Here is a 57,671-nt window from a genome sequence, read left to right as displayed (position 1 = left end):
GCGGAATAACATTACATCGCCATCTTGTACGACATAATCTTTTCCTTCTAATCGAACACGCCCAGCTTCTTTTGCTGCATGCATGTTTCCATAATGATCCAAGTCTTCAAAAGAGACAGTTTCCGCACGGATAAATCCGCGTTCGAAATCTGAATGGATGATTCCTGCTGCTTGCGGCGCTTTGATTCCTTTTTTGAATGTCCAAGCACGTACTTCTTGTTCCCCAGCAGTAAAGTAAGTAGCTAAGCCTAACAAATCATAAGCGGCACGGATCAACTGATCCAAACCTGATTCTTCGATTCCTAAAGCTTCTAGAAATTCTGCTTTGTCTTCTTCATCTAATTCTGCGATTTCTTCTTCTGCACGAGCACTGACCACGATCACTTCTGCATTTTCTTCTGCCGCAAAGTTGCGCACTTCTTGTACATAATGATTCGCATCTGCATCTGCCACATCATCTTCTGACACATTTGCTACGTAAAGAATTGGTTTTGTCGTCAATAAGAATAGTGATTTAACGATTTTTTGTTCTTCTTCTGTGAATTCGATCGTTCGAGCAGATTTTCCTTCTTCCAGTACAGGTTTGATTTTGTCCAATACAGCTAGCTCTGCCACTGCATCTTTATCTTTGGTTTTAGCAACTTTTGCTACACGAGTATAGCGTTTGTTGATCGATTCCAAGTCTGCTAACACTAGTTCCAAGTTGATTGTATCAATATCTTCTAGTGGATCGACGCGTCCTTCTACGTGAGTGATATTATCATCATCAAAACAGCGGACAACGTGACAAATAGCATCTACTTGGCGGATATGGCTTAAGAATTGATTCCCCAAACCTTCTCCTTTACTAGCGCCTTTTACGATTCCAGCAATATCTGTAAATTCAAAAGTCGTCGGAACAGTTTTTTTCGGATGTACAAGTTCTGTTAAGCGTTGCAAACGCCAGTCAGGTACTTCTACCATCCCTACGTTGGGGTCGATCGTTGCAAAGGGATAGTTTGCTGCTTCTGCTCCTGCTTTTGTGATCGCATTAAACAAAGTTGATTTTCCTACGTTGGGCAACCCAACAATTCCAGCAGTCAATGCCATAAATTTATTCACTCTTTCTCTGCATTTTTTTCAATTACTTTTTTTAATTTCTTTTCAAAGTCTCGACGGGTCATCATGACGATATGTCCGCAATTCATACATCTGATTTTGATATCTGCGCCCATTCGAATGACTTCCCAGCGGTTCGTCTGGCAAGCGTGAGGTTTTTTCATTTCAACGATATCGTGCAAGTCGTACATAAAAATAGCCTCCTTTTTGTTTATTCTTCATCAAATTGAATATTCAAGATATCAAGAATTCGTGTCAAATCTTTTTGAGAAAGGTATTCGATCTCGATCTTACCTTTCCCGTTTTTTTCTTGGATAGCTACGCTCGTACCGAATTTATCCATCAAACGATCTTCGCTTTCTCGGATATAATAGGGTTTTTCCTTGGCTAGCCTTGGGATTTTTTTCTTTTCTTTTCCATCATTTTGATTTAATTCAGAAACGATCTGTTCCAGTTGGCGGACAGTTAAATTTTCAGTTACTGCACGATTGGCTAATTTTAAGATCAATGATTTGTTTTTCAAGCCTAACAGCGTACGAGCTTGTCCCATAGATAAACGTTGATCTTGCACCATTTCCTTAACAAGATCTGGTAAAGAAAGCAAGCGCAAATAATTGGCGATATAAGGTCTGCTCTTTCCTAAACGACTAGCCACTTCTGCTTGTGTCAGTTTCAGATTTTTCATCAGCATTTCATACGCTTCTGCTTCTTCTAATGGATTCAGATCTTCCCGTTGCAGGTTTTCCAACACGGCTACTTGCATCATTGCTTCTTCGTCAAAGTCTCTGACGATAGCAGGGATCGTTTCTTTTTCAGCTAGTTTGGATGCTCGAAAACGTCTTTCCCCTGCGATGATCTCATATCCTTTTACTGCAGAACGGCGTACGATGATTGGTTGGAAGACGCCTGATTGTTCAATAGAATTAGCTAGTTCTTGCAAAGATACTTCTTCAAATGTCTTACGAGGCTGATACGGATTTGGACGCAGCTCATTCAATGGCAACTGGACCACGGTATCATCTTTTACATCCACCGTCTCTAAGTTTTCTAAATCTTGGAACAATGCATCGATTCCTCGGCCTAATCCTTTACTTTTCTTCACGACTTACCACTTCCTTTGCCAATGCTTGGTAGACTTCAGCTCCCCGAGAACGTGGATCGTAGTCGATGATCGGTTTTCCATGACTAGGTGCTTCTGATAAACGAATATTTCTTGGGATGATTGTTTCATAGACTTTTTCGCGGAAGTATTTGCGTACTTCTTCTACGACTTCATTTCCCAGATTTGTTCGTGCATCATACATGGTCAGCAAGACACCTTCTATTTCCAATTCTGGATTGAAGTGCTTTTGGACTAAACGAACCGTATTCAGTAATTGGCTTAATCCTTCCAATGCGTAATATTCACACTGAACAGGTATCAAAATCGAATCACTTGCTGTAAATGAATTGATTGTCAAATGGCCAAGAGAAGGCGGACAGTCGATCAAAATATAATCATACTGGCTGCTGACTTCTGCTAAAGATCCTTTTAATCTTGATTCTCTTGCCATCATTGATGTCAATTCGATCTCTGCTCCTGCTAATTGGAGAGTCGCAGGCACAATACTCAAATTTTCATGTTCAGTGATCAACGTCGCCTCATCAATTGGCAATTCATTGACTAGAACGTCATAGATGTCTTTTGTCACATCGGGTTTTCTGATCCCGACACCACTGGTAGCATTTCCTTGTGCATCCATATCCACTAGCAATACTTTTTTGCCAAGGCTGGCAAGACAAGCACCTAGATTTACCGTCGTCGTTGTTTTGCCGACGCCACCTTTTTGGTTCGCAACAGATATTATTTGTGCCATCTCTTCTCCTCCTATTTGATTGGCTGCTTATTAGGCAGACCGGGCTTTCTTGGGTATTTCTTTGGGGTTATTTTCTTTTTTTGAATGACGATAATATGCCGTTGGTCAGAGACATTCGGCAAGGTAACTGCCTCTTCTTTGAGGAATTTACCACCTAATAAAGCAATCGCTTGTTTTGCTTCTGTCAGTTCCTCTTCACTTTTTGCTGCTTTCAATGCATAAAAATAGCCTTCTTGTTTAGCCAAGGGCAAACACAATTCTGCTAACACATTCAAACGAGCAACTGCACGAGCAGTGACAAGGTCAAATGATGCACGAAATTGAGGATTTTGTCCAAATGTTTCTGCCCGGTCATGATATAAGGAAGCATCGATTCCTAATAATCGAGTTAGTTCAGACAAGAAGGTTATTCTTTTATTCAGAGAATCAACAATCGTTATCTGCAATTCGGGAAAGGCAATTTTTAAAGGTACGCTAGGAAATCCTGCTCCTGAACCGACATCGCATAAAGATAAAGGTTGCGTAAAGTCTACTTCAAATGCTAACGTAAGCGAATCGTAAAAATGCTTCAGGTATACGTCTTTTTCATCCGTAATGGCTGTAAGATTCATTTTTTCGTTCCATTCGACTAATGTCCGATAATAGATAGCAAATTGTTCCATTTGATGATCGGTAAGCTCTATCCCTTTTTCTGCCAAAGATTGGCGAAATTCTTCTGGTATCATAATTATTCCTTTCATTGTGAAACAGCAATTGTTTCACAGATTCTCTCCCTACTTTAACGCAAAATTCCAAGACATGCAATCCTTCCATATGGATTCTTAAAAATTTGAAAAGTAAGAAACGCCGATAGATTTTTTCTTTCTATTATGGCACTCATAAAATACACATAGAAGAGAGAACTAGCTTTGAGCAATTTCTGCAAAAACTGGTTCTCTCTTCTATTTATTATTACGTATTACGCTGGTTCACTGACTTTCGCAATCTTCCCTTGTTCGATATAGACCCAAATCAATCTATCAATAATTATCAAACTGAGTCATATAGAGACAAAAATTTCAAAAACGACCTATTAATTGGTCATCGAATATCATTTAAAATCAATACGACGGAGTCAGACACGGAGTCAAAACAAGCCCGCTGAGAATTTAAAAACATACAGTACCACTACATGGCTGTATGTTTTTTTATTTCAGATTATCTGAAATGATTACATGTACTTTTTTTTCCATTTTTTTCTACTAGTTAGTAGCAAATACTCTCCTATTTTCTCAATAAACTATTTTTGACTATATGGTATCTGAAACAGCTAAAACCTTGTCATTACAGCAAAAAATCACTTTATCTCCGTTTCATTTCAGATACATTTCACTTAAGCGGATTCTATAAACCGAAAAAAAGAACCTCCAGATAGCTTTTACTACCTGAAGGTATTTCCTAAGACACGGTCAGTTATTAACGGGGTAGGGTAATTAACTCTAATACAAGACATGCTTAGTAATCAATCACCTGTTCAAATACTTCATCATAACTAGTTAAGATGTTTCTATAAACTAAGACGTTCTTTAAATATCTTTTCTACTTTTTTATCTTCAAAATATACTCTACAACCATCGATTCCTCTTGAAAGAAGAACATAATATATATTCAAAATATACTCAGTTAATTCGGACAAAGAAAATTCTTTTTTTAGAGGTGTTCCTCCAATGTCCTTATAATTTTCAGGAACCGCAACTATTTTTCCGTTTTTAACCGTAATGTCATTACCTATTATTACTCCAGAGTAATTAAGGTCATAACCTTGAATTGCATGTATAGATCCAATTTCTCTCTCAGAATTAGGTTTTTTAACCCAATCTTCATAAGTAGAGTTCCATCTTCTCTTAATACCATCAATCTCCCAATCATAAGGTAGTTCTTCTAACGTCTTTCCTTTGTTGGCTTTTTTGCTTATACTGGATATCCATTCTTTACAGTATCCTGCTATTACCCTATTAGTTGTTTCAGGATATGCATGAGAATGATCATCTACATAGTCAATCACTTCCTTGAAACTGTTCACAATTCCAAAGTAATCATTCTTAAATACCTCTTGGTTAAAATCTCTTTCTTCGCTTAACTGAAGACCATACAAAATTCCTTTTAGATAGTCCTCTCCAGAAAAGCAACCGTTCCCGCCAATCCTAAACTGTTGTGACATGGAGAGTTTCTGATAATTACTGGTTAATCTCCGAACCTCTGAAGGGCTAATGTTTTGTGGTTTAATCCCTTGATAAGGATCATATAATAAAACTAAACCTTCAGTAATTTCCTCAAGAAGCGTAATCTCTTCATCATCCTTGTTAAGATGCCTTCTCGCATTGGGATGACCTTTTTTATAAAATTTTTTTAACTTATGTGCTTCATCAACTATGATAATATCGAAATTTTCATGCTTTTTCTTAGCATCTGTTATCAATTGTGAACCAGTTTTTACAGTCAATCTACTATTCAAATTGATTGATTTGAAGATTAAATTAAATTGTCTGATTAAATTGCCTGTAGTGACTACACCTATTTTCAAATCAGGATACTTATCTGCTAAAGAAAAAGCTAGATTTGTAAATAAAACGGACTTACCCGAACCTGCAGGAGCTTCGACCAAAAATTTTGTAAATAAATTTTTTTCTACATCTCCAATAATCTCTTTTTGTTTAAGAGATAACTGTTTGAAAGGAGAATATTTAAATAACAGGCTCTCTCTTAGTTCATTAAGATTTCGATTATTAACTAATCCTAAATCAGATAACTCATGTGTCCACAATTCATAAAATACACTGGTCAAAATTTCTTCCTTATTCTCATAAGTTATTTTTGTTTGTCCATTATTTCCATTCGCAAAAACAAACTTAGTTTTATCTGCTTCTGCAATCATGTAATTAAGTAATAGAGATTCTAAATCTAAGATAGCTGATTTGTGAAATAATTTTGAATAGATCACTAAGCAATCAGTAAATAGTCGATAATTGATTTTGGGATTTTTTTCAGCTAAATGTTCTTTATGTCTATTTTTGAAGCTACTAGTTTCACCAATGTATATTATTTTATTTCTTAAATTGAAATATATATACGTAACTGGATTATTAATTAAAATATCATTTTCTATTTTTGTTAAATCATTTAATATTGTTCCTTCACATAATTTCAACTTCACTGTTCTATAATACGACATATCCATCTCCGCCAACTTCATGTTATAAATTTCTTTTTTTGTTCAATAAATTTGAACTTAGTATAACACAAAACTTTTAATTGGCTTATATTTTTTGAAGAGAACTCTCACCTGAACATGTCGTCCTAACCAATTTAAGATAAAAGAATGATAACTTTAAAAAATAGCAAATATAAAATATTGATAAAAATTAACTTACCAATACTTTTATATTTGCTATTTTACTCACAGACAACTAATTTATTTAGTTGTTATTTTATTTAAAATAATTACCTAAGAATCTGTAATTTTCATCTATAGATATTTTTTCTTCGATGGCTGTTTCCATGAATTTTTATCATATGATTCTCCTTTTCTTAATATTGACTTTAGACATGTATTAGGAAAAATACAACCTTATTTGTAACTATACATATCGAAACACTTATGATTTGGAAATGTTACTTTTAAATGTTTTTCTGACTTTTATCATCTCATATACATATAAATATTTCCATTAGGTATTACAATAAAAAACAAACTAAACAGTAATTTAAAATTTATTTTTAGATAATGTACGTATCTTAATTATCACTATCTGAAATAACAGAAACGTGTTTATATCAATGCTTATACAAGTATATCTTGTTTCATTTCAGATACGATTTATATAAGCGGATACCATAAACCGAAAAAAAGAACCTCCAGATAGCTTTTACTACCTGAAGGTATTTCCTAAGACACGGTCAGTTATTAACGGGGTAGGACAATTAACTCTAATACAAGACATGCTTAATAATCTAATCACCTGTTCCAATATTTAAGTATAATTAGTTACCATTCTCCATAGTTTCTAATTGCTTAATAATATCATTGGAAATTTGTTGCCATTGCTCATTTGAGATATTCTGAGCACTGGCATTTTCTAAAGCCGTTTGAGCCAGTCTTGCAATTTCTGGATCATTCCATGATCTTTGAGCAAAAGAAGCCACTAAATCATTTCTTGTGGAATTTTGGAGTGAACTTTTCAGTGATAGAATCTCAAATGCTTTGGTAGGCTTCCAGCTTCCACTGTACAAAATATTACCATCTAAATCTGTAATCTGTGCTGTACCATCGTTATTATCAAATAAAGTAGCATTATAGGTACCATTACTATCGGATATTGTTACAGAACTCCTAGTAAAGTGTTCCGACATGTGAGCAGGTTCTCCAGTTTCTTCAATAGTACCACTAAAATCATCAAAATGGTACAGGTGGTTATGCAACTCTATGCTGTCGCTTGAATTATCTGCTGACGATGTACTACTCTCTGGAATACTTTCGACAGAATCATTATTCATCGAGACATTAGAATCGCTCGTAGAACCTATCTCAGATTCCTCTGTCTCCGCGCCATCTAACTTTCTTTTGTATTGATCATTGGCTATTGTAAGGCTCTCCCGTTGATCATCAAGCTTCTGTATTTCTGTATTGGTATAAATCAGTGCTCCAACCAGCGCTACGTTAGCCAACAAACTAACTATAAGTAATACCTTTTTCATTTTTTATTCTCTTCTTTCTCTAGTGTTATTCAATAGGATAACTGCAGTAATATCCTGGAAAACTCTTTACTACTATTACACTCCGAAATAAAGTAAAAAGCTTATGTAGCAAATATTATAACACTTACTCCCATTTCATTTCAGATACATTTCACTTAAGTAGATTCCAAAAAAAAAGAAAAGAAAAAGGAACCCCTAGTTAGCTTATGCTTCCCAAGGTTTCCATGCAATATACGGTCAATCACCAACGGGGTGGGATTCAATTCAACATTAACACCTCAGTATATGGTATCTCTACATATACACGGTCTTTTTTTGGATAGTACTCGACATTTATATTGATAGCACTTCCATTGTCTAACGTAGCTTTAGCCCGGTACGTGTTATCACCATTATCATGAGTGATCGTCACATCATCACATGACCGATTTAAGTTATACTGTTCTTGTAAAATCTGAGTTACCAATGGTTCAGATGACTTCTCTAGTCCAGATGAACCCGTCATTCTTGAAAAAATTATACCTATAATAGCCAATACAACGATACCTATAATGACAAACTTCTTATTCATATTTACTTTATTCAACTTTTTATCTCCTATCTCCAAAATAAATTTCTCTCATCAGTAACTCATTGACATCCCTAAAAGTACACCCAAGATTGCTCCGGATACCCCTGCTATCATCAAAACCGTACCCATTTTTTCATCTTTATCTCGATATAAGTACCCCATAATAACAGCTACGGCACCAAACGCAACAGGAACGAATACCAACGATACCACCATAGAAACCCAACCAATAATCAAATACAGCTTCCCTGTCTCTTGTCCATGTGCGATTTGTTCCTTCATTTCACTGAGTGTCTGCTCAGTACTTTTCTTTACTATTCCGGTTACCTCAACTGTTTCTTGTGATGACCCGCAAAACTGACAATACTTACTTTCATCTGCTATTTCTTTACCACACTTCCTACAATACATATCTTTCCCTCCTAAAATCATGTAGTTTCTTATTACCAAACTACATTGCTTTATTAAACACCTCAGAAAACAACTCATTTATTGGTACACTTAATATTTCAGAAAGCATTTTCATTTGATAGGGTTTAGGAATTGTTCTCCCTGTTTGCCATGAACTTATACATTGTTGTGTAACGTTCATCTTTCTTGCTAGCTCAGTTTGAGAAAGTCCTCTTTCTTCTCTGTATCGGCTGAGATTACTTGTTTTTTTCATATCCTCACTCCCTGTTTTTTATTATATACAACGATATGATGTATTTCAACTCATAAAACACATAAAAACTTTATATATCATTACAAATACAACAAGTTGTTGTACCCTACTGAGAAAGGGGGTGTAATTATTGAAACAGAAACAATATGCAAAAATCATCAGAGAAAAACGAAAAGCTCTAGGGTGGACACAAAAAGAACTAGCTGAAAAAATCTTCTCTACACAGCAAGCTGTAGCAAGATGGGAAAATTCTGTAACAGAACCTAATCTAGAAAGCCTAACCGCTCTTTCAAAAGCACTTGGGGTCCCTGTAAGCCATTTTTTAGATGAAGAGATGATTGAAGCGGAGGAAGACTTTTTGACCTTGTATCGATCACTCAGCCCCCATGATAGAGAGAGAACAATTAATTATATGAAATTACTCAAAAAGCAAGAGTCCGAACGTAATAACTTTTTTACTTAGTAATAGATATTAAATGTAAGACCCGTATAGTCCCCCTGACAAGGTTTTAATTATGTTCCTAGAAAAACTATAATTAGAAACTTAAAGATGCTCTAGGATGCTGTCACGCTTGCAAAATAAAAAAGCATTAAAAATGCTTTTTTATACCTTGTCATAAATAGAGTTACTCCACCAAATACTTAGCATCCACTTTACGTAAAATACGTATTTCCTCATCTGTTAAAGAAAAATTCATAGCAATCTCTGTCAAACTTACTATTCCTTCACAAGCAAAGTATTTTTTCCCATCCCTGTCACTAAAATCATTATTAATTCTATACAAATTAGGGGATTTTTTCTTTGTGAACTCTGAATATTTACCTTGGCTAATAATAACTAGAAAACCAAAGGAAGCTAACTGTTTGAGTCTTTTCAAAACACGTCCTCTATTTTTATCAACTCCGTGCTTACTTAGTTGCTCGTAAGTACAAAAAAATATTCCCTCATCATTTGCGTACCTCTTTGCATGTACTAATAGAACAAATGCTAATCTAATTAACGCAACATTCCCTATAGATATAAGAAGTTGAATCTCTTCATAACAAAAGTCTATTTTAGTATTATGGGGGCTTCGTGCTAATTTATAATCACGATCATAAACAGTCTGTATAACCCGCGCTGTTTCTTTTCTTAAATCATCCTTTGAAACACTTCGTATATATTGAGATGTTTTTTCTGATGATAGCGTGTTTTCTAATACACTAAGTATTTTTTTACATGTATCTTGTTCAGAATAACCTTGCTCTTTAAGAAGCATTGCCCCATATAATGTGAAATTATTTCGGGTACCACCACATAATAAATGGTTCTCTTCAAATATTATTTTTAGTTCTTCTTTGGACATTCCATCGGGATGATACTCTACATTGATTTTAGGTTTATTCTTAGTAGTTTTTGTAACTGAGCATTGACTTAGAATATCTTGACAAAATTCATCTCTATTCATGGGTTGAATATTGAGAAAATATTCTATATTCAATTCTTCAAATGTTTGATTATCCACATAATGACAAATTTGATTTGTTGCCTTATGCATCCCTAAAGGTAGTTTTACACCTTGACCAGTTGTTGGTCTACGCTCTATTCTCCTAGGTGTTTCGTTTAAGTTACGTAAAACCTCCTCATAAAAAGGTATCAATTTAGATTCTGGAATGACATCCGTAAAATACAAGTCTACATGATATCCTTTTTGTCCACTGGTTGAAACATGTATATCATTTTTGGGGATTCCATAATGATCAATCAGTAGATTAACAAGTTTGCGAGTAACATCTTGACATTCATATTTGTTATCTTTTATATCGATATCAAAAGTAAAGAACTTAGTTAACCCTCCGGATCCTAGCTTTATACCTACAGTGAGCTGATTAGCTAAGTGCTTGTCAATAATTGTATCTGTTAAATAATGTTTAACTTCCCTATACTTACAGTCTCCTTGATTCAATTCATATTGCAGCAAGTAAGTCTTTCTGTAAGTAATGAACAATTCATTTATCTTCTTTATAATTGATTCCCTGTATAATTCAAAATCTAATTTATTCATCTACGTTCTCTCCTTATGTTTTTTTATTTGTTTATATTATTTTCTTGTAATTAAACAAATACTGATTATTATGTGACTATATTCTCTATCTCCTATATTCCTCGAGAAAATCATCAACGTCTGCTTTTTTATATAAACATATCCTGTCTATGACTATTTTCTTCAATCCTAGATTAACCATCTTAGCAAGTGTTCCTTTTGATATTCCTCCCATGTATTCTTGAACTTCCTTAGTGCTAAAATATTCCTTTGTGTAAGAATTATGATTCACGTTTTGCACTGTCTCTTCAATCAGCTGTTCTAAATCTTGCATGAAATCATCAAACTCTATTTTTAATTCCATCGTCACTCGACTCCTTCATTTTTTGATATCTAGGAAATAAAAAAACACCTTTGTACAAGAATTCTACAAGGTGTTTTTCGATATCTCAAGTTTAATTAGATAAAACTTATTCAATATTTTTTGGCATTTTTTCTTTATTGACAAAAAACAATAGCTTTATATCAACATTTTAAAAATATTGTTTTTTGTCAATAAAATATGTTAGGAAAACAGAAAAATCACTTTTTCGTTTTTATTTTACATTAAAAAATAACAACAATCAACATTAATTACTGAATTAATCAAAAACAAGATTTACTTTTTTTACTTTAAAAGATATACTCCTCTTGAAAAAAATCATTTTTACTAAGAAATGAAAGGAGGTGAATCCTTTATAGCTGACAAGCTCTCAGCGGGCTTTTGTGGCTTCGTCAAGTAGGAATTATTAATGGCAACTATACAACAGTACAAAAAAAGTGATGGTACCACAGCTTGGCTTTACAAAGTGTATGTGGGTAAAGACCCAGTGACAGGTAAAGAAAAACGGACGACACGTAGAGGATTCAAAACAAAAAAAGAAGCCTCTTTAGATTTAGCTCGATTCCAGATAGAAATCGAATCTAATGGAATAAGTCAACACTCTATCAAGACGTTCAGTGAGTTATATGATCTATGGATGAGCCAACACGTTAAAAATATTCGAAACACAACAGAACAACGGATCAAGAATCACTTCACGAACCAAATCCTTCCCTCTTTTGGAAAAATGAAGTTAGAGGCTATCACTCCTGCTACATGTCAAAAAATACTAACTGAGTGGTCAATGAAGTATCATTCTTACCAGAAAATAAAGAGTTACACTTCACAAGTATTCAACTACGGTATATTGATTGGCGTGATCAAGACCAATCCCATGGAACGTACCATTACACCCAAGTCTAATCATAACTCTGCTGAGATCGAAACGGAGTTTTACACGAAAGAAGAGCTTCGACAATTCTTTGATTGCTTGCAAGAGCTAGAAGATGATCGTGCTCTAGCATTTTTTAGACTAGCCGCTTACACAGGAGCTAGAAAAGGGGAAATACTGGGACTGACGTGGAAAGACATCGACTTTGATAAAAAGACTGTGCAGTTCAATAAAACGCTAGTAGAGCTATCTGATGGCTCTCTATGTATCAATCCTACAAAGACAGAATCATCCAAGAGAACAATCACAATAGACGACGGGACTTTGACCATACTTAAGAAGTGGAAACGTACCGTCATAAAAAAGAATCTTTCTAGAGGTATCAGAATCGATAATATGGATGATGTACCTGTTATCAGCACTATTAAAGCAAATAAAAAAAGGGACTTCCTGTATAAGGGCTACCCTAATCATGTAATGAGTAAAGTAGCTAGGAAGTTCCCTGATATGAAAATAATCAAAGTCCATGGCTTTAGAAAGACCCATGCCACATTGCTTTTTGAAGCAGGGGCTCAAGTAAAAGACGTGCAAGATAGATTAGGACATTCTTCATCTAAGACAACCATGGACATCTATATCCAAGTATCGAAAAATCGACAAGAAGAAACAGTTGAATTGTTCGACTCCTACATGAATGCGTGATATACGGAGTCAAAAACGGAGTCAGTCGATACGATAAGGACTCATTTATTCTCAAGAATCCGTTCGTATCAATACTTTACACTTCGACTTTCGCAATCTTCCCTTGTTCGATATAGACCATTAAGATGCTTAGATCTGCAGGATTTACTCCGCTGATCCGGCTAGCTTGGGCAATTGTTTCTGGTTGGATTTTCTGCAATTTTTGTTTTGCTTCTGTTGCTAATCCGTTGATTGCTGCGTAGTCGATGTTTTCTGGAATCTTTTTCGCTTCCATGCGTTTTAATTTTTCTACTTTTTCCATGGCTTTTTTGATGTAGCCTTCATATTTGATTTGGATTTCTACTTGTTCGATTTCTTTTCGTGTTAATTCTTCATTCTCTGGAATAAACCGTAGAAGATCTGCATAAGTAATCTCAGGGCGTCTTAAAAAGTCGCTTGCTAGTACGCCATCTTTTAGAGGTGCCGCATTAATCGTCGCTAAAAAGGCTTGAACTTCTTCTGTTGGTTTGATCCGTACATTCATCAAACGTTTGATTTCTTGTTCAATTGCTTCTTTTTTCTTCAAATAAGCCTTGTATTGGTCCTCTTTTACTAAGCCCACACGGTGACCCATTTCTGTCAATCGCAAATCTGCATTATCATGACGTAAAAGCAGACGGTATTCAGCACGTGAAGTCAGCAAACGGTAAGGCTCGTTCGTTCCTTTTGTCACCAAATCATCGATCATGACACCGATGTAACCATCACTTCGTTTGATCACTAAAGGCTCTTTTCCTTGAACTTTCAAAGCTGCATTGATACCAGCAATCAGTCCTTGTCCAGCCGCTTCTTCATACCCGCTTGTACCATTTGTTTGTCCAGCTGTATAAAGATTTTCAACGACTTTAGTTTCTAATGTCGGACGGAGTTGGTGTGGTTCTACTACGTCATATTCGATAGCATATCCTGTACGCATCATTTCTACTTTTTCCAAACCGGCGATGGAATGAAGCATGTCGACTTGGACATCTTCTGGTAAAGAAGTAGATAACCCTTGAACATAGACTTCTTCTGTATTCAAGCCTTCTGGTTCTAAAAATAGTTGGTGACGTGGTTTGTCTGCAAAACGCACAATCTTATCTTCGATGGATGGACAATAGCGAGCACCTACCCCTTCAACGATCCCTGTAAACATTGGGGCACGATGTAAGTTGTCTCGAATGATTTGGTGAGTCGTCTCACCTGTATAGGTCAGCCAGCAAGATTCCTGATCTAGTTTATAGGCACTATCTGGTGTGCTGAAACTAAAATGATTCGGCTCTTTGTCACCAGGTTGTTCTTCTGTAACAGAATAATCGATCGTACTTGATTTTACTCGAGGCGGTGTTCCTGTTTTGAACCGTTCGATAGCAAAGCCAAGTTCTTTTAGATGATTCGCTAGTCCAATAGAAGGTTGAGAGTTATTCGGACCTGATGAATATTTCAATTCACCGATAATGATTTCTCCGCGAAGTGCTGTTCCGGCTGTAATAACAACTGCTTTTGCCCGGTAGCTCGCTCCTGTGGAAGTCACTACACCATGACAAACACCATCTTCGACGATCAGTTCTTCGACGATTCCTTGTCTTAGCGTCAAATTTGGTTCTTTTTCGATTGTATGTTTCATTTCTGTTGAATAAGCATGTTTGTCTGCTTGTGCTCGCAATGCTCGGACAGCTGGACCTTTTCCTGTGTTCAACATACGCATTTGGATATAGGTTTTATCGATATTCTTACCCATTTCTCCACCTAGCGCATCGATTTCTCGAACAACAACGCCTTTAGCTGGTCCGCCTACAGAAGGATTACATGGCATGAATGCTACCATATCCAAATTTATTGTCAGTAATAACGTTTTTGAGCCCATACGTGCAGCAGCAAGTGCAGCTTCTGAACCGGCATGTCCTGCGCCGACAACGATCACGTCATACGCATCTGCTTCATAATGTTTCAATCGTTTGTTCCTCCTTTTATTTTCCTAAACAAAATTGACTGAATAATTGAGTGATCAATTCATCTTGTACACTGTCGCCAACCACTTCTCCTAGATAGTCCCAGCAACGCGTCATATCGATTTGAACGAGATCCACAGGCATTCCTGCATCAATACCTGCAATGACTTCTTCAAGTGACAGGGAAGCTTTTTCTAACAATGCGATATGGCGGGTATTGGAAACATAAGTAGCGTCTCTTTCTCCTGTTTCTCCGCTGAAGAATAAATCAGAAATAGCTGATTCCAAACGATCTAGTCCGTCGTTTTTAGCTACGGAAATTGAAAAAACTGGTTCATTTTCGATCCATTTGTTCAATTTTTCTTGTTCCAACTGTGCTGGCAAATCTGTTTTATTTAGAAGAATGATCCGTTTCAATCCACTTGTCGCTTCCAGTAATTGTTCATCTTCTGCTGTCAGTGGTTCGCTTTGGTTTAGAACAAGTAAGATCAAGTCTGCTTCTGCTAATGCTTTACGGCTTCTTTCGACCCCGATACGTTCCACCACATCTTCTGTTTCCCGAATTCCAGCTGTATCGATTAGCTTGAGCGGTACGCCTCGAACATTGACATACTCTTCGATTACATCTCGAGTCGTTCCTGCAATGTCCGTAACGATGGCTTTTTCTTCTCTTAACAAATGGTTTAACAAGCTTGATTTGCCGACATTTGGCCGACCGATGATCGCCGTACTTAACCCTTCCCGCAGAACCTTTCCTTGCTTGGACGTAGCAAGTAGTGCTTGGATTCTTTGTTGGATCATCTGTGCTTTTTCAAGCAATAACTTCGTAGTCAATTCTTCGACGTCGTCATATTCCGGATAATCAATATTTACTTCTACTTGAGCTAATGTCTCTAAAATCTCTTGTCTCAATGAGCGGATCAAAGCAGACAGATTGCCGTCTAACTGATTAAGGGCTAACCCCATTGCTTTGTCTGTTTTTGCCCGAATCAAATCCATCACAGCTTCTGCCTGTGAAAGGTCAACACGACCATTCAAGAATGCCCGTTTTGTGAATTCGCCTGGCTCAGCTAATCTTGCCCCTTCTCTTAACAATAACTGCAAAATTTGATTGACTACGACGATCCCGCCGTGACAATTGATTTCTACTACATCTTCCCGCGTAAATGTCTTTGGTGCTCTCATCACAGAGACCATGACTTCATCGACTAGCTGATCGCTCTTAGGATCAACGATATGTCCATAATGAATCGTATGGCTTGGTACTTCTGATAGTCGTTTATTCCCAGAATGATAAACTTTATCTGCTAGTTGCACAGCTTGATCGCCACTTAAACGAACGATACTGATTGCCCCTTCTCCAGGCGGGGTAGAAATTGCCGCAATCGTATCAAATTCTAAAGTAATTTCAGCCATTTTTTCACTTCCTTTTTCATTTTGCGCACAAAAAAAGTGCCCACTCCACCCTTTATGCATAATAAACGGTGAACTTCGCACTTTGACTGCTTGTTCTTGATTAAATTCTGGTCATAGGTTATCACACTTGCTATAAGGAATCAAGTGTTTAAAACAAGTTATATGAAGTTGTACCTCACCTGATTCCATTACCTTACATTTAATTGACTTTGAATGTCTCTTTGTGTTCTTTGGTTTATTCGAAGAGAAAATACTGTATAAACAAGGCTTTATCTTTCTTAAAAAAAAAGGTACACTAAATGGTAGCGCTATCTAAACTATACACTTTTGAAAGGAGAAAAGGAGTGAGCCAGTTCAACTCTGATGCATTGAAAGAAGAAAGTGATTCTCGGATCAACGATGTTGTTTTATCTACAGGAAATATCAATCAAAAATATATCGTCCGCGATATCGTTTTTGTTGTGGAATGCTTAGAAGCTGATTTGTTTGACCCAGCTTTTCCCAAAGAGGATCTTTTCTTGACAACGAAGAGGAAATTAAAGATGAAGGTTCTTGAATATGGTGCGAATGCGGTGATTAACTGTCATTTTGAGTATCAGCAAAGAAATCGGGATGGAAAGTATTTTCTGGAACTTTTTGCTTATGGAACAGTGATCCAATTTATCCAAACGACGATTGGTTAAATGAAACAGGTACAAAAAAAGCGGAGCAAAACTGAAAACAGTTTCGTTCCGCTTTTTTCTATCAAAGTTAGTGACTACTTCATCGTATACTCTGATAAGAATGATTTCTAGTAAAATATACTTGGTTTGAAAAACTTTGTCAACGTGATTTATTCAAAAAGTAATGGAATCAATAATATTTTTTAGCAGGTTCAACTACTAAGTAACGATAAGGTTCCTCACCTTCCGAATGTGTTTTTACATGTTCATCTTTACTTAATGCAGCATGGATTTGTTTACGTTCAAAGGCAGGCATTGGTTCTAAGAAAACAGGCTGTCCTGTCCGTTTTACTTTTTCAGCCGTGCGATCAGCTAAACGCTGAATGATCTCTTGGCGCTTTTCACGGTAATTGCCTACATTGACCACTACAGATAGCTTATTTCTTGCTAAACGATGGATGAAGACTTGTGCCAGATATTGCAATGCATTCAGCGTTTTTCCATGTTTCCCAATCAGTAACCCTTGCTTTTGTGTTTCTAAATGGAAAACGACCATATTATTGGATTCTCTTTCCATTTTGACAAGAGCTGGAGCATCAAGCTGTTTTGAAATTTCAGTAAGATAGACTGCCAATTCCGTTAAAGCTGCTTCATCACCTAGCTCACTTACTTCTTCTGTTTTTTCTTCAAGAATCGTTTCGTTGACTACCTCGATCTCAGCTGTTGGTTCTTCTTCTAAAATCTCTTCTACCGTCTGTTCTACTGTTTCAGAAATTTTTTCACTGATACTTGGCTGGATCGAAAGCCGTGCATTTTTTCGGCCCATTCCTAGGAAACCTTTTTTTCCTTCTTCCAGTATTTCGATTTCAACTTGGTCTTTGGCCAAACCCAAATCAGCTAGACCTAGTTGAACAGCTTCATCTATTGTTGCAGCTTCATAAATCGGCATTAGCATTCCCTCCCCTATTATTTCCGTTTTTTCTTAGGATTCATTGCTTTCTTCAACGCACGCTCTCTTTCGCGGATTTTACGTGCTTCTTCTTCCCGTTCTTTTCGAATTTTGAAAGGATTGTTGATCAGCAGCGTTTGTACAACTTGGAAGGCATTGGAAACCACCCAGTATAATGAAAGACCGCTGGCTAAATTGACACCCATCACTAAAATCATTACAGGCATCACGAAATTCATGATCTTCATTGATGCATTCGATTCAATCTGACTCATGCTAGATAAATACGTACTTGCAAAAGTAAAGATTGCTGCTAGAATCGGCAAGATAAATGTTGGATCCGCGTTCCCTAAGTTCAACCATAAGAAATGGCCTTGTTTCAACTCAGGTACACGGGAAATAGATTGCCATAACGCCATCAAGATTGGCATTTGTACCAATAAAGGAAGACAACCAGCATATGGATTGACTCCATTTTCCGCATATAAACGCTGTTGCTCTTCTCTTAATTTACTTTGTGTTTCTGGGTCTCTTGAACTATATTGTTGCTGCAGTGCTTTTAATTTCGGTTGTAATTCTTGTGTCTTGCGCATGCTCTTTGTTTGGAAATGCATCAGCGGCAACAAGATCACACGGATGATCAATGTAAATAAAATGATCCCTATCCCTGCATTACCAAATGACAACGCCTTGATCGCCTCAGCAAAGTAATAAACAATATAACGATCCCAAATTCCTGTACTTTGTGCGCTGACTTCCCCAGTTCCGCAACCGGATAAGACGATGACCAAACTAACGATACCGGCCATCAAAAGTAAACGTTTGTATTTCTTCACTTACTCTTTTCCTCTCTGTCGATTATTTTTGCAAGTTTTAAGACGTGGACTAAATTGGAGCGAACCTCATCATAAGTCAGCCCCTTCACACTTGGTCTAGCAATCACAATAAAATCCAACTCCGGATCAATCTCTTCTTTTATAGAATAAACTGCTGCTCGGATTTTTCGTTTGACTTCATTGCGGCTTACCGCGTTGCCGACCTTTTTTCCTACAGATAAACCAACTCGAAAATGAGGCTGTCCCGGTTTTTTCAAACGGTAAACGACGAATTTGCGGTTAGCAAAAGAATCTCCCGTATGAAACACGGCTTGAAACTCTCGTTCTTTTTTTACTCGATACGCTTTTCTCATTAGTTTTCTTTCCTTTTCTATCTCTCACTTACGCTCATAATCATACCATAATTACGATTGTCCTTTCATCATTTCCCTAAAAAAGAGTATAAAAAAAACCACTGAAACCCCAGTGGCCTAAGCTGAAAGAACTTTTCTTCCTTTACGACGACGGCTAGCTAACACACGACGTCCATTTTTAGTACTCATACGTTTACGGAATCCGTGAACTTTTTGACGTTTACGTTTATTTGGTTGGTATGTTCTTTTCATATATTCCACCTCCAAAATGTTCTTATCTATTTTATAAACACAGACATACTTTGATAGTATAACGACAAAGTAGTGATTTTGTCAATATAAAATAGAAGATCGATTGTCAAAACTTATCCACAAGATTATTTTTTTCTATGGGAATCCCATGTGGAAAAAGTTATGCACAGGAATTATCCACAAATAATAACGAGGCACTTTTACACAGAAAACACACGTGTAAAAAAAGTAATCCACAACCAGGCCTTTTTCTGTGCATTTCGTCCCTAAACTATTGATAAATATATATTTGTTATCCACAGGTATAGGAGGAAATCTAGTGATTTTTACGAGTTGTCCACCTGTGCATTAGTGGTGTGGAAAACTTTTTTTGACAGCTGTGTTTTTCTCTTTTTTTTATTTGTCGATTATGTGGATAATTGTAATTAAAAAATTTTTTTCTTCGGTTTCTGTGGAAAACTATTGAAAAAAATGCTAAATTAGTACTAGTTATTCACTTTTTAATGAAGGAGGAGGCCTTATATGGTATCCCTCGATGCTTTATGGAATGAATTAAAAGCAACATACCAAAAGGATTTATCGCCTGCTAGCTATAATACATGGATTGAAACAGCGAACCCTCGAACTCTTGATCAAAACCAGCTCGTTGTTGAGGTTCCTAGCAAGATTCATAAAGAATATTGGGAAAAAAACCTGGCAACAAAAATCGTTGAAGTCGGTTATATGTTATCAGGAAATGAGATTATCCCTCGCTTTATTACTGGCGAAGAAGCAGAGCAAGAAGAAGTTGTAGAAGAAAAAAATCCAAAAGTTGCGGCACCTAGTCCGCTAAAAAAAGCCATGCTGAATCCTAAATATACCTTTGATACGTTTGTCATTGGTAAAGGAAACCAGATGGCTCATGCAGCAGCGCTCGTTGTAGCAGAAGATCCAGGTTCTATTTATAACCCGCTCTTCTTTTATGGAGGCGTAGGACTTGGTAAGACTCACTTGATGCATGCAATCGGACATCAAATGCTGCAAAGTCAGCCTAATGCCAAAGTAAAATATGTAAGCAGTGAAACTTTTGCTAATGATTTCATCAATTCGATCCAAAATAAAACAGCAGAAGAATTCCGTCAAGAATATCGAAATGTTGATTTACTATTAGTAGATGATATTCAATTTTTCGCAGAAAAAGAAGCTACGCAAGAGGAGTTTTTCCATACTTTCAATGCCTTGTACAATGAAGGTAAACAAATCGTTCTAACCAGTGATCGGTTGCCAAACGAGATTCCGAAATTACAAGAACGCCTTGTTTCTCGCTTTGCATGGGGGCTGTCTGTTGATATTACGCCACCGGACCTTGAAACAAGAACAGCGATTTTGCGTAAAAAAGCAGCAGCTGAACGTCTAGAGATCCCAGATGACACGCTGAGCTATATCGCAGGACAAATTGATTCTAATATTCGTGAATTAGAAGGGGCACTTGTTCGAGTACAGGCTTTTGCTGCAATGAATAGTGAAGATATTTCGACTAGTCTAGCTGCAGATGCGCTGAAAACGTTGAAATCAGGAAAAGGACATCCTCAATTGTCGATTTTGCAGATCCAAGAAGAAGTGGCAAAGTATTATCACATCCAATTGAAAGATCTCAAAGGGAAGAAACGCGTCAAATCTATTGTTGTTCCTAGACAAATCGCTATGTACTTGGCACGTGAGCTCACAGATAATTCATTACCGAAAATTGGAGCTGAATTCGGCGGTAAGGATCATACAACGGTTATCCATGCCCATGAGAAGATCCAGCAGCTGATGGATTCTAGTGTCAGCATGCAAAATGAAGTATCAGAAATCAAAAACTTTTTACTAAATTAATTTGTCGATTCTACCAACTGAAAATAGCATGTGGATAAAAGAAAAAAACAAGCAAAAGTTATGCACACTTTTTCCACAGCTGTTTTTTCGTTTCTCTCTTACGTTTTTTGAGTTTTCCACAGAATCAACATGCCCTATTACTTTTATTATTCTTTTTAACTAATAATAAATAAACAAACATTCAAAGGAGATACATCATGAAAGTTACTTTAAACCGAGCTAGCTTTATGCAGGAATTGCAAACTGTTCAACGAGCTATTTCAAGCAAAACCACTATCCCTATTTTGACAGGTGTAAAAATCACACTGACACAAGAAGGTTTGACTTTGACGGGGAGCAACGCTGATATATCAATTGAAACTTTTTTGTCTGTTGAAAACGAAAAAGCAAATATGCAAATCGAATCTACCGGATCAATTGTTTTACAAGCTCGTTTCTTTAGCGAAATCATTCGAAGACTTCCTGAAGAAACATTTACTTTAGAAGTATTAGAAAATAAACAAGTAGCGATCACTTCTGGAAAAGCGAATTTTATCGTGAATGGATTAGATGCAGATAATTATCCTCATCTTCCTGTTGTAGAAAGCCACAACCAGATGAAATTACCAGTACACGTATTGACTAAACTAATCAACGAAACAGTTTTTGCTGTGTCGCAGCATGAGAGTCGTCCGATCTTGACGGGTGTGCATTTTATTTTATCTGATCATTCTTTATTAGCTGTAGCTACTGACTCTCACCGTCTAAGTCAACGCGTGATCCCAGTAGAACAAACGGCTGATCATTTTGATATTGTTATTCCTGGGAAAAGTTTGATCGAATTGTCTCGCTCACTGACAAATGAAGAAGAAATCGTCGAAATCAGCATTATGGAAAACCAAGTCTTGTTCAAAACGGAAACAATGTATTTCTATTCCCGCTTGTTAGAAGGAAACTATCCTGATACCAATCGTTTGATCCCATCAAGCTTTAATACAGAGGTCGAATTTTCTGTTCCTAGTTTTCTAGCGGCAATCGAACGTGCTTCTTTACTTTCTCATGAAGGCCGCAACAATATCGTTCGTTTATCCATCCGGCCAGATGCGGTTGTTTTATACGGAAATTCTCCAGAAATCGGGAAAGTAGAAGAAAGCTTGAGCTATACAGCAAGCAGTGGCGATCCATTGGAGATTTCTTTCAACCCGGATTATATGAAAGCAGCGTTGCGTGCATTTGGAGATATGAGTATCAAGGTAAAATTTATTTCCGCTATTCGACCATTCACGTTGGAACCAACGGAAGATGGCGTTCAATTTATCCAATTGATCACTCCTGTACGTACAAATTAACAAAGATTTTCAAAGATATTGAAAATTTAATTGAAAAGAATTAGAAAAAATAAAATTTAAACAGAAGGCCCTAAAATCTCTTTTAAGGCTTTCTGTTTATTTTTGTTTAAATCACCTTTTTTAGATTAAATCGTCTTATATGGAAAAATATATGGATAAATTTGTTTTATTGCGGAAAAAAAGGTATAATAGAGTATACTTTTAATAATGAAAATGAGGGATGGACATTGAAACAACAAGTCATTCTAAATACGGAATTCATGACGTTGGGTCAAATGCTGAAAGAAGCCACCGTTATCGGTAGTGGCGGACAAGCAAAATGGTATTTGGCAGAAAACACTGTGTTAGTCGATGGCGAGCCGGAAAATCGTCGTGGACGCAAGCTTTATCCCGGTATGATGGTTGAAGTTCCAGAAGTAGGAACTTTTTTTATGGTAAAAAAAGGAAACGACGATAATGAGGCTGAATAAGCTGTATTTAAAAAATTATCGAAATTACGAAGAGCTGAACATCGAATTTTCCAAGAATCTGGTCATTTTTTTAGGTGAAAATGCGCAGGGAAAAACGAATCTTTTGGAAAGTATCTATGTATTGGCTATGACGCGAAGCCATCGGACAAGTAGTGAGCAGGAATTGATTGGTTGGAATGACGATCAGGCAATGATCCAAGGAGAGATCACAAAAGGTTCATCCACTCTCCCATTAGAAATCTTATTATCTAAAAAAGGCCGAAAAACCAAGATCAACCATATCGAACAAAAAAAGTTAAGTACTTACGTGGGACAAATGAATGTCATTTTATTTGCACCAGAGGATCTTTCGTTAGTAAAAGGCAGCCCGCAGATCAGGCGGAAATTTTTAGATATGGAATTAGGTCAGATCAATCCAATCTATCTTTATGATCTTGTCCAATACCAAGCGATTTTGAAGCAAAGAAACCAGTACTTGAAGCAACTGAATGAAAAAAAACAAACTGATTTGCTTTATTTGGATATTTTGTCCGAACAACTAGCAGCGTTTGGCAGCAAAGTATTGAAAGCAAGAGCACAGTTTATCAAGCGATTGGAGTTTTGGGCTAATTCTTTACATCAGCAAATCACACATCACAAAGAGCAGCTGGAAATCGAGTATCTCACCGCAGTCGATTCTTTAGAAACACATACGCAAGAACAAATCCAAGAACAATTTCTCGCACTTTTGAATCAAAATAAAAAGAAAGACCTTTTTCGGGGAACGACGACAGTTGGTCCTCATCGTGACGATCTTTCCTTTTTTATTAATCAGAAAAACGTGCAGACTTATGGATCGCAAGGACAGCAAAGAACGACTGCTCTAAGTGTCAAATTAGCAGAAATCGATTTGATCAAAGAAGAGACAGGGGAATACCCGATCCTATTATTAGATGATGTGATGAGCGAGCTGGATGATAATCGTCAGCTCCATCTGCTGGAAACAATCGAAGGAAAAGTTCAAACGTTCTTAACAACGACGACACTTGACCATGTAAAAAATAAAATGACTGTTGAACCTGAGATTTTTCATGTTCGACAAGGGAAACTAAAAGGAGAAGAAACTGAATGACAGAAGAAAGAAGTTTAGTAGAACGCGCTAAAGAATATGATGCCAGTCAGATTCAAGTACTTGAAGGACTTGAAGCCGTTCGTAAACGACCTGGTATGTATATCGGTTCGACTAGTTCTGAAGGTCTGCATCACCTTGTTTGGGAAATCGTCGATAATTCGATCGATGAAGTATTAGCAGGTTTTGCAACAAAAATCCATGTGATTATAGAAAAAGACAACAGTATCACTGTTATTGACGATGGACGGGGGATACCAGTGGATATCCAAGCAAAAACCGGACGTCCTGCAGTTGAAACGGTCTTTACTGTTTTACATGCTGGAGGAAAATTCGGCGGTGGCGGGTACAAAGTTTCCGGTGGTCTTCATGGAGTGGGATCTTCCGTCGTAAACGCACTTTCTACGCAACTTGATGTCAAAGTATACAAAGAAGGAAATGTGTACTATCAAGAATATCGTCGTGGAGCTGTAGTGGACGACTTAAAGATCATTGAACAAACGGATCGCCATGGAACAACGGTTCACTTTACGCCAGATCCTGAAATTTTTACAGAGACAACTGAGTTTGATTTTTCAAAATTGGCTACCCGTATCCGTGAACTAGCTTTCTTGAACCGCGGGATGCGTATTTCGATTGAGGACAAAAGAGAAGAAGAACCAGTCATCAATGAATACCATTACGATGGCGGGATCAAAAGTTATGTCGAATACTTGAATGCAAACAAAACCGTGATTTTCCCAGAACCTGTATATTTGGAAGGTGAGCAGCAAGATATCGCAGTTGAAGTCTCTATGCAATATACAGACGGCTACCATTCCAATATCATGAGTTTTGCCAACAATATCCATACGTATGAAGGCGGAACACATGAATCAGGATTCAAGACTGCATTAACTCGGGTGATCAATGATTATGCCCGAAAACAAAAGCTGATGAAAGAAAATGATGACAACTTGACTGGTGAAGACGTGCGAGAAGGATTGACAGCTGTTATTTCTATTAAGCATCCTGACCCTCAATTCGAAGGACAAACAAAAACAAAATTGGGCAATTCCGAAGTACGGACAGTCACTGATCGGTTATTTAGCGAGCATTTCATGAAATTCTTGCTAGAAAATCCAAGTGTGGGCCGTCAAATCGTTGAAAAAGGATTATTAGCTTCCAGAGCTCGTCTAGCAGCGAAACGTGCGCGTGAAGTAACGAGACGTAAAGGTGCTTTAGAGATCAGTAATCTGCCAGGAAAATTAGCAGACTGCTCTAGCAACGATCCTGAAAAATGCGAATTGTTCATCGTCGAAGGAGATTCGGCCGGCGGATCAGCTAAGCAAGGTCGTAATCGAGAATTTCAAGCCATCTTGCCTATTCGTGGGAAAATCTTGAATGTTGAAAAAGCAAGCATGGACAAGATCTTGGCAAATGAAGAGATTCGGTCTTTATTTACTGCTATGGGTACAGGGTTTGGAGAAGATTTCGATGTATCGAAAGCTCGTTATCATAAATTAGTGATCATGACTGATGCCGATGTCGATGGTGCACATATCCGTACATTGTTGCTGACTCTTTTTTACCGTTACATGCGTCCAATTGTTGAAGCGGGTTATGTCTATATTGCTCAGCCACCTTTATACGGGGTAAAACAAGGGAAGAATATCACGTATGTACAACCAGGAAAGAATGCAGAAGAAGAGTTGAAACAAGTCGTTGCTTCACTTCCTGCCTCACCAAAACCAAGTGTTCAGCGGTATAAAGGACTTGGAGAAATGGATGATCATCAACTATGGGAAACAACTATGGACCCAAGTAATCGAATGATGGCCCGCGTCAGCGTGGATGATGCTATCGCGGCAGACCAGATATTTGAAATGTTGATGGGGGATCGAGTAGAACCTCGTCGTGCATTCATCGAGGAAAATGCACATTACGTGAAGAACTTAGATATTTAATCATGAAGGAGGAAAAAGAATGAGTGAAGAAATCAGAGAAAACATCCATGATGTCAATCTAACCAGCGAAATGAAAGACTCCTTCATCGATTATGCGATGAGTGTTATTGTCGCACGTGCACTGCCTGATGTCAGAGATGGTCTGAAACCCGTTCATCGCCGTATTTTATACGGCATGAACGAATTAGGTGTGACACCGGATAAAGCCCATAAAAAATCTGCCAGAATCGTCGGAGATGTCATGGGTAAATACCATCCTCATGGGGATAGTGCAATCTATGAGTCAATGGTACGGATGGCGCAGCCATTTAGCTACCGTTATATGCTAGTGGATGGTCATGGAAACTTTGGTTCTGTTGACGGTGACGGTGCCGCTGCTATGCGTTATACCGAAGCACGGATGAGCAAAATCGCTACAGAAATGCTGCGTGATATCAATAAGAATACTGTTGATTTCCAAAGCAACTATGATGACACAGAAAAAGAACCCGTTGTATTACCTGCTCGCTTCCCTAATCTTTTGGTGAACGGAACGACGGGGATCGCCGTGGGTATGGCAACGAATATCCCACCTCATAATTTGTCTGAGGTAGTAGCGGCTATCGATTTGCTGATGGATAATCCTGATGTGACGACCAATGAATTGATGGAAGTATTACCTGGACCAGATTTTCCAACAGGTGGTTTGGTCATGGGAAAATCAGGAATCCGAAGAGCGTATGAAACAGGTAAAGGTTCTATTACCGTACGTGCAAAAGTTGAGATCACTGAGATGCCAAATGGCAAAGAACGGATCCTCGTGACGGAATTACCTTATATGGTCAATAAAGCAAAATTGATTGAACGGATTTCTGAGTTGCACAGAGACAAGCGTATCGAAGGAATTACGGATTTGCGGGATGAATCTTCCCGTGAAGGCATGCGAATTGTCATTGACGTTCGTCGTGACGCCAGCGCATCAGTTATTTTGAATAACTTATACAAATTGACATCCTTGCAGAATTCATTTGGATTCAATATGTTGGCAATCGAAAAAGGCGTGCCGAAAGTTTTAAGTTTGAAACAAATCCTTGAAAACTATATCGAACATCAACGCGAAGTCATCACACGACGGACGGTCTTTGAAAAAGAAAAAGCAGAAGCAAGAGCACACATCTTAGAAGGGTTGCGTATTGCTTTGGATCATATCGATGAAATCATTGCGATTATCCGCGGGTCTAAATCAGATGATGAAGCAAAAGCAACAATGATCGAACGGTTCGATTTATCCGATCGCCAATCACAAGCTATCTTAGATATGCGTTTGCGTCGATTGACCGGTTTGGAACGGGAAAAAATCGAAAATGAATATCAAGAACTATTGAAACTGATTGAAGATTTGACTGACATTCTGGCAAGACCCGAACGTGTCACAGAAATCATCAAGAATGAATTAGCAGACTTGAATCAACGATTTGGTGATAAACGACGCACAGAATTACTAGTCGGTGAGGTCTTAAGTCTAGAAGATGAAGATTTGATTGAAGAAGAAGAAATCGTTATTACATTGACAAACAATGGTTATATCAAACGTTTGGCAAATAATGAATTCAGAGCTCAACGAAGAGGCGGGCGTGGTGTCCAAGGAATGGGTATCCACAATGACGACTTCGTCAAGAATCTAGTTTCTTGTTCTACCCATGATACATTGTTATTCTTTACGAATAACGGAAAAGTGTATCGGGCAAAAGGATACGAAATTCCAGAATACGGACGTACAGCCAAAGGAATCCCAATCATCAATTTGCTGGGTATCGACTCGAGTGAAAGCATCCAAGCAATTATTGCGGTGACGGGAGAAGCAGAAGAAGGCCATTATCTCTTCTTTACGACGCGTCAAGGTACAGTTAAACGTACGTCTGTCACTGCTTTCGCTAACATCCGAAGCAATGGTCTGATTGCAATTGGTTTGAAAGAAGATGACGAATTAGTCAATGTTCTATTGACAGATGGACAGTCAAATATCATCATTGGCACACATAACGGCTACTCTGTGACCTTCAAAGAAGAAGCAGTCCGCGATATGGGACGTACAGCTTCCGGTGTCAGAGGGATACGCCTGCGTGAGGAAGATTACGTTGTTGGGGCAGCCCTGATGAAGGAAGACCAAGAAGTACTAGTGATTACAGAAAAAGGTTACGGAAAACGGACCAAAGTATCGGAATATCCAGTGAAAGGCCGCGGAGGTAAAGGAATCAAAACGGCGAATATCACTGAAAAAAATGGTCCACTAGCCGGATTGACCACTGTTTTTGGAAATGAAGACATCATGCTGATTACAGATAAAGGTGTGATTATCCGTTTCAACGTATCGACTGTTTCTCAAACTGGACGTTCAACATTGGGTGTACGTTTGATGAAGATGGAAGCTGATACGAAAGTCGTCACAATGGCAGCAGTCGAGCCAGAAGCGGTAGAACAAACAGTTGAAGAGCAAGCAACAGAAGAATAACCATCAAGACTAAGTGTGTAAGCTAGCAAGAATGACCGATTAAAAAATCTGGTTATTCCTGCTAGCTTTTTTGATTAATTGAATTTCTCTTAAAATATTTGAAACTGTTTATTCTGTATTGCTTTTGACCAAAATAGAGTGTATAATCAAAGCTTGTGAGTAGTCTAATTAATTAGATAACTCTCCTTGCTCTTAGGAACCTAAGAGCCGAAAGTCCACAGGGAGGTGAATATCAATGGAAAACACGAAATATGAAATCATGTACATTATTCGTCCAAACATTGATGAAGAAGCAAAAACTGCTTTAATCGAACGTTTCGATGCAATCTTGAAAGATAACGGAGCAGAAGTTATCGAATCAAAAGATTGGGAAAAACGCCGTTTCGCTTATGAAATGAACGGTTACCGTGAAGGTATCTATCACATCGTTAAAGTATCTTCTCCATCATCAGCAAATGCTGTCAGTGAATTTGACCGTCTTGCTAAAATCAACGACGATATCATTCGTCACATGATTGTTAAAGAAGAAGCTTAATTGTTGTTTCATGTGAAACAATAGAAAAACGATGAGAGGAGATGACTATTTTGATTAATAATGTTGTATTAGTTGGACGTCTGACGAAAGATCCAGATTTGCGTTACACAGCAAGTGGTACGGCAGTCGCAACATTTACTTTGGCTGTGAATCGTAATTTTACAAACCAAAGCGGCAATCGCGAGGCTGATTTTATCAACTGTGTGATTTGGCGCAAATCAGCAGAAACTTTAGCAAACTATGCTCGTAAAGGAACACTTTTAGGTGTTACTGGACGTATCCAAACTCGTTCTTATGATAATCAGCAAGGACAACGTGTATACGTAACAGAAGTAGTAGCTGACAACTTCCAATTGCTGGAAAGTCGTTCTGCATCTGAAAATCGCCAACAAAGCGGCGGATTCCAAAGTTCTGGTCAATCAGCTGGCGGATTTGGCGGAAACAATAACTCTAATCAAACATCTCAATCATCCAACGGTATGCCTGATTTCGACCGTGATACTTCTGACCCATTCGGCTCAAGTTCAACGATCGACATTTCAGATGATGATTTACCATTCTAAACGAATTTGATAGGAGGGAAATAGAATGGCACAACAAAGAAGAGGCGGACGTAAACGTCGTAAAGTAGACTACATTGCTGCTAACCATATTGAATATATCGATTATAAAGATATCGAATTACTAAAAAGATTTATTTCAGAACGCGGTAAAATCTTGCCACGTCGTGTAACTGGTACAGGCGCTAAAAACCAACGTAAAATTACTGTTGCAATCAAACGCGCACGTATCATGGGCTTGCTACCTTTCGTTAGCGAAGACTAATAAATCCGAGGAATTGAATGACTGATCCTTTTGATCAGCTATTCAATTCTTTTTTTTCTGTAAAAATAACCGATATTCGTTTAGTCGCTTGAATGACGAAAGTTATGGTAAAATCAAGTTAGTCATATATGGGAGGAAAATTATGGAAAATAAAAACAATCATTTATCCCCAAAACCTCTCTTCCTTATCCTGTTTATACTAATCGAAGTATTGGTAGTCTTAATTTTACCATTTCGTTTTGTTAGCGCTTCGGTCATTCTTTTAATGAATTTATGGGGCGTTCGCTATTGGTTGAAAATGAAACGCTGGCTTACTTTAAATAAACGTGAAAAAATCCAGCAGGCTTCGACCGTAGCCGAAACAAATCTGGCTTATGTCTCAGAAGTCATGCCTGTAGGAGTGATTGCTTATCAGCCATCAAGCCAAAAAATCGAATGGCTCAATCCTTTGGCATTGAAAGTCAAAGATCAAAGTGGATTAACAGAGGAAGAATTGTTAGATACTTTTTTTACTGCAAAAGAAAAAAAGAAAAACCAAGTCTATCTAGCAGATAAAACATTTCAGTTTGATATGGATACAGTAAAGGGTGTCGTTTATTTTAATGATATCACCCAAAACCAGTTATTGAAACTTCATCAGGCGAACAGTCAGCCAGTGATCGGTATTTTATCTATTGATAACTATGCAGATGCTATTGATAAATTGGATGACAAAGAGATTTCTTATTTGAACTCTTTCGTCACTACACTAGTTTCTGACTGGATGAATGAATACCATGTCTTTTTCAAAAGAATCAACGCAGAACGTTTTTTCTTCGTCGCGCAGATGATCGATCTGAAAAAGATGATGGATAAAAAATTTGATTTGTTGGACCGCTTTCGAGCAGAAGCTGAAAAACAGAGCTCGCCTATCACCCTGAGTATGGGGATCGCTTATGGCGCAAGATCCCTCGATGAAATCGGTGGAGAAGCTCAGAACAATTTAGATGTTGCTCTAGTCCGCGGAGGCGACCAAGTTGTCGTGAAAGAGGTAAAAGAAGGTGCGAAACCTGTTTATTATGGCGGTAAATCAGCTAAGAACGTCAAACGCACGCGCGTCCGTTCTCGAGCGATGAGTACTGCTTTGCGCCGGATTTTTGATGAAACAGGCGATGTGTTCATCATGGGACACAAATTTCCGGATATGGATGCTTTAGGCTCTGCTTTTGGTGTCAGTTGTCTTGCACGCTTCAACCAGAAAAAGGCTTATATCGTTATCAACGAGAACGAAATCATTCCAGATGTGGAACGTTGTCTCGAAGAAATCCATAAACATCCAGAATTAGAAATGCAATTGATCTCTCCAGAACGCGCCATAGAGCTGAAAAAAGAAGAAGACCTACTCGTGATGGTGGATTATCATAAACCTTCTCTATCGATCTCTCAGAGCCTATATGAGCAATTTGATAAGATCGTGATCATTGATCATCACCGCCGAGGGGAAGAGTTTCCAAGCAAGCCTTTGCTGACTTATATCGAATCTTCAGCCTCTTCCGCTTCAGAGCTAGTTTCTGAACTGATCCAATACCAAAGCAGCAAAACGAATCGCTTAGATCGCTTTGAGGCCACACTATTACTTGCAGGGATGGTTGTAGATACGAATAGTTTCAATGTTCGTACAACTGCACGAACTTTTGATGTTGCTAGCTATTTAAGGTCTTGTGGAGCAGACGCATCCTTAGTACAATATTTATTGAGCTCAGACTTAGCGACATACTTGGAAATCAGTCATTTGATTGCTGGAAGCGAGTATGTGACTTCTGATATTGTTGTGGCGGCAGGAACAGATGAAAAAGAGTATAATAGTGTCATAGCGGCAAAAACAGCAGATACACTGCTTTCGATGATCAATATCAACGCAGCTTTCGTCATTACGAAGCGGACAGACGGATTGATTGGAATCAGTGCCCGAAGTACCGGTACGATCAATGTCCAAATCATCATGGAATCCTTAGGTGGTGGAGGACACTTCACAAATGCAGCTACTCAACTGGAGAATACGACAGTTGAAGAAACAAAACAGAAGCTTTTTGCTGCAATCAAAGAAAATATGAATCAAATATATGATAAGGAGTAATCCAAATGAAAGTAATTTTTTTACAAGACGTAAAAGGAAAAGGTAAAAAAGGGGACATCAAAGAAGTTCCAGCAGGTTATGCACAAAATTATCTAATCAAAAATAACTTGGCAAAAGAAGCAACGAAAAGTAGTATCAGTCAGTTAGCTGGACAGAAGAAAGCCCAAGAAAAACACGAAGCTGAAATCTTGGAAGAAGCTAAAAAATTAAAAGAATTCTTGGAAAAAGAAGATACGGTAGTCGAGTTAAAAGCAAAAGCAGGGGAAGACAGCCGTTTGTTTGGATCGATTCCTTCAAAACAAATTGCTGAAGGGCTAAACAAACAATACAAAATAAAATTAGATAAACGAAAAATCGAACTAGAAAACCCAATCCGTTCACTAGGCTACACAAACGTACCTGTGAAGTTGCATCATGAGGTGACGGCTACGATCAAAGTTCATGTCGTACAAGAATAACAAGTCTTGATAGTGATGTTCAGCTGGTAAGAAGAACCAGAAGGAGAAAATACAAACCGAAATTTATCTGAGAAAAGCAGCTGCAGCAACAAAAGCACAAGCTGCATATCGATTTCAGATTGATTTCGGTTTCTTTTTTGAGAACAGTAAAATAGCATGAAGAAAACGAGTATAATAAAAGAGAGCTATTTTTTTATGATACTTTCGATGCGAATGATGACTTTTCCATCATTTTCTTGTAAAATGAAGCAATTGAAGACAAGGAGCGATACGTATGAATGAAGTGTGGCAGGATCGAATCCCACCGCAAAATATTGAAGCTGAACAAGCGGTTCTAGGCTCTGTTTTTCTTGATGCAGAAACGATCATTGATGCCATGGAGTACATAGAGCCAAAAGACTTTTATCGTCGCGGCCATCAAATTATTTTTGAGACAATGATCGAGTTGAACGATCGTAATGAAGCGATTGACGTTGTTACTGTTAAAGACCGGCTAGAACAAGCAAATTTGTTAGAAGATGCCGGTGGTTTAAGTTACCTATCAGATTTGGCTTTAGCAGTTCCGACAGCAGCAAATATCGTCTACTATGCGAAAATCGTTGAAGAAAAATCATTATTGCGTATATTGATTCAGACAGCAACAGGGATCGTTACAAAAGGATTCGAGCAAGGAGAAGAAGTTCAGACGATCTTAGATGATGCAGAACGCAGTATCTTGGAGGTTTCGGAAAAAAGAAATCGAAGCGGCTTTTTATCCATTGCTGAAGTACTGAACTCAACGATTGAAAATATCGATCGACTAGCTCAAAACAATGAAGAAATCACAGGCCTACCAACTGGCTATCAAGGTCTGGACAAAATGACAGCAGGTTTCCAGCCCGAAGAACTAATCATTCTGGCTGCCCGTCCAGCGGTAGGTAAAACAGCGTTCGCATTGAATATTGCTCAAAATGTAGGAACCAAAACAGATCGTTCTGTTGCGATATTCAGTCTGGAAATGGGGGCGGAATCTCTTGTAAATCGGATGCTTTGTGCAGAAGGTTCGATTGAAGCTAGCCATTTGCGTACAGGTCAGCTTTCGGAAGAAGAATGGTCGAATCTGATCGTTGCGATGGGAAGTCTTTCTCGAGCAAATATTTTTATCGATGATACACCAGGGATCAAGATCTCTGAGATCCGCGCGAAATGTCGGAAACTAGCGCAAGAAAAAGGCAACCTAGGCTTGATATTGATCGATTATTTGCAGTTGATTGAAGGGAACGGTAAAGAGAACCGTCAACAAGAAGTATCAGATATCTCCCGCCAACTGAAAAAACTGGCAAAAGAACTGAAAGTACCTGTCATTGCTCTTTCGCAGTTGTCTCGTGGAGTAGAACAGCGACAAGACAAACGTCCAGTACTAAGTGATATTCGTGAATCCGGATCAATCGAACAAGATGCGGACATCGTAGCCTTCTTGTATCGGGATGATTATTATGAAAGAGAAGGCGGAGATGACGATGATGGAAATGAGCCAAAAAATGATAACGTCATCGAAGTCATCATCGAGAAGAACCGAAGCGGTGCGCGAGGAACAGTTGAACTGCTGTTTATCAAAGAATACAATAAATTTTCGTCGCTTTCGCCAAGAGAAGAATTTTAAAGAATAGGTTGTGAAAGCAGCGTTCAGCCTTGCGCAATGACCAAGGGCACTCGTATAAGATGCGACGAGTAACTGCAAGAGTGACTAGAGCACTTAATTAAAACAGATCTCCAAAGGGATTGTGACAAAAGTCTTGTCACAATCCCTTTTTCCGAATAAACGGTGTTCAATCAGCTGACCCTTGGTATTAGCTCAGCAAACGGCAAAATATGAGGAACTATTTTGACGTTTGTTTCTCTAATACTCAGGTCAGAACGCTGATTTCACAACCTCTTCCTTAAACGGTATTCAAAAGCTTGCATCTGCGGTAATAAGCCCAACCAAACGAAAAATAGGAGGAGCTATTTTTGTTTGGCTGTTCTTATGACTTGATGCAGAGAAGCTTTTTCACAACCTCTGATTCACGGTGTTCCAGAAGTAGCTTCTTCGGAAATAAGTCGAAATTTCACAAAAATATGAGAAGCAATTTTCGTAAATTCCTTCTTATTTCTTGAAGCTGACCACTTCTGTCACAACCTCTTTTTTAATAATCATTCTAAAAGGATAAAAGTTCGTTTTTTAAGCGTTTTTATAAAATAAAAATAAAAATCATTCGATTTTATTTGAATTATGTATCTATTATTGATACAATGGTTCAGGATTAAATAATATAGAACGAGGTGTTCACATGTCATCTGTAGTAGTAGTAGGTACGCAATGGGGCGATGAAGGGAAAGGAAAAATCACAGACTTTCTCAGTGAAAATGCTGAAGTGATTGCACGGTACCAAGGTGGCGACAATGCAGGGCATACAATCAAATTCAATGGTGTGACTTATAAACTGCATTTGATTCCTTCTGGGATTTTTTATAAAGACAAGATCAGTGTGATTGGAAACGGCGTCGTAGTCAATCCTAAATCATTGGTCAAAGAATTAGCTTATTTACATGAAAAAGGTGTAGAAACAAGTAATCTGCGTATTTCTGACCGCGCACACGTAATCTTGCCTTATCATATCAAATTGGACCAATTACAAGAAGATGCGAAAGGTGAAAACAAAATCGGTACAACGATCAAAGGAATCGGACCAGCTTATATGGATAAAGCCGCTCGTGTAGGTATCCGCATCGCAGACTTATTGGATAAAGAAATTTTTGAAGAACGTCTTCGTTTGAATCTAGATGATAAAAACCGTCAATTTGTAAAAATGTTTGATTCAGAACCACTTGATTTTGATGATATTTTTGAAGAATATTATGAATATGGTCAACAAATCAAACAATACGTCACAGATACTTCGGTTATCTTGAATGACGCCTTAGATGCAGGTAAACGCGTGTTGTTTGAAGGGGCACAAGGAGTCATGTTGGATATCGATCAAGGAACCTATCCTTTTGTTACTTCTTCTAATCCAGTAGCCGGTGGTGTTACAATCGGAAGCGGTGTAGGACCTTCAAAAATCAATAAAGTCGTCGGCGTCTGCAAAGCCTATACGTCACGTGTCGGTGATGGACCATTTCCAACTGAACTATTTGATGAAACAGGTGAACAAATCCGCAAAGTAGGACGAGAATACGGTACGACAACAGGACGTCCTCGTCGTGTCGGCTGGTTTGATTCTGTAGTTATGCGCCATTCTAAACGGGTTTCAGGTATTACCAACCTATCTTTAAACTCAATCGATGTATTAAGTGGATTGGAAACCGTAAAAATTTGCACGGCTTATGAATTAGATGGCGAACTAATCTACCACTATCCAGCAAGCTTGAAAGAGTTGAACCGCTGCAAACCAATCTATGAAGAGTTGCCAGGCTGGTCAGAAGATATTACAGGATGCAAAACACTTGCAGAACTGCCAGAAAACGCACGTAACTATGTACGTCGTATCTCAGAGCTTGTTGGTGTACGTATCTCAACATTTTCTGTCGGACCTGATAGAACACAAACAAACATCTTAGAAAGCGTCTGGGCGCAAATCTAAGGATAAAAACGACGACTGAATCAGGACGTTCTTACCAGAGCGAGTCGAAGTGTTTATCTATACGATAATAATCACTTGAAGAGGTAGTGAAAGAGACGTTTAGCCTTATTGCCGATAGGCTGTCTCTTGAACACTGTTTATTCAGAATATAAGGGACTGTGACAAAAGTCTTGTCGCAGTTCCCTTTTTTTGAATAAACAGTGTTCTCCTGCCAACTCCTCGGTCACAAGTCACAATATCATCAAACATGAGAAGCTGTTTTTTTGAAATTGCTCCTTGTGACTCGGAGTGAAACGGCAGGTTCACGACCTCTTTCTTAAACGGTGTTCAAAAGCTTGCATCTACGGCACTAAACCCAATCAGATGAAAAATATGGCGTGCTATTTTTATCTGATTGTTCTTACTGCTTGATGCAGAGAAGCTTTTTCACAACCTCCTAAACGGTGTTCCAGAAGTAGCTTCTACGGAAATAAGCCGAAATTTCACAAAAATTTGAGAAGCAATTTTCGTAAATTCCTTCTTATTTCTTGAAGCTGACCACTTCTGTCACAACCTCTTATTTTGATTAGAACTTGCGAAAATAAACCGGTAAAAGTGTGTCTAGCGCAAGAGATTTGCTATAATAGACGATAAGGGTAAAATGTAACGAGAAGGGGTTGAAAAATGTGTATCAAATTGTAACAGATTCTTGTTGTGATCTGCCATACCATGTATTAGCAGAAGAAAAAATTGATTTTTTATCAATGAATCTCCAATTGAATGATCAAGAGTTAGTAGATGATCTCGGAAAGACATTCAATTATGACCGCTACATGAATCAGCTGAAAAATGGTGCGATGCCTACGACATCACAAATCAATGTTGGCCGATATTTAGAATTTTTCCGTTCTTATGCGGAAAAACAGATTCCTGTCTTATATGTGGCTTTTTCCAGTGGATTAAGCGGCTCTTACAGCAGTGCGCTTCAAGCTGTTGAATTACTGAAGGAAGAATATGAAGACCCTGAGATCTATGTTTTTGATACAAAAGCTGCAAGTATCGGGGAAGGGCTTTTAGTATTGGAAGCTGCAAGATTGAAAAAAGAAGGGAAAAGTATCGAAGAAACCCTAGAGTGGCTGGAAAAAAATTATTTGAAAGTCCATTCATGGGTAACTGTAGACGATTTGAAGTATCTAGAACGAGGCGGTAGAATTTCCAAAGCAAGTGCTACTCTGGGCAGTCTATTGAGTGTAAAGCCTATTATTACGGTAGATAAAGAAGGAAGGCTGACGAATGTTGACAAAGTTCGCGGAAGGAACAAGTCGATCCAGACAATCGTCAATGAGACAGTAAAAACAATCGTTGCGCCACTTGATCAAATCGTTTATGTGGCTTACGCTGGGGATCTAGAGAGCGCGGAGAAGGCAAAACGGCTTTTGGAAGAGCAGATAAAGATGAAAGATGTGAAGCTTTATCCCTTAGGACCAACGATCGCCAGTCACACAGGCTATGGCTGTATCGCGATTTTTTCGATGGGAATCAGTCGATAAAAGAAGTAACTCTTTCTGTAAAAAAGCCCAGGATTTGAATGTAACAAAAATAGCGACTCTTAAAAGATAGATGAGCATCCTATCTCTTAGTGGTCGCTGTTTTTTTGTTTTTTAAGCTAAATAGGCCATTACGCCCATAACTCGTTCAATTGTTTTTGAATATCTGTGTTTTCCAAGAATTCATCATATGTCGTATCTGCCCGATCAATCACACCTTTATCTGAAAGAGCAATGATCCGGTTTGCCAATGTTTGGATAAATTGATGGTCATGAGAGGCAAACAGGATCGAGCCAGTAAATGCCATCAAGCCGTCATTCAATGCGGTGATTGATTCTAAGTCTAAATGGTTCGTTGGATCGTCTAATACAAGTACGTTAGCTTTCGAAAGCATCATTTTTGAGAGCATGCAACGGACTTTCTCTCCACCAGATAAAACATTCACTGGTTTCAATACTTCTTCACCAGAAAACAGCATTCTTCCTAAGAAACTTCTTAAGAAGGTGTTGTCATCTTCTTCTTTACTTGCATATTGGCGCAACCAGTCTAAAATCGTTAGATCCGTGTCGAATTCTTTCGTTGTATCCTTTGGTAAATAAGAATGACTTGTTGTTACTCCCCAACGTACTGTTCCAGTATCTGGTGTAATTTCACCCATAATAACTTTGAATAGCGTCGTTGTTGTTATATCATTTTCTGCGACAAAAGCAACCTTGTCTTCTTTGCTTAAATTAAAAGATATATCATCTAAAATTTTCTTTCCATCAATCGTTACACTTACATTTTCTACCTGCAATAAGTCGTTTCCGATCTCACGTTCAGGTTTGAATCCAACGAATGGGTAACGTCTAGAAGAAGGCTGGATATCGTCCAAAGTAATTTTTTCAAGCATTTTTTTACGTGAAGTTGCTTGTTTTGATTTTGATGCATTCGCACTAAAGCGAGCAATGAATTCTTGAAGCTCTTTGATTTGTTCTTCTTTTTTTGCATTTGCATTCGCTTGGAGCTTAGCCGCCAATTGACTAGATTCCAACCAAAAATCATAATTTCCTACATAAAGTTTGATTTTACCAAAATCCAGATCCGCCATATGTGTACATACTTTGTTCAAAAAGTGACGGTCATGGGAGACAACGATCACAGTATTTTCAAAATTGATCAAAAATTCTTCCAACCAATTGATCGATTGGATATCCAGACCGTTTGTTGGTTCGTCTAGTAAAAGAACATCAGGTTTACCAAATAGTGTTTGTGCTAACAACACTTTTACCTTTTGTCCGCCAGTCAATTCACTCATTTGCTGATGGTGCAATTCTTCAGGGATGTTCAGACCTTGCAGTAAAACAGCTGCTTCTGGTTCTGCTTCCCATCCATTAAGCTCAGCAAATTCTCCTTCTAATTCAGCTGCTCGAATACCATCTTCGTCAGTGAAATCTTCTTTCATGTAAATCGCATCTTTTTCTTTCATCACTTCATACAGACGCTTGTGCCCCATGATGACTGTTTCAAGTACAGTATAGTCTTCATAGTCGTAATGGTTCTGTTTCAATACGGCCATCCGTTCATCTGGTCCCATAGTAACGGAACCTGTGGAAGGCTGCAGATCCCCTGATAACACTTTAAGGAACGTTGATTTACCTGCACCATTTGCACCAATCAAGCCATAGCAGTTTCCGGGGGTAAATTTAATATTCACATCATCAAATAGTTTGCGGTCTGAAAAGTGCAAACTCACATCATTTACAGTAATCAATTTTTTTCCTCACTTTTATCATTATTAGTTTTTGACAAGTCTTATAGAATTATATAGGGGAAAGGTAAAAGATTCAAGGCAATCGAACATTCTTTGTGTTTCACGTGAAACAGAATGAAGAAAATAAACATAAAAGAGGAGTAGAAATAGCTGCTATAGGATTTTTTAGTTTGCAACAGCATAATTTTTGACGTTATTTATAAGAGGGAGTACTATAAAACTGTAAAAGAAATGAAAGAAGGATTGAAAATGGATGAAAAAAGAACCATCGACTGGGGCTCATTGATTTTGGGAATTTTATTTGTACTTGTCTCATTGTTATCATTTCAAGACCCTGTCGGAAATTTAGTTGCAATTGTAGTAGTCTTTGCGATTTTTGCCTTTATTAAAGGGATATTTGAACTATTTGTACGTAACAGATTAAAAGAGCTAACAGGATATAAAGGAAAGATGCCCTTAATAATCGGGATCATCGATATTCTAGTTGGCGTCTTTTTCTTATTCAATATTGGTGCAGGAGTCGCAGCATTACCTTTTGTTTTTGCAGTATGGTTTATTGCTGATTCCGTTTTAGCGTTATTTACTGCTGACTTGGCAAGAGGAGTAAGTGAAGGATATTATTGGTTTACGATCATCGTCAATATTTTAGGAATTTTATTAGGAATTTTCTTATTGTTTAATCCAATTTCTTCTGCGTTGACATTAAGCTTTTTAGTTGGGTTCTATTTTATGTTATTCGGCATCACACATATCGTCTATGCGTTTAGATAAGTGAAATCAATCAAATAAAAAAGCCAGCTTCCGGTAACAGTTTGACTGTTGCAATTGGTAGCTGGCTTTTTTATTATGGACAAATATGCACGAGGTAATCTTTAGGTATCGAGACAAATTTATGCAAAAATGTGAAAAGCAATAGGCACAAATTTTATCTTATTACTCGAAGCATAGCGCAGTTGTCACAACCTCTTTTCATATAATTCATTCAATACTGGCAAATCATGGACTTCATATTTTTCTTTGAATGCTTGGATTTCTTCTTCAGAATATTTTCTTGGATCTAAATGAAGATCTTCTACTGGCAATGGACGCTTATTATTGATTTTCACATCGATCACTACAGGACGGTCTGATTTTGCGGCTGCATCAAAGGCAAACCGAAGTTGCGAGTATTCTGTGACTGTAAAGCTTTTTGCACCGAGGGCTTCTCCAACTTTACCGAAATCTGCATCTTCTAAAAATACACCGAATTTCTTTTGTTCCGTATCTTCTTGTTCTGCTTCGATGAAACCAAAAGAATCATTAGAAAAAACAACATTGATAATTGGAAGCTGATATTTGACTTGTGTAATGATATCTTGCATGACCATAGCAAATCCGCCATCACCACTTAAGGTAAATACTTGTTTTTCTGGGTAGCTTAGTTGTGCGGCAATTCCTCCAGGCACACCATTACCCATAGTTGCGAACCATCCAGAGGTTGTATGTTTTTGTTTACCGTTCATATTTAATAAGCGAATAGAATGGATAGTCGTGTTACCGACATCTGTGACGAAAATCGCATCGTCTTCAGCAATCCGATTGATTTCTTTATAGACAGCCTCTGGTCGAATCGGTTCTTCCTCACGATCTTCAAAAGATTTCAACCAATTTACCCATTTTTCTTTATTTTCCTGATTTGCTAGGTACCAGCTATCAGCAGGACGAGCATCACCTAATTCGACCAGTCTTTGCAAAGCTGTGTTTGCATCACCGAGAATCGACAGCGATGTTTCATGGCGCCGTCCGAATTTTGACGCATCAATATCGATTTGGATAAATTCAGCAGTTGGATTAAAAAATGCACGTCCAAACGGGAAGTCGCTACCGACAAATAAGATCAGATCGGCTTCTGCCAATGCTTCATTTCCGGGTTTAGTAGCGACACGTCCAGCAAAACCAAGAAAGTTTTCATAATCATCAGGAATAATTCCTTTTGCTAGAACGGAAGCGACAATAGGAACTGAAAAATGTTCTGAGAATTCTTTGATTTGCGGAAATCCGTTTCGCGTTCCTTGACCAACATAAAGAACTGGTTTTTTTGCTTTTTCAAGATAAGGCAAAGCAGTCAGCAAATCTTTTTCTTCTGGTAATATCACACTTGTTTTGTGAGTGTGAGCAGTAGAGAAAGGTTGTTCATCAATTTCTTCAAAACCAAGATCAACAGGAATCGTCACGATAGCCACACCTTTATGCTCATAGGCGGCTTTAATGGCTTCATCTACGACATGTGGAAGACTTTGGGGCGTCATGACTGTACGATTGTATACGCTGACATCTGCGAAAATAGGATTTTCGTTTAATTCTTGGAAAGAGTTATAGTTCATGGATGTAGAAGCAACTTGTCCTAAGAACGCTACTAGAGGCACATGGTCCATCTGTGCATCATACAAACCATTGATCAAATGTGTCGCACCAGGTCCTGCAGAGCCGAAGACAGCGCCGACTTTCCCGGTTAATTTTGCATCTGCGGCTGCTGCTAGTGCACCGACTTCTTCATGACGGACTTGAATATATTTGATTTCGTTTTTTTCGTGATATAGCGCATCCATAATCGAATTGAAAGATCCTCCGGGAATGCCATAAATATGGTCGATACCCCAGCTTTCAAGAACTTTTACCATTGCGACTCCTGCATTGATTTTTGACATGGTGTTTCACTCCTTTAGCAATGATGATCCATAAATTTTTTGTATCTAGAGTATAGAACTTTTTATCGAAAATCCCAACTAATTCGTCTTTTCACAAAAATGTAGTCATGTTTTTGGGAATATGCTAGAGTAGTACATAAATAGATTCAAGAGAGGGGAATGGCATGGTTGAATGGCTATTGAGGCTTGATCCTTGGCAGCAAGCACTTGCTGGGACAGCTTTCACTTATTTTATGACAGCTCTTGGTGCCGGATTGGTTTTTTTCTTTAAAGAAATCAAAAAAGAAGTGCTAAATTTGATGTTAGGATTTGCTTCTGGTGTCATGATTGCTGCAAGTTTTTGGTCCTTGCTCGATCCAGCGATTACAAAAGCAGAAGAAAATGGAGATATTGCTTGGCTAGTTGTAAGTATTGGATTTGGTTTAGGTGGGGTGTTTTTATATATGGCAGATAAAACACTGCCCCATATGCATTTTGGACCGCAACATGAAGCAGAAGGATTGCCTACCCATTTAAAGCGGACAATCTTGCTTGTTTTTTCTATTACATTGCATAATGTTCCCGAAGGTTTAGCCGTAGGGGTAGCATTCGGTGCAGCAGCAACTGCGGATAATCCGACAGCCGCTATACTAGCCGCTGTTTCGGTGGCGCTAGGTATTGGTATCCAAAACTTCCCAGAAGGAGCAGCTGTATCAATCCCATTGCGACAAGAAGGTCTGAGCCGTAAAAAGGCCTTTGTTTACGGACAAGCTTCTGGAATCGTTGAACCAATCGCTGGGGTGATTGGCGCACTACTAGTAACGAAAGTGGAGCTGCTGCTTCCTTATGCACTTGCTTTTGCTGCAGGAGCGATGATTTATGTCGTGGTGGAAGAATTGATTCCCGAAGCACAGCAGACATTGTCTAGCAAACGTCATTTTGCAGTTTTTGGTGTTATGAGCGGATTTATCATTATGATGATCTTGGATGTAGCATTAGGATAATTGGGAAAATTCATATATGATATATCAAATAGGGTCGCGAACTTATGTCGCGACCCTATTTTTAAGTAAGTTATATCATAACGGAGTGATCATGTGATTCATTAATAATAGTTTTTTCGATGTGTATTGCCTTTGATCCAACGAACGAGCCAGATGATAAGTGCGATCGGAATCAAAACTTTGACCGCAAACCATAAAAGGCCACTTACGACACTAACAAAAAGACTGATGACAAAGCTAGCGGCAATCAACACTAAAAGAACCATGAAGATATTTAAGAACATATTTTTTTGACGCATACAAAACCCTCCTCTTGTTCATTCTTTACTATAGAAAAAGTATAACAGGGATTCTCTAAAAACACCTCCAACTGCAGACTGATTTTTACTTCATCTACTTAAATGATCAAACAATTGCTTTTTCCCTTGTTTATCATCTAAAATAGAGCGGAAAAGGAGGAGAATATCATGCCTAAAAATCGTCTTGAAGCATTTACAGATGCTGTAATCGCCATTATCATGACTATTTTAGTTTTAGAACTTCATGAACCTAACGGAGATACGTGGGAGGCGCTCGCTGCATTAGGTTACCGATTTTTTATCTATATTGTCAGTTTCATCATCTTAGCGATTTACTGGAACAATCATCATCATTTATTTCAAGTTGTACATAAGATAAATGGACGGGTCTTATGGGCGAACAGTTTCTTTATTTTTGCGCTTTCACTTTTTCCATTTGCCACTTCATGGATTAGTGAGTACATCAATAGTCTGGCTCCAGAAATGACTTATGGTTTTGTTACCTTGACCGCTAACATTGCGTATTATATCTTGGCAAAAGAACTTGTCAAAGCAAATAAGGGTCACGAGAAAGCATTGAAGACGATGCTGAATGATTACAAGAAATCATACTTATCGATTGGCTTGAATGTTTTAGGAATTGTCTTAGGCTATTTAGTAGCGCCAGTAGCCGTGCTGATCGCAAACATCGTGATTCTGGCTGCTTGGATCATCCCAAGCCGTACCATTGAATCACAATATCGATAAAATGATCCGTGTTTAAAATTTAAGAGAAAAATATAGAAAAAATAAACAAACGATCAAATATCCGAGTGATACTAGTATTCAAAGAGGGATGCAGATGGATCAAAAAAGACTTCATGTAGGACTGATTACTAGTTTTGTCACGATGCTTATTTATTTGGATCAAGGTCATTTGACTTGGACAGTAGTTGGTGTCACGGTATTTTTGACATTATTCGCAGCAATAAAAAAATAAACATCTTTATGTAAGCTAATATTCTATCTATTTAATAAAAACAGGTTTACAGCAGAATCATACTGCTGTAAACATGTTTTTATTTGTGGAAAAAATTTTTAAAAAAGTGTATCGAAAAAAATCGTTAGTTTTTCCACAGTGGATAACTTTATGATAGCTAAAAAAACAATAGATTAGTTAAAGGAGGCATATAGATTTCTTTTGTCAGGGGATATACAATAGAAATGAATAAATATTAACAAGAGTTCAGATGGGGTTAAAAAAGTAAATTCAGAAGAGTGAAAAATAACGAACCAACTATATTTTACATGTTATTTAATAGTTAAAAAATAACGATACACTTGTTTTGATTTCTCTGCTACTTCTAAAAACTGCTACTTTTTCCTTTGAAATGCCTTCAAAAAGTAGGATCAGGTAAAATCTACTGGCAGAAATCAAGGAAAAAGATACCTTCATAAGAGAGAAAAATGATAGAAAAGAAGAAAAATTATTTATAGAACAAGCTTTTTACAATAAATAGATATACCTATATGGGGTATAAAGAAGAACGAAAATTTCTCAATCGATTTAAGTGTCGAATAGGAAAATGTTAAGATATAAAGCATTTAAGCTAAAAAAATAATCATTTTTGATTAAAATGCGTACTTAAATTATGAAGGAGTTATGATAATACTTGTTTTTCAATGAAAAGGACATTTCATTGATGTAATTAATCTGAAAATAGACATAACCGTTACTTTACTATTTTTTGATAAAAAACAAAGGGAAACATATCCTGACTGCTTCAATGTGTAAGATGTATACTCCAAATAGCAGAGGTGAAAATCGATTTTTTTGAGAATCAATAATTGAATAAAAAAGGACTGTCATAGGTACACACTGGAATGTATCTGTGACGGTCCTTTTTTATGAACGATTTTATCGAAGACGGATAGTACGTGTCAAAAATAAAAAAGCTACGATTAGAAATAACAATAAAACGTACCCCAAAATAACGGCTAGGCGATCCAACTTATTTGTCGATAGGTGTTTGTTTAAAAGCTGATAGAACCATAATCCAATCAGACCTCCTGTTGTATTAGTAATTACATCAGTGATATCCGCTACACCAATACCGAATAGGAATTGAATAAACTCTGCGAAGAAGCTTACAAGGAAAATGATCCCTAATTTTTTAGAAAAGGAAAGCCCTTTGAAATTGACATTCAAAAGCACCCCAAAAGGAAAAAAGACAATGAAGTTATAAGTGGTCTCGCGCAAAACCGTCGTATTTTCAAAAGAAAAAGTAGAAAAAGGGACGAGATTGACATTGCTGTAAGAATAAGTGAGAAATTGTGGAAGATTAAATGATAGCTTGAATAAAATCAACCATAATAGAAAGAATAAATAAATCCCTAATAAAAATTTTGATATATACCGCATAGACATCTCCTCCATCTAAAAAGTATACCATCGAAAACCGCTGAAAAATCATAAAAAAGTATGAAGTTTAAGGACCAACGTAGTTATCGTACGAAAATTAGAAGCTTTTTTTGTTGGGAATCCGGTTTCTTTTAAATGAGTTTAAAATGAGAAAACGTTCAAATATATAACTTAAGTAATTTTTATTCGTTCGCTTTTTCCTCTCAAAGATTATTTTTAATAATTATATAAACTACATGCATATATATATTATTTTTCGTATAAAAGTGGGATATGCTATACATAAAAAAATTATGGAAAGATAATTCTTTCAACGCTTTTTTCTTCGAGTACATTCGTTTTACGCTTATTACATTAATGATATTTATTTTTTTATTTTCTTAATGATAAAAAGAAAAAGTTAGATAATTGCATATATAGTTATATATATAAATTTCAGATAATTCGAATTATTTTGCTGAATCACCTTGACATTGCCTAACGCCAAATGTATTATTTCAATAACTTTCATTATCTTTTAATTATTTCAGGTGATTTATTAATTAAATATGTTGCGCAATTATCTGGTTAATAGGGGTTGAAAAGGGTGAAAGCAGTATAAATAAGAGGGGGATATACATTATATGAAAAAAGTTTTAGCTTTGCTTCTAGTAAGTGCCGTTATGCTGGGAGCATGCGGGAGTAATGCAAAAGGGTCTAGCTCTTCAAAGAAAAGTGACCTTGTATCAGAATATAGTTCTGTATATGTAACAGATCTTGAAACGCTAGATTACACATTCTCATCCCGTAAAACGAATAGTGACCACTATACTAACTTTGTGGAAGGTCTTTTGGAAAATGACCAATACGGGAACCTGAAAGGCGATATGGCTAAGTCATGGGAAGTTAGTGATGACGGGTTGACTTATACGTATCATCTTCGCAAAGGTGTTCCTTGGGTGGATAGTGAAGGAAATGAGTATGGGGCTGATGTGACAGCAAATGACTTTGTTACTGGGTTGAAACACGCGGTAGATGTACAATCAGAAACGTTATATATCGTGGCAGATAGTATCAAAGGCTTATCTAATTATATAGATGGTAAAACGAATGATTTTTCTACTGTTGGGGTAAAAGCAGTAGATGACTATACGTTGCAATACACATTGAATAAACCTGAACCATTCTGGAACTCAAAAACGACTTATGGTATCTTATATCCAATCAATGAAGAGTTCCTAAAATCAAAAGGGAAAGATTTCGGTAAACCAACACCAGACTCCATCCTTTATAATGGACCCTTCATCCTTGCAAACAATACAGCTAAATCAGTTATCGAATATACGAAGAATGAATCTTATTGGGATCCTAAAAATGTCCATTTAGACACAGTAAAATGGACCTACAATGATGGAAGTGATCCCGATGGGTTATTTAAATCTTACGAAAATGGAGAATTATCTCTTGCTCGTGTTTATCCAAATTCACCAGGATATAAAGACGTAACAAAAGCTTATCCAGATGGTGTGACTTGGTCTCAAACAGGTGGATCCACATACAATTTAACATTTAACTTTAACCGAGGTACATTTGATGCAACTTCAAAAACAACAGATAAAGAAAAAGAAGATACACAGAAAGCTATTTTAGACCGCAATTTCCGTTTAGCTATTCTATTCGGATTTGATAAGAAAAGCTATAACGCACAAAGTGTAGGAGAAGAAGGAGCCACTAAAGCATTACGTAATACACTTGTTCCTGCCGATTTTGTAGAAATTGGCGGAAAACCTTACGGTGATACAGTGGCAAGTAAATTAAAAGCACTGGATTCCGATGCTTTTGGCGATGTAAATTTATCTGATGGACAAGATGGGTATTATAACGCAGACAAAGCCAAAGAATATATGGAAAAAGCAAAAACAGAACTAGAAGCAAAAGGTGTGCAATTCCCTATTCATTTAGATATGCCAGTTGAGGAAACTTCTGAGATTAGTGTCAACATGGTCAAATCTTTGAAAAAATCAGTGGAAACTTCTTTAGGATCAGATAACGTAGTGGTTGATGTTCAACTATTGAATGAAGATAAATATTTAGCTGCTACTTATCAAGCAACGACCGGACAAGCTGGCGACTTTGACATTACAAATGCCTCTGGTTGGGGTCCAGACTACACTGATCCATCTTCTTACTTGAATATCTATGATTCACGCAAAGGGGATATGATCCATACACTTGGACTGGAAGCTTCTGCCGTAGTACAAGGAACGGATCCATCAACTGCTGCGAAAAAAGCAATCAACTTGTCTGAATACGACGCATTATTGGATAAAGCCGCTGCTATCACTGATGATTTAGATGCTCGTTATACTGCTTATGCAGATGCAGAAGCTTGGTTGTTAGATAATGCTTTGCAAGTACCAATTTATGCAGATGGTGGGACGCCGCGTGTCACAAATGTAGTACCATTTAGCGGACCATATGGTTGGGCAGGTATTGCTGCAAACAAATTGAAATATGTAGAAGTACAAAGCGATATCGTCACAACAGATCAATACGACAAAGCGAAGAAAGCTTGGGAAACGAAAAAAGAAGAAACTGCGAAAGAAGCAGAAACAACAAGTTCTAAGTAATTTAGCTGAATGAATAGTAAAAAAGGCTTTCAATTTCTATTGTAGCCTTTTTTACTTATATGATGAAAGAGAGGGAAAATTGTGAAAAGATACCTTTTATTTAGGGTCCTGCGCTCTATACTTAGTATTTTTCTTGTAACTACCTTAACCTATGCGGTGATCTATTCACTTGTTCCGAGAAAAACGATATTTCAAAATGATGTGAATTACGGAAAATTAAAGGCAAAACCAGATGAACTGGCAGATTATGAAAATACAGCCTTCAGCAAGATGGGTTATATCGAATACCACACGACGAAAGAACTGAAAAAAGAAGTAGGAAGCAGTTCATCAGAAAAAGCCTCTTCTGAGCAGTTAGAAGAAAAATACCAAGATTGGGCGAAGAAAAATGGTTGGACGCTCAAACAATTTCCAATCAGCAAAGAATATTATGCGACAAAAGATATTCCATTAGTAAAACGCGTAGTGAATTTCTATGCGAATATGATCCAAATCGATCACCCATGGAAAGTAAAAGATGCCAGCAATCCTAACTTAAAACATTCTCTGCGTATCGAAAACGATGAATTGGTCGGTTGGGCACTTGTCGGTTCAGGAACACAATATAAATACCAAATCTATTTCAATGGACAATTTCCTTATATCCATCAAAATATCGTTCATTTGAATCTAGGCACTTCATATCCGACATTTGCCGGACAAGCGGTAACAAGCATCATCTCAGGAGGACAAGGGAAAACAGAAAGTACAGAGATAACATTTAATGATGATTTTACAGCGCGCTCTTCTGCTAATATCTATCTCCGTCAATATCAGAAAACAAAAAACATCTCTTCACGAGACAAAAAATATTTTTCTGATAATTACGTCATCACAGACACGAATCACCAAGACCCATCGATGATCGGTACATCATTTCGTATGGGAGCTGTCGCTGTTATTATTGCTTATGCGATCGGTATACCTGCTGCGATGTTGATGGCTCGTTACAAAGGAAAGATACCAGATAAAGCAGGGATCGCTATCGTAACGGTGCTGATCTCCGTGCCAAGTCTAGCCTTTATCTATTTCTTCCGATTTATTGGAAGCAGCTGGTTTTCTTTGCCAGATTCCTTCCCAGCATTGGGCGCACAAGATATTCGCTCCTATATATTACCGACAGTGATTCTAGGACTATTGTCTGTTTCTGGAATCGTTATTTGGCTGAGACGTTACATGATCGACCAACAGTCTTCCGATTATGTTAAATTTGCGAAAGCAAAAGGTTTGAATGCGAAAGAAATTGCTAGAAAACACATTTTCAAAAATGCAGCTATCCCAATCGTCAATGGGATTCCAGGAAGTATCATCGGAGCGATTGCTGGGGCGACGATCACAGAAACAGTGTTTGCTGCACCAGGTATGGGGAAAATGCTACCTGATGCGATCATTACCCATAACAATCCATTAGTTATCGCAATCGTTTTTGTCTTTACCACAGTATCCGTATTTTCAATCTTAGCCGGGGACATTGCGATGGCATTAGTCGATCCGCGAATCAAACTATCGTCAGGAGGAAAATAGCTTGGAAAATGTGAAAACAGAACAAATGAACGAATTCATTTTTGTAGAAACGAATTCGTTAGCTTCAGAAAAGATTGATACGCCGAAGTATTCGTATTGGCGTTCGGTCATGCGTAAATTCTTTTCAAACAAAGTTGCGATTTTTATGCTGATACTGATGCTGGCTGTCTTATTGATGAGCTTTATCCAGCCATTATTCAGCGGATACAAATTTATGGATGTAAAAGATATCAATGATTTTACGAAACGCTATAATCCACCAAGTGCAAAATTTTGGTTTGGTACGGATGCTAACGGCATGTCCTTATTCGATGCAGTTTGGGCAGGGGCAAAAACATCAATTTCCATCAGTGTCATTGCTACATTGATCACTACAGTTATTGGTGTAGTAGTAGGGGCGATTTGGGGAACATCGAAAGCAATTGACCGTTTCATGTTGGAAATTTACAACATCATCTCGAATGTGCCAACTTTACTGATCGTTATCGTTCTCTCGTATACATTTGGTTCCGGATTTTGGAATTTGATTTTTGCGATGTGTGTGACGAGCTGGCTGAGCGTAGCTTACTTTATTCGGGTACAAGTCATGATCATCCGCGACCGCGAGTATAATTTAGCCTCAAAAACACTAGGAACACCGACCTTGCGGATGATTTTTCGTAATATCCTGCCTTATCTGATTTCTATCATCGTGACAGATGTATCTAGAGCGCTACCTTCGTTTATTTCATATGAAACCTTTCTTTCATTCTTAGGCGTTGGGTTAAGCAGTGATGTTCCTTCCCTCGGACGATTGATCGCAAAATATACGAATAACATGAGCAATTACCCTTATCTTTTCTGGATTCCTGTGACTGTACTGGCGTTAGTTTCTGTTTCTTTATACATCGTAGGACAAACTCTTGCAGATGCGGCAGATCCAAGAACACATATTTAGGAGGCAAACAATGGAGAATCAAACAATTTTATCAGTAGAAAACATCTCGGTCAGCTTCCATGTTCGTCACCGTGAATTAAAAGCGATCAGAAATGTCTCATTAGAGCTAAAAGAAAAAGAAACATTAGCCATCGTTGGTGAATCAGGATCAGGAAAATCAGTTCTGACAAAAACATTCACCGGGATGCTGGAACAAAACGGCAATATCACTTCAGGAACGATCCGCTATAAAGACAAGATATTAAGCGAATTGAAAAAGGATGAAGAATGGGAAGATATTCGGGGAAAAGAAATCGCGACGATCTTCCAAGATCCTATGACTTCACTGAATCCTATCAAAACAATTGGCTCACAAATCTCAGAAGTCATCATCAAACACCAGAAGAAATCAGCGAAAGAAGCGAAACGCTTAGCTGTCGAATTGATGGAAAAAACAGGAATCCCTAATGCGGCAAAAAGATATGATGAATATCCTTTCCAATACTCTGGTGGGATGAGACAACGGATCGTCATTGCTATTGCATTGGCTTGCCGACCTAAAATCTTGATTTGTGATGAACCGACAACCGCTTTGGATGTAACGATCCAGGCACAAATCTTGGAACTAATCAAAGAGCTTCAGGAAGAATATCAATTCACAACGATTTTTATCACCCATGATTTGGGCGTTGTCGCGGCTATAGCAGACAAAGTAGCTGTTATGTATGCTGGACAGATCATCGAAAGCGGAACAGTTGAAGAAATTTTTTATGATCCAAAACATCCCTACACATGGAGCTTGCTTTCTTCTTTGCCACAATTAGCACAAAAAGGAGATGTGCTTTACTCTGTACCAGGAACACCACCTTCTTTATATAAAGATATCCAAGGAGATGCTTTTGCGCCTCGCAGCGCCTATGCGATGAAGGTCGATTTTACTAGTGAACCGCCTATGTTCCAAGTATCCGAAACCCATTTTGCGAAGACTTGGCTGCTGGATCCTCGTGCACCGAAAGTACTTAAACCAAAACAAATCGAAAATCTTCATGAAAAAATGATTGCTTTGGCTGCAGAATTGGATAGTGAAGAGCAAGACGGGGGGAAGCAAGTTGTCAGCTGATAAAAAAACTTTGTTAACTGTAAAAGATTTAGAAATCACTTTTGGGGAAGGAAAAAGCAAGTTCGTAGCTGTCCAAGACGCCAACTTTGATATTTATAAAGGAGAAACGTTCTCTCTCGTAGGAGAATCTGGTTCAGGCAAAACGACGATTGGCAGAGCAATCATTGGGTTAAATCCGACAAGCAAAGGGGATATTCTCTTTGAAGGGAAAAAGATCAATGGACCCTTGTCGAAAAAAGAACAAGCAGAAAAAATCCGTAAGATCCAAATGATATTCCAAGACCCATCCGCATCGTTGAACGAACGGGCAACAGTAGAATATATTATCTCAGAAGGCCTCTATAATTTTAACCTGTTTCACTCGGAAGAAGAACGCTTGGAAAAGGTGGCAAAAATCATCAAAGAAGTCGGACTACTTCCAGAGCATATGTACCGCTATCCTCACGAATTTTCCGGCGGTCAAAGACAACGGATCGGGATCGCTCGGGCATTAGTGATGGAACCTGAATTAGTCGTAGCAGACGAACCAATCTCTGCTTTAGATGTTTCGATCCGTGCGCAAGTGTTGAACTTACTGAAAGATGCACAAAAAAAACGAGAAGTGACATATCTTTTTGTCGCTCATGATCTATCAGTCGTACGTTTTATTTCAGATAGGATCGCTGTGATCAGACAAGGACATATTTTAGAACTAGCTGAAACGGAAGAGTTATTCAACCATCCGCTTCATCCATATACAAAGGCATTGCTTTCAGCTGTGCCTATACCAGATCCTATTTTAGCAAGGAAAAGAAAATTACATGTGTATGATCCTAGCATACATGATTATACAAAAGACGGTCCGGTTTTCGAGGAAGTACGCCCCGGACATTTTGTATACGGGAATCAAAAAGAATTAGAAGCGTATCGAAAATTGTGAGATCTGCAGTTTGACTGGACACCGAAAGTCAGGTGATCAAACATGATAGTTAATCGATATTTTGGTAAAAGCAAGGGGAAGACAGAGGAGTCTTACCCCTTCTTAGTCCACAAAGGGGTGGATGAATTGGAGGATTGTTTATTTTGTAAAATAGTGAATGGAAGATTGCACCGAAGAAAAATAGTTGAGAGTGAAAATATTCTTGTATTTTTAGATAACGCAGGAGATGTCGATGGTCATATGATCGCTCTAGTCAAAAAACATCGGGTCAATTTAATTGATTGCGAGCAAGAACTATTTATCGAATTGATGAACGTCATTCGAGCGGTTTCTCTTCATTGCGTCGAAAATTGCGGTTTTGATGGCGTCAATTTGATTAAAGCAGAAGATGAGACAGTAGAAGAACATGTCTCTCACCTTCATTTCCATATTATTCCTAGAAAAAAACAAGATGGGGTGGATGCTTGGCCCTTATTTACCGGCGCGATGAATGATTTAGAGACTATGCACCAGCTTCTTGATATGAGACAAAGGACAGGAGAAAAATCCAGTGCATAAAAGAGAAGAATGTACGCTCTTAGATACGATTCATTCGGTTTTTAATAAAAAAAGATAAGGTAGCGAGTTGCTTAGAAAACTTGCTACCTTATCTTTTTTTGTTAATACGACTCGAATGTTCGTTCTTTGTTTTGACTTTTCCAAGCCTTTTTCTTCTTGATACTAATTTTATGAAAAATCAAGAAATAATTGTTATACTAGGTAATGCTGACAAACGGGATTGGTATTTCATTTTGATTCAGCTTCTTTTCAAATCACTAGGAAGGAGGGATAGATTGTTCAAGACTTATTTTCGTTTCAATAAAATACAAGATAATCCTTTTCGTATCATGAACCTGATGCTACTTATCTTTATCGTATTATGGTTAGGTTACATAAATCATGACTTTTTGATTTCAAGTTTTTCATCATTAGGGATCTTTACTTTTTTCTATTATCAAAACATACCGATGAAATCTTTGCTGAAACGTATGTTTTTGATCGGTTGTGGACTTTTGTTTGCTTTCGTTCTAGGGATTTTGTCAACTTATGTTTTATGGCTTGAACCATTTGCTGTAGCTTTGGTTGCTTTTTCCAGCAGATTCGTGTTGCGATTATTCCATATCTCTAAACCAGGTGGCTTGTTTTTTGCGATGCTTTCTGCCATGGGAACGAGTATGCAGCTGCCAATCGCTCAATTACCGATCGTCTCGCTTTATTTTTTTATGGGTGTCGTTTTTGCCCTGATTGCGGCAGTGATTACAAAATTACTGGATTCACGACCTGAGCAGACAATTGAAAAAGCGACTCTAAAAGAAAGGTTTCATGAAGAGCCTTTGGTGATCATTGATTCTGTTTTCTACAGTGCCGCCTTGTTTCTGTCCGTTTATGTCAGTCATGGCTTGAATCTGCATAATCCTTATTGGTTGACCTTGTCATGTGCATCGATTTTGCTGGCGGAAAATTTGGATGCGATGAAGCATCGACAAGTCCAATATCTGATTGGATCGATGGGTGGGTTATGTGTGTCAGCAGTCTTGTCATTTGTGCCGTTCACGCAACTGCAGACGATTTTTCTGATTACGTTTCTTTACGGAATCGCACAATTTCTAGTTGCTAGAAATTACGCAGTTGCTAATATTTTTCTTAATCCCATGGCGTTGATGCTATCTACACTTATTCGCGGGGCCTATCTGATGTCTTTGATCGAATATCGTTTTTTAGGAATCATCATAGGAAGTTTCATCGGTTTAGGTGTTGCGTGGGTAATGAATGTCGGGCTGCAACATTATTTAAATGTCGTTCGAAAGAAATTAGAATAGAAGGACAAATAGAAGTATATGTGCTAAAAAAGGTTGTGAAAAAGTCATTTTCACAACCTTTTTCTTAATACTCAAAACTGAGCGGCTTTTTCACAACCTCAATTAATCGAATGATACTTCAAAGCGGACAGAAGTAGGAAATTCCGCAATGATTTCGTTTAATATAGTTGGTTTCACGTTTTTTACCTCTTGTCTGTGTTTCCAAACTGGTCGCACTTTTTCTTCTGATGCAACGATTTTATGTCTATCCGAGTGAGCTACACGTTTCAAAAGATAAACGAAATTGATTTGCTGATAGGTTTTATCTGTGTTTTCTTCAATTGAAAAGGTACTTTCAATAAGGGCAAGCAAACGGACGATTTTTGTTTCATAACCAGTTTCCTCTAGCATCTCGCGAACAACGGCTTGTTGACTTGTCTCAAAACGTTTGACCGCTCCGCCAGGCAATACTTGGATGCCATGTTCATTGTTTTCCCTGCTCAAAAGAATAGCATCTGTTTCCTCATTCCATAAAATTCCAGATGCCCGTATATCAAATTGAAAATTCTCTTCTACCATACGCAAATCATTTGTTTCCATTCCAACGCCCACCAATCTTTTTCGCAAAAAAATTTTTATATTTATTTTATCATCAATTTTTGTTTATGTTGGCGGCTGGGCAAACTTTTTTGAGATAATCATCGCTTTACTTGAAAGTCGTACAGATATTCTTGCTTTCTCCATAGTGAAGGTTCTACACGTCGCTTTTCCGTAAGAGACAAGCTACTTAGGTCGAGTTCCCAGATGATTAGATTATTATTATGATCATGGGTAGCAATCGCTACGTGTTCATCATCAATCACGGAGACAATAAATACCCCACTAAGATCCATGTTTGTCGGGAGTTTTTTAGTAGTTTCTGCAGTCTCAAGATCAATAAAGTAGATCGTGCCGTTACTTGAAAAGTAAACAAGCTGATCTTTATAAATAAAACTTCCTTTTGAAAAACTGAATCCTATATCTTCCAGTATTATTTCTCGGTCTGTTTCTTTAAATGTATACGATGAATCTTTCAGCGAATAGCTAAATAATCCAGCTCGCCGATTATTAGCAAAATCAAAAGCCACTCCGTATAAGTGGTTTTCATGAACATTTAGCCGATAACCTATCAGATATTCACTCCCTTCTATATTGGGGAACGAACCAAGGTTCTCACTGATAAGCGTATCTTCAGAAAGATAGAGTCTATCAACAAATAATTTTCCTATTTCTTCGTCACGTAAAATATAGAGAGACTGCTCATCGTTTCCAGTCGAAAAAATATGCCCGTTGATAATCGTATAGTCATTATTAAAATAAAGATTGTTTTGATAAAGGATGTCATCGGTATCTGGATAGCCATGATTGAACAAAGTAACCAGCTTCCCGTCCAATATGACGCTGTCTATTCCTGTATGTTCTTTTGTTTGGCGCTTTTCCTTTTCGATTTTTCCTGAATGAGGTGTATAAACAAAGTCATGCGTTCGATCAGATAAAAAGACTTTTTGATCATGTTGTACGAAAGTGCCTAGTTCCAGTCCTTCTGTTTTTAAAATCACTTGATCCTTCTTTCCGATACCAACAAATCTGCCAGATGTTACAAACTTGTCCATTGTATTCGAAAAATAGAGATAATAATCATAATCACCTGTCAGTTCTTTTCTTGCATCAGTACATCCCGATATCCCTAACAATAAAAGGAACCCCAAGCTAAGAAATAGGTATTTATATTTCATGACATCTCCTTATTAACGGTCATATTCTAAAAAAACATTCCCATATTATTCCACCTATTACCGATTTTTTCATTCTCTAACACTCCTTTTATTTTTTTATATTTCAACAATTACAGTGTATTCTAACTAGCAATCAAATGTAAGACACAAATCATTGCGCCATATATTCAATTCCTAAATTTTCCGTTATAGTTAATATGGGAGAGAATACTTAAATGAAAGGAGCGAGGGATGGAGATCCATCAGTGGTTGCGTGAGAAGAGAAGGGAAAAAGGGTATACTCAAAAATGGGTGTCACTTCAGTTACATATTACAAGACAAGGTTTGTCCAATTGGGAAAATGGCCGGTCATATCCAAGTTATGAGATGCTCTATAAATTGATTTGTTTGTATGGATGCTCAGCTAAAGAGATTTCAGAACTGTTTACAAGAGAAAGAGAAACAAAGAACTAGGATACACCATTTCTTTTTTTAGATCCCAATCGTTATAGACTCTTTTCAATTACAAATGTTTCTAATATAGTTGATATTGAGGGAAATGGATGCGGTTTAACAACGAGGAGGATGCTTGGATGGTATTTGCTCGATGGCTGACAAAAAAAAGAAAAGACCGAAGTTATACACAAGATTTCGTTGCACGACAATTAGGTATCACAAGACAAACACTTTCCAAATGGGAAACAGGTCTATCGCGTCCCAGTTACGAGATGTTACAAAAAATTTTTCGTTTTTACGACTGTTCGCAAAAAGAAGTAGCTGAATTATTTAAGACAATCGGAAACGGTAAGATGTGAATGTGGGAAGAATAATTGGTAGATCGTATGTAATAATAAAACTTATTTCCGAAGAAGCACCTTTTGGAACACTATTCATTCGGAAAAAGTGATTGTGACACGACTTTTGCCATAGCCTCGTTTTAGCAGGTTGACTTTCTTTTTAACATTTGATACCATTCAAAATACAAATCGTAATTATTTCGATTTGTATTCTTTAACATGACTACAATCAAAGAAGAAAGTGGGTCGTCTATATGGAAAAAACAGATATCTCAAGTGCGTATCGCCGTTTGAAAAGCCCAAATATCAAAACACGAAAACGTGCGTTGAAAATCATCAAAGATGTGAAACGAAATAGTGGAAAAAGGTAAGAAGAAGGAAACTTAATAAAAAAATAGCCGAAAAACGTTGTTAAAAAACGTTTTTCGG

At 37.7% G+C, this 57,671-nt stretch carries 55 protein-coding genes (1 of these 55 only partly in view); 31 read left to right on the top strand and 24 right to left on the bottom strand.

The annotated features are described in order from the left end of the window. From ychF to AB3I00_RS04645, 10 genes are all read right to left on the bottom strand, one after another. Positions 1-1,089: the 5' portion of a redox-regulated ATPase YchF gene (gene ychF, locus AB3I00_RS04690; protein WP_002293105.1), read on the bottom strand. 12 nt of this gene lie to the left of the window's left edge; the window shows 1,089 of its 1,101 coding nt (coding positions 1-1,089); the start codon lies at positions 1,087-1,089; its stop codon lies off the left edge, out of view. Between the two features lie 8 nt (positions 1,090-1,097). After that, positions 1,098-1,289, bottom strand: coding sequence for a DUF951 domain-containing protein (locus AB3I00_RS04685; protein ID WP_002293106.1), 192 nt, complete (start codon positions 1,287-1,289; stop codon positions 1,098-1,100). A gap of 20 nt (positions 1,290-1,309) precedes the next feature. Beyond that, the gene (locus AB3I00_RS04680) at positions 1,310-2,200 is read right to left on the bottom strand and encodes a ParB/RepB/Spo0J family partition protein (RefSeq protein WP_002293107.1); all 891 of its coding nucleotides are present in this window, start codon (positions 2,198-2,200) and stop codon (positions 1,310-1,312) included. Then, the gene (locus tag AB3I00_RS04675) at positions 2,187-2,954 is read right to left on the bottom strand and encodes a ParA family protein (protein WP_002293108.1); all 768 of its coding nucleotides are present in this window, start codon (positions 2,952-2,954) and stop codon (positions 2,187-2,189) included. The genes AB3I00_RS04680 and AB3I00_RS04675 overlap by 14 nt, the downstream gene beginning before the upstream one ends. Before the next feature lie 11 nt (positions 2,955-2,965). Next, complete coding sequence (gene rsmG / locus AB3I00_RS04670; RefSeq protein ID WP_002293109.1) at positions 2,966-3,679, bottom strand: 16S rRNA (guanine(527)-N(7))-methyltransferase RsmG; 714 nt, start codon at positions 3,677-3,679, stop codon at positions 2,966-2,968. Positions 3,680-4,500: 821 nt separating this feature from the next. Beyond that, a complete protein-coding gene (locus AB3I00_RS04665; RefSeq protein WP_225613713.1) occupies positions 4,501-6,165 on the bottom strand; it encodes a DNA/RNA helicase domain-containing protein in 1,665 nt (554 codons plus the stop codon). An 809-nt stretch (positions 6,166-6,974) separates the two neighbouring features. Next, positions 6,975-7,688: a hypothetical protein gene (locus AB3I00_RS04660; RefSeq protein WP_368024817.1), complete on the bottom strand. Its 714-nt coding sequence runs from the start codon at positions 7,686-7,688 to the stop codon at positions 6,975-6,977. Positions 7,689-7,947: 259 nt separating this feature from the next. Continuing rightward, positions 7,948-8,274, bottom strand: a complete 327-nt coding sequence (locus AB3I00_RS04655; RefSeq protein ID WP_034691945.1) for a hypothetical protein — start codon at positions 8,272-8,274, stop codon at positions 7,948-7,950. Positions 8,275-8,310: 36 nt separating this feature from the next. Beyond that, the gene (locus AB3I00_RS04650; protein ID WP_034867257.1) at positions 8,311-8,670 is read right to left on the bottom strand and encodes a zinc ribbon domain-containing protein; all 360 of its coding nucleotides are present in this window, start codon (positions 8,668-8,670) and stop codon (positions 8,311-8,313) included. Between the two features lie 40 nt (positions 8,671-8,710). After that, positions 8,711-8,923 carry a helix-turn-helix transcriptional regulator gene (locus AB3I00_RS04645; RefSeq protein ID WP_002376334.1) on the bottom strand — a complete coding sequence of 71 codons (213 nt, stop codon included), beginning with the start codon at positions 8,921-8,923 and terminating at the stop codon, positions 8,711-8,713. Positions 8,924-9,053: 130 nt separating this feature from the next. On the opposite strand from AB3I00_RS04645, the gene AB3I00_RS04640 reads away from it, so the two are divergent. Then, positions 9,054-9,386, top strand: a complete 333-nt coding sequence (locus tag AB3I00_RS04640) for a helix-turn-helix domain-containing protein (protein WP_010750881.1) — start codon at positions 9,054-9,056, stop codon at positions 9,384-9,386. A 163-nt stretch (positions 9,387-9,549) separates the two neighbouring features. Here the strand turns inward: AB3I00_RS04640 and AB3I00_RS04635 are convergent, their stop codons facing one another. Next, positions 9,550-10,968 (bottom strand): DNA primase, encoded by a 1,419-nt coding sequence (locus AB3I00_RS04635; RefSeq protein WP_368024816.1) that lies wholly within the window; start codon positions 10,966-10,968, stop codon positions 9,550-9,552. 85 nt (positions 10,969-11,053) lie between these two features. Then, on the bottom strand, positions 11,054-11,311 hold the full coding sequence (locus AB3I00_RS04630) for a helix-turn-helix domain-containing protein (RefSeq protein ID WP_010734571.1): 258 nt from the start codon (positions 11,309-11,311) through the stop codon (positions 11,054-11,056). Between the two features lie 427 nt (positions 11,312-11,738). On the opposite strand from AB3I00_RS04630, the gene AB3I00_RS04625 reads away from it, so the two are divergent. Next, entirely contained in the window at positions 11,739-12,902 is a 1,164-nt protein-coding gene (locus tag AB3I00_RS04625) for a tyrosine-type recombinase/integrase (protein WP_368024815.1), read from the top strand. Positions 12,903-12,978: 76 nt separating this feature from the next. Here AB3I00_RS04625 and mnmG read toward each other — a convergent pair whose 3' ends face one another. Beyond that, entirely contained in the window at positions 12,979-14,874 is a 1,896-nt protein-coding gene (gene mnmG / locus AB3I00_RS04620; RefSeq protein WP_368024814.1) for a tRNA uridine-5-carboxymethylaminomethyl(34) synthesis enzyme MnmG, read from the bottom strand. Between the two features lie 16 nt (positions 14,875-14,890). After that, positions 14,891-16,288, bottom strand: coding sequence for a tRNA uridine-5-carboxymethylaminomethyl(34) synthesis GTPase MnmE (mnmE, locus tag AB3I00_RS04615; RefSeq protein WP_002315472.1), 1,398 nt, complete (start codon positions 16,286-16,288; stop codon positions 14,891-14,893). Between the two features lie 299 nt (positions 16,289-16,587). Here mnmE and AB3I00_RS04610 point away from each other — a divergent pair, with 299 nt between their 5' ends. Continuing rightward, positions 16,588-16,971, top strand: coding sequence for a hypothetical protein (locus tag AB3I00_RS04610; protein WP_073357676.1), 384 nt, complete (start codon positions 16,588-16,590; stop codon positions 16,969-16,971). Positions 16,972-17,140: 169 nt separating this feature from the next. Here AB3I00_RS04610 and jag read toward each other — a convergent pair whose 3' ends face one another. From jag to rpmH, 4 genes are all read right to left on the bottom strand, one after another. Next, positions 17,141-17,899 carry an RNA-binding cell elongation regulator Jag/EloR gene (gene jag, locus AB3I00_RS04605; RefSeq protein ID WP_002293118.1) on the bottom strand — a complete coding sequence of 253 codons (759 nt, stop codon included), beginning with the start codon at positions 17,897-17,899 and terminating at the stop codon, positions 17,141-17,143. A gap of 17 nt (positions 17,900-17,916) precedes the next feature. Further along, positions 17,917-18,735 carry a YidC/Oxa1 family membrane protein insertase gene (locus AB3I00_RS04600; RefSeq protein ID WP_002309900.1) on the bottom strand — a complete coding sequence of 273 codons (819 nt, stop codon included), beginning with the start codon at positions 18,733-18,735 and terminating at the stop codon, positions 17,917-17,919. Continuing rightward, entirely contained in the window at positions 18,732-19,088 is a 357-nt protein-coding gene (gene rnpA / locus AB3I00_RS04595; protein ID WP_002293120.1) for a ribonuclease P protein component, read from the bottom strand. The genes AB3I00_RS04600 and rnpA overlap by 4 nt, the downstream gene beginning before the upstream one ends. Positions 19,089-19,205: 117 nt before the next feature. Beyond that, positions 19,206-19,340 (bottom strand): 50S ribosomal protein L34, encoded by a 135-nt coding sequence (rpmH, locus tag AB3I00_RS04590; protein WP_002293121.1) that lies wholly within the window; start codon positions 19,338-19,340, stop codon positions 19,206-19,208. Positions 19,341-19,862: 522 nt separating this feature from the next. On the opposite strand from rpmH, the gene dnaA reads away from it, so the two are divergent. From dnaA to AB3I00_RS04520, 14 genes are all read left to right on the top strand, one after another. Next, positions 19,863-21,197, top strand: coding sequence for a chromosomal replication initiator protein DnaA (gene dnaA, locus AB3I00_RS04585; RefSeq protein ID WP_002293122.1), 1,335 nt, complete (start codon positions 19,863-19,865; stop codon positions 21,195-21,197). A gap of 197 nt (positions 21,198-21,394) precedes the next feature. Further along, entirely contained in the window at positions 21,395-22,525 is a 1,131-nt protein-coding gene (dnaN, locus tag AB3I00_RS04580) for a DNA polymerase III subunit beta (RefSeq protein WP_002293124.1), read from the top strand. 227 nt (positions 22,526-22,752) lie between these two features. Then, complete coding sequence (yaaA, locus tag AB3I00_RS04575) at positions 22,753-22,995, top strand: S4 domain-containing protein YaaA (protein WP_002293125.1); 243 nt, start codon at positions 22,753-22,755, stop codon at positions 22,993-22,995. After that, on the top strand, positions 22,982-24,106 hold the full coding sequence (gene recF, locus AB3I00_RS04570) for a DNA replication/repair protein RecF (RefSeq protein ID WP_368024813.1): 1,125 nt from the start codon (positions 22,982-22,984) through the stop codon (positions 24,104-24,106). The genes yaaA and recF overlap by 14 nt, the downstream gene beginning before the upstream one ends. After that, positions 24,103-26,049, top strand: a complete 1,947-nt coding sequence (gyrB, locus tag AB3I00_RS04565) for a DNA topoisomerase (ATP-hydrolyzing) subunit B (RefSeq protein WP_002288364.1) — start codon at positions 24,103-24,105, stop codon at positions 26,047-26,049. The genes recF and gyrB overlap by 4 nt, the downstream gene beginning before the upstream one ends. A gap of 19 nt (positions 26,050-26,068) precedes the next feature. Next, complete coding sequence (gene gyrA / locus AB3I00_RS04560) at positions 26,069-28,540, top strand: DNA gyrase subunit A (RefSeq protein ID WP_368024812.1); 2,472 nt, start codon at positions 26,069-26,071, stop codon at positions 28,538-28,540. Between the two features lie 235 nt (positions 28,541-28,775). Continuing rightward, complete coding sequence (gene rpsF / locus AB3I00_RS04555; RefSeq protein ID WP_002293129.1) at positions 28,776-29,075, top strand: 30S ribosomal protein S6; 300 nt, start codon at positions 28,776-28,778, stop codon at positions 29,073-29,075. Positions 29,076-29,125: 50 nt separating this feature from the next. Continuing rightward, positions 29,126-29,638 carry a single-stranded DNA-binding protein gene (gene ssb, locus AB3I00_RS04550; protein WP_002288368.1) on the top strand — a complete coding sequence of 171 codons (513 nt, stop codon included), beginning with the start codon at positions 29,126-29,128 and terminating at the stop codon, positions 29,636-29,638. Between the two features lie 25 nt (positions 29,639-29,663). Further along, positions 29,664-29,900: a 30S ribosomal protein S18 gene (gene rpsR / locus AB3I00_RS04545; RefSeq protein WP_002288370.1), complete on the top strand. Its 237-nt coding sequence runs from the start codon at positions 29,664-29,666 to the stop codon at positions 29,898-29,900. A 142-nt stretch (positions 29,901-30,042) separates the two neighbouring features. Beyond that, a complete protein-coding gene (locus AB3I00_RS04540) occupies positions 30,043-32,016 on the top strand; it encodes a DHH family phosphoesterase (protein ID WP_070769974.1) in 1,974 nt (657 codons plus the stop codon). A 5-nt stretch (positions 32,017-32,021) separates the two neighbouring features. After that, on the top strand, positions 32,022-32,474 hold the full coding sequence (gene rplI / locus AB3I00_RS04535; RefSeq protein ID WP_002288372.1) for a 50S ribosomal protein L9: 453 nt from the start codon (positions 32,022-32,024) through the stop codon (positions 32,472-32,474). A 274-nt stretch (positions 32,475-32,748) separates the two neighbouring features. Further along, complete coding sequence (gene dnaB / locus AB3I00_RS04530; RefSeq protein ID WP_368024811.1) at positions 32,749-34,116, top strand: replicative DNA helicase; 1,368 nt, start codon at positions 32,749-32,751, stop codon at positions 34,114-34,116. Positions 34,117-34,783: 667 nt separating this feature from the next. Then, positions 34,784-36,076, top strand: coding sequence for an adenylosuccinate synthase (locus AB3I00_RS04525; protein ID WP_002309895.1), 1,293 nt, complete (start codon positions 34,784-34,786; stop codon positions 36,074-36,076). A gap of 665 nt (positions 36,077-36,741) precedes the next feature. After that, positions 36,742-37,605 carry a DegV family protein gene (locus AB3I00_RS04520; RefSeq protein ID WP_002316532.1) on the top strand — a complete coding sequence of 288 codons (864 nt, stop codon included), beginning with the start codon at positions 36,742-36,744 and terminating at the stop codon, positions 37,603-37,605. A 128-nt stretch (positions 37,606-37,733) separates the two neighbouring features. On the opposite strand, the gene AB3I00_RS04515 is transcribed toward AB3I00_RS04520, so the two are convergent. Then, positions 37,734-39,356, bottom strand: a complete 1,623-nt coding sequence (locus AB3I00_RS04515) for an ABC-F family ATP-binding cassette domain-containing protein (protein ID WP_070770272.1) — start codon at positions 39,354-39,356, stop codon at positions 37,734-37,736. A gap of 249 nt (positions 39,357-39,605) precedes the next feature. On the opposite strand from AB3I00_RS04515, the gene AB3I00_RS04510 reads away from it, so the two are divergent. Further along, the gene (locus AB3I00_RS04510; protein ID WP_002309892.1) at positions 39,606-40,127 is read left to right on the top strand and encodes an HdeD family acid-resistance protein; all 522 of its coding nucleotides are present in this window, start codon (positions 39,606-39,608) and stop codon (positions 40,125-40,127) included. Between the two features lie 185 nt (positions 40,128-40,312). Here the strand turns inward: AB3I00_RS04510 and spxB are convergent, their stop codons facing one another. Beyond that, the gene (gene spxB / locus AB3I00_RS04505) at positions 40,313-42,043 is read right to left on the bottom strand and encodes a pyruvate oxidase (protein WP_002329771.1); all 1,731 of its coding nucleotides are present in this window, start codon (positions 42,041-42,043) and stop codon (positions 40,313-40,315) included. A 164-nt stretch (positions 42,044-42,207) separates the two neighbouring features. On the opposite strand from spxB, the gene AB3I00_RS04500 reads away from it, so the two are divergent. Next, positions 42,208-43,026: a ZIP family metal transporter gene (locus AB3I00_RS04500; RefSeq protein ID WP_002292643.1), complete on the top strand. Its 819-nt coding sequence runs from the start codon at positions 42,208-42,210 to the stop codon at positions 43,024-43,026. A 101-nt stretch (positions 43,027-43,127) separates the two neighbouring features. Here the strand turns inward: AB3I00_RS04500 and AB3I00_RS04495 are convergent, their stop codons facing one another. After that, the gene (locus AB3I00_RS04495) at positions 43,128-43,325 is read right to left on the bottom strand and encodes a hypothetical protein (protein ID WP_002309889.1); all 198 of its coding nucleotides are present in this window, start codon (positions 43,323-43,325) and stop codon (positions 43,128-43,130) included. 168 nt (positions 43,326-43,493) lie between these two features. Between AB3I00_RS04495 and AB3I00_RS04490 the strand changes: the two genes are divergently transcribed. Then, positions 43,494-44,072: a TMEM175 family protein gene (locus AB3I00_RS04490; RefSeq protein ID WP_002292646.1), complete on the top strand. Its 579-nt coding sequence runs from the start codon at positions 43,494-43,496 to the stop codon at positions 44,070-44,072. Positions 44,073-44,166: 94 nt separating this feature from the next. Next, a complete protein-coding gene (locus AB3I00_RS04485; RefSeq protein WP_002319331.1) occupies positions 44,167-44,304 on the top strand; it encodes a hypothetical protein in 138 nt (45 codons plus the stop codon). A gap of 918 nt (positions 44,305-45,222) precedes the next feature. Here the strand turns inward: AB3I00_RS04485 and AB3I00_RS04480 are convergent. Further along, on the bottom strand, positions 45,223-45,726 hold the full coding sequence (locus AB3I00_RS04480) for a VanZ family protein (RefSeq protein ID WP_024635751.1): 504 nt from the start codon (positions 45,724-45,726) through the stop codon (positions 45,223-45,225). A gap of 623 nt (positions 45,727-46,349) precedes the next feature. Here AB3I00_RS04480 and AB3I00_RS04475 point away from each other — a divergent pair. The 7 genes from AB3I00_RS04475 to AB3I00_RS04445 all read left to right on the top strand — a co-directional run bounded on the left by AB3I00_RS04475 (position 46,350) and on the right by AB3I00_RS04445 (position 54,712). Beyond that, a complete protein-coding gene (locus AB3I00_RS04475) occupies positions 46,350-48,335 on the top strand; it encodes a peptide ABC transporter substrate-binding protein (RefSeq protein ID WP_368024810.1) in 1,986 nt (661 codons plus the stop codon). A gap of 81 nt (positions 48,336-48,416) precedes the next feature. Continuing rightward, a complete protein-coding gene (locus AB3I00_RS04470) occupies positions 48,417-49,898 on the top strand; it encodes an ABC transporter permease (RefSeq protein ID WP_368024809.1) in 1,482 nt (493 codons plus the stop codon). A 25-nt stretch (positions 49,899-49,923) separates the two neighbouring features. Further along, positions 49,924-50,835 (top strand): oligopeptide ABC transporter permease OppC, encoded by a 912-nt coding sequence (gene oppC, locus AB3I00_RS04465; RefSeq protein ID WP_047928056.1) that lies wholly within the window; start codon positions 49,924-49,926, stop codon positions 50,833-50,835. Between the two features lie 10 nt (positions 50,836-50,845). Continuing rightward, positions 50,846-51,934, top strand: a complete 1,089-nt coding sequence (locus tag AB3I00_RS04460; RefSeq protein ID WP_002292656.1) for an ABC transporter ATP-binding protein — start codon at positions 50,846-50,848, stop codon at positions 51,932-51,934. Beyond that, complete coding sequence (locus AB3I00_RS04455; protein ID WP_002292658.1) at positions 51,924-52,853, top strand: ATP-binding cassette domain-containing protein; 930 nt, start codon at positions 51,924-51,926, stop codon at positions 52,851-52,853. Before AB3I00_RS04460 ends, AB3I00_RS04455 begins: the two co-directional genes overlap by 11 nt. A gap of 126 nt (positions 52,854-52,979) precedes the next feature. Next, a complete protein-coding gene (locus AB3I00_RS04450) occupies positions 52,980-53,411 on the top strand; it encodes an HIT domain-containing protein (RefSeq protein ID WP_002336611.1) in 432 nt (143 codons plus the stop codon). Positions 53,412-53,686: 275 nt separating this feature from the next. Further along, positions 53,687-54,712 (top strand): FUSC family protein, encoded by a 1,026-nt coding sequence (locus AB3I00_RS04445; protein WP_002313933.1) that lies wholly within the window; start codon positions 53,687-53,689, stop codon positions 54,710-54,712. Positions 54,713-54,814: 102 nt separating this feature from the next. On the opposite strand, the gene AB3I00_RS04440 is transcribed toward AB3I00_RS04445, so the two are convergent. Beyond that, positions 54,815-55,291, bottom strand: coding sequence for an NUDIX domain-containing protein (locus AB3I00_RS04440; protein WP_123838208.1), 477 nt, complete (start codon positions 55,289-55,291; stop codon positions 54,815-54,817). A 98-nt stretch (positions 55,292-55,389) separates the two neighbouring features. Then, positions 55,390-56,466 (bottom strand): hypothetical protein, encoded by a 1,077-nt coding sequence (locus tag AB3I00_RS04435; protein ID WP_368024808.1) that lies wholly within the window; start codon positions 56,464-56,466, stop codon positions 55,390-55,392. Between the two features lie 231 nt (positions 56,467-56,697). Between AB3I00_RS04435 and AB3I00_RS04430 the strand changes: the two genes are divergently transcribed. The 3 genes from AB3I00_RS04430 (at position 56,698) to AB3I00_RS04420 (ending at position 57,613) form a co-directional block, all read left to right on the top strand. Next, positions 56,698-56,919 (top strand): helix-turn-helix domain-containing protein, encoded by a 222-nt coding sequence (locus AB3I00_RS04430; protein WP_002309857.1) that lies wholly within the window; start codon positions 56,698-56,700, stop codon positions 56,917-56,919. An 89-nt stretch (positions 56,920-57,008) separates the two neighbouring features. Then, complete coding sequence (locus tag AB3I00_RS04425) at positions 57,009-57,260, top strand: helix-turn-helix domain-containing protein (protein ID WP_002309856.1); 252 nt, start codon at positions 57,009-57,011, stop codon at positions 57,258-57,260. A gap of 236 nt (positions 57,261-57,496) precedes the next feature. Further along, positions 57,497-57,613, top strand: coding sequence for a putative metal homeostasis protein (locus AB3I00_RS04420; RefSeq protein WP_002288644.1), 117 nt, complete (start codon positions 57,497-57,499; stop codon positions 57,611-57,613). Positions 57,614-57,671 lie beyond the last annotated feature (58 nt).

It is taken from the genome of Enterococcus sp. C76 (genome assembly GCF_040886985.1).
In the GTDB taxonomy this organism is placed as follows: Bacteria; Bacillota; Bacilli; order Lactobacillales; family Enterococcaceae; genus Enterococcus_B; species Enterococcus_B lactis.
Note: the sequence above shows the minus strand (reverse complement) of the source record. Positions and strands in the feature narration are given on the sequence as shown.

What these genes read in the sequence shown, in the direction of transcription:
- rsmG (WP_002293109.1), bottom strand. Translation starts at nt 3,679, where the DNA reads ATGATACCAGAAGAATTTCGCCAATCTTTGGCAGAAAAAGGGATAGAG.
- dnaA (WP_002293122.1), top strand. Translation starts at nt 19,863, where the DNA reads ATGGTATCCCTCGATGCTTTATGGAATGAATTAAAAGCAACATACCAA.
- AB3I00_RS04440 (WP_123838208.1), bottom strand. Translation starts at nt 55,291, where the DNA reads ATGGAAACAAATGATTTGCGTATGGTAGAAGAGAATTTTCAATTTGAT.
- AB3I00_RS04610 (WP_073357676.1), top strand. Translation starts at nt 16,588, where the DNA reads ATGGTAGCGCTATCTAAACTATACACTTTTGAAAGGAGAAAAGGAGTG.
- AB3I00_RS04525 (WP_002309895.1), top strand. Translation starts at nt 34,784, where the DNA reads ATGTCATCTGTAGTAGTAGTAGGTACGCAATGGGGCGATGAAGGGAAA.
- AB3I00_RS04645 (WP_002376334.1), bottom strand. Translation starts at nt 8,923, where the DNA reads ATGAAAAAAACAAGTAATCTCAGCCGATACAGAGAAGAAAGAGGACTT.
- AB3I00_RS04660 (WP_368024817.1), bottom strand. Translation starts at nt 7,688, where the DNA reads ATGAAAAAGGTATTACTTATAGTTAGTTTGTTGGCTAACGTAGCGCTG.
- jag (WP_002293118.1), bottom strand. Translation starts at nt 17,899, where the DNA reads ATGCCGATTTATGAAGCTGCAACAATAGATGAAGCTGTTCAACTAGGT.
- gyrB (WP_002288364.1), top strand. Translation starts at nt 24,103, where the DNA reads ATGACAGAAGAAAGAAGTTTAGTAGAACGCGCTAAAGAATATGATGCC.
- AB3I00_RS04625 (WP_368024815.1), top strand. Translation starts at nt 11,739, where the DNA reads ATGGCAACTATACAACAGTACAAAAAAAGTGATGGTACCACAGCTTGG.
- spxB (WP_002329771.1), bottom strand. Translation starts at nt 42,043, where the DNA reads ATGTCAAAAATCAATGCAGGAGTCGCAATGGTAAAAGTTCTTGAAAGC.
- AB3I00_RS04480 (WP_024635751.1), bottom strand. Translation starts at nt 45,726, where the DNA reads ATGCGGTATATATCAAAATTTTTATTAGGGATTTATTTATTCTTTCTA.
- gyrA (WP_368024812.1), top strand. Translation starts at nt 26,069, where the DNA reads ATGAGTGAAGAAATCAGAGAAAACATCCATGATGTCAATCTAACCAGC.
- AB3I00_RS04475 (WP_368024810.1), top strand. Translation starts at nt 46,350, where the DNA reads ATGAAAAAAGTTTTAGCTTTGCTTCTAGTAAGTGCCGTTATGCTGGGA.
- AB3I00_RS04495 (WP_002309889.1), bottom strand. Translation starts at nt 43,325, where the DNA reads ATGCGTCAAAAAAATATGTTCTTAAATATCTTCATGGTTCTTTTAGTG.
- rnpA (WP_002293120.1), bottom strand. Translation starts at nt 19,088, where the DNA reads ATGAGAAAAGCGTATCGAGTAAAAAAAGAACGAGAGTTTCAAGCCGTG.
- AB3I00_RS04425 (WP_002309856.1), top strand. Translation starts at nt 57,009, where the DNA reads ATGCGGTTTAACAACGAGGAGGATGCTTGGATGGTATTTGCTCGATGG.
- AB3I00_RS04430 (WP_002309857.1), top strand. Translation starts at nt 56,698, where the DNA reads ATGGAGATCCATCAGTGGTTGCGTGAGAAGAGAAGGGAAAAAGGGTAT.
- mnmE (WP_002315472.1), bottom strand. Translation starts at nt 16,288, where the DNA reads ATGGCTGAAATTACTTTAGAATTTGATACGATTGCGGCAATTTCTACC.
- AB3I00_RS04540 (WP_070769974.1), top strand. Translation starts at nt 30,043, where the DNA reads ATGGAAAATAAAAACAATCATTTATCCCCAAAACCTCTCTTCCTTATC.
- AB3I00_RS04420 (WP_002288644.1), top strand. Translation starts at nt 57,497, where the DNA reads ATGGAAAAAACAGATATCTCAAGTGCGTATCGCCGTTTGAAAAGCCCA.
- rpmH (WP_002293121.1), bottom strand. Translation starts at nt 19,340, where the DNA reads ATGAAAAGAACATACCAACCAAATAAACGTAAACGTCAAAAAGTTCAC.
- AB3I00_RS04685 (WP_002293106.1), bottom strand. Translation starts at nt 1,289, where the DNA reads ATGTACGACTTGCACGATATCGTTGAAATGAAAAAACCTCACGCTTGC.
- AB3I00_RS04630 (WP_010734571.1), bottom strand. Translation starts at nt 11,311, where the DNA reads ATGGAATTAAAAATAGAGTTTGATGATTTCATGCAAGATTTAGAACAG.
- AB3I00_RS04675 (WP_002293108.1), bottom strand. Translation starts at nt 2,954, where the DNA reads ATGGCACAAATAATATCTGTTGCGAACCAAAAAGGTGGCGTCGGCAAA.
- rplI (WP_002288372.1), top strand. Translation starts at nt 32,022, where the DNA reads ATGAAAGTAATTTTTTTACAAGACGTAAAAGGAAAAGGTAAAAAAGGG.
- oppC (WP_047928056.1), top strand. Translation starts at nt 49,924, where the DNA reads ATGAACGAATTCATTTTTGTAGAAACGAATTCGTTAGCTTCAGAAAAG.
- AB3I00_RS04650 (WP_034867257.1), bottom strand. Translation starts at nt 8,670, where the DNA reads ATGTATTGTAGGAAGTGTGGTAAAGAAATAGCAGATGAAAGTAAGTAT.
- AB3I00_RS04435 (WP_368024808.1), bottom strand. Translation starts at nt 56,466, where the DNA reads ATGAAATATAAATACCTATTTCTTAGCTTGGGGTTCCTTTTATTGTTA.
- AB3I00_RS04500 (WP_002292643.1), top strand. Translation starts at nt 42,208, where the DNA reads ATGGTTGAATGGCTATTGAGGCTTGATCCTTGGCAGCAAGCACTTGCT.
- AB3I00_RS04665 (WP_225613713.1), bottom strand. Translation starts at nt 6,165, where the DNA reads ATGTCGTATTATAGAACAGTGAAGTTGAAATTATGTGAAGGAACAATA.
- recF (WP_368024813.1), top strand. Translation starts at nt 22,982, where the DNA reads ATGAGGCTGAATAAGCTGTATTTAAAAAATTATCGAAATTACGAAGAG.
- dnaN (WP_002293124.1), top strand. Translation starts at nt 21,395, where the DNA reads ATGAAAGTTACTTTAAACCGAGCTAGCTTTATGCAGGAATTGCAAACT.
- rpsR (WP_002288370.1), top strand. Translation starts at nt 29,664, where the DNA reads ATGGCACAACAAAGAAGAGGCGGACGTAAACGTCGTAAAGTAGACTAC.
- AB3I00_RS04510 (WP_002309892.1), top strand. Translation starts at nt 39,606, where the DNA reads ATGGATGAAAAAAGAACCATCGACTGGGGCTCATTGATTTTGGGAATT.
- rpsF (WP_002293129.1), top strand. Translation starts at nt 28,776, where the DNA reads ATGGAAAACACGAAATATGAAATCATGTACATTATTCGTCCAAACATT.
- dnaB (WP_368024811.1), top strand. Translation starts at nt 32,749, where the DNA reads ATGAATGAAGTGTGGCAGGATCGAATCCCACCGCAAAATATTGAAGCT.
- AB3I00_RS04490 (WP_002292646.1), top strand. Translation starts at nt 43,494, where the DNA reads ATGCCTAAAAATCGTCTTGAAGCATTTACAGATGCTGTAATCGCCATT.
- AB3I00_RS04460 (WP_002292656.1), top strand. Translation starts at nt 50,846, where the DNA reads ATGGAGAATCAAACAATTTTATCAGTAGAAAACATCTCGGTCAGCTTC.
- AB3I00_RS04485 (WP_002319331.1), top strand. Translation starts at nt 44,167, where the DNA reads ATGGATCAAAAAAGACTTCATGTAGGACTGATTACTAGTTTTGTCACG.
- AB3I00_RS04635 (WP_368024816.1), bottom strand. Translation starts at nt 10,968, where the DNA reads ATGAATAAATTAGATTTTGAATTATACAGGGAATCAATTATAAAGAAG.